52 protein-coding genes, 3 tRNA genes and 2 pseudogenes (2 of these 57 cut by a window edge) are annotated in these 56,550 nt (G+C 65.4%); 40 read left to right on the top strand and 17 right to left on the bottom strand.

Translation table 11 applies throughout. The annotated features are described in order from the left end of the window. Positions 1-331 carry the beginning of an alpha/beta hydrolase gene (locus M1E01_RS13335; protein WP_457972052.1) on the bottom strand. It extends 425 nt beyond the left edge of the window, so the window shows 331 of its 756 coding nt (coding positions 1-331); its start codon is at positions 329-331; its stop codon lies off the left edge, out of view. Positions 332-384: 53 nt separating this feature from the next. Here M1E01_RS13335 and M1E01_RS13330 point away from each other — a divergent pair, with 53 nt between their 5' ends. From M1E01_RS13330 to M1E01_RS13305, 6 genes are all read left to right on the top strand, one after another. Beyond that, a complete protein-coding gene (locus tag M1E01_RS13330) occupies positions 385-1,884 on the top strand; it encodes a YibE/F family protein (protein ID WP_457972051.1) in 1,500 nt (499 codons plus the stop codon). Positions 1,885-1,951: 67 nt separating this feature from the next. After that, entirely contained in the window at positions 1,952-3,133 is a 1,182-nt protein-coding gene (gene dusB / locus M1E01_RS13325; RefSeq protein WP_457972050.1) for a tRNA dihydrouridine synthase DusB, read from the top strand. A 7-nt stretch (positions 3,134-3,140) separates the two neighbouring features. Next, complete coding sequence (locus M1E01_RS13320) at positions 3,141-4,445, top strand: deoxyguanosinetriphosphate triphosphohydrolase (RefSeq protein ID WP_457974966.1); 1,305 nt, start codon at positions 3,141-3,143, stop codon at positions 4,443-4,445. Positions 4,446-4,521: 76 nt separating this feature from the next. After that, entirely contained in the window at positions 4,522-6,387 is a 1,866-nt protein-coding gene (gene dnaG, locus M1E01_RS13315; RefSeq protein ID WP_457972049.1) for a DNA primase, read from the top strand. Between the two features lie 66 nt (positions 6,388-6,453). Continuing rightward, positions 6,454-6,526: transfer RNA gene (locus M1E01_RS13310), tRNA-Asn, on the top strand. A 125-nt stretch (positions 6,527-6,651) separates the two neighbouring features. Continuing rightward, positions 6,652-6,724, top strand: a tRNA-Asn gene (locus tag M1E01_RS13305). A 64-nt stretch (positions 6,725-6,788) separates the two neighbouring features. On the opposite strand, the gene M1E01_RS13300 is transcribed toward M1E01_RS13305, so the two are convergent. Genes M1E01_RS13300 through M1E01_RS13290 form a run of 3 tightly spaced genes read right to left on the bottom strand, consistent with a single transcriptional unit; the run spans position 6,789 to position 8,678 of the window. Then, on the bottom strand, positions 6,789-7,196 hold the full coding sequence (locus tag M1E01_RS13300) for a hypothetical protein (RefSeq protein ID WP_457972048.1): 408 nt from the start codon (positions 7,194-7,196) through the stop codon (positions 6,789-6,791). A 44-nt stretch (positions 7,197-7,240) separates the two neighbouring features. Next, on the bottom strand, positions 7,241-7,420 hold the full coding sequence (locus tag M1E01_RS13295; RefSeq protein WP_457972047.1) for a hypothetical protein: 180 nt from the start codon (positions 7,418-7,420) through the stop codon (positions 7,241-7,243). 37 nt (positions 7,421-7,457) lie between these two features. After that, a complete protein-coding gene (locus M1E01_RS13290) occupies positions 7,458-8,678 on the bottom strand; it encodes a multidrug effflux MFS transporter (protein WP_457972046.1) in 1,221 nt (406 codons plus the stop codon). Positions 8,679-8,858: 180 nt separating this feature from the next. On the opposite strand from M1E01_RS13290, the gene M1E01_RS13285 reads away from it, so the two are divergent. The 6 genes and pseudogenes from M1E01_RS13285 to M1E01_RS13260 all read left to right on the top strand — a co-directional run bounded on the left by M1E01_RS13285 (position 8,859) and on the right by M1E01_RS13260 (position 14,280). Further along, the gene (locus M1E01_RS13285) at positions 8,859-9,818 is read left to right on the top strand and encodes a phage holin family protein (RefSeq protein ID WP_457972045.1); all 960 of its coding nucleotides are present in this window, start codon (positions 8,859-8,861) and stop codon (positions 9,816-9,818) included. Positions 9,819-9,873: 55 nt separating this feature from the next. Further along, complete coding sequence (locus tag M1E01_RS13280; RefSeq protein ID WP_457972044.1) at positions 9,874-10,494, top strand: CDP-alcohol phosphatidyltransferase family protein; 621 nt, start codon at positions 9,874-9,876, stop codon at positions 10,492-10,494. Further along, positions 10,494-11,402: a DMT family transporter gene (locus M1E01_RS13275; RefSeq protein WP_457972043.1), complete on the top strand. Its 909-nt coding sequence runs from the start codon at positions 10,494-10,496 to the stop codon at positions 11,400-11,402. Before M1E01_RS13280 ends, M1E01_RS13275 begins: the two co-directional genes overlap by 1 nt. 111 nt (positions 11,403-11,513) lie before the next feature. After that, the gene (locus tag M1E01_RS13270) at positions 11,514-12,710 is read left to right on the top strand and encodes a glycosyltransferase (RefSeq protein ID WP_457972042.1); all 1,197 of its coding nucleotides are present in this window, start codon (positions 11,514-11,516) and stop codon (positions 12,708-12,710) included. Between the two features lie 109 nt (positions 12,711-12,819). Continuing rightward, a tRNA-Ile gene (locus tag M1E01_RS13265) sits at positions 12,820-12,893 on the top strand. 197 nt (positions 12,894-13,090) lie between these two features. Further along, a pseudogene (locus tag M1E01_RS13260) lies at positions 13,091-14,280 on the top strand (acyl-CoA dehydrogenase family protein). A gap of 2 nt (positions 14,281-14,282) precedes the next feature. Here the strand turns inward: M1E01_RS13260 and M1E01_RS13255 are convergent. After that, entirely contained in the window at positions 14,283-14,846 is a 564-nt protein-coding gene (locus tag M1E01_RS13255) for a M23 family metallopeptidase (protein ID WP_457972041.1), read from the bottom strand. 419 nt (positions 14,847-15,265) lie between these two features. On the opposite strand from M1E01_RS13255, the gene rpsB reads away from it, so the two are divergent. The 6 genes from rpsB to M1E01_RS13225 all read left to right on the top strand — a co-directional run bounded on the left by rpsB (position 15,266) and on the right by M1E01_RS13225 (position 20,239). Next, positions 15,266-16,144 carry a 30S ribosomal protein S2 gene (gene rpsB, locus M1E01_RS13250; protein WP_457972040.1) on the top strand — a complete coding sequence of 293 codons (879 nt, stop codon included), beginning with the start codon at positions 15,266-15,268 and terminating at the stop codon, positions 16,142-16,144. A 127-nt stretch (positions 16,145-16,271) separates the two neighbouring features. Beyond that, positions 16,272-17,108 (top strand): translation elongation factor Ts, encoded by an 837-nt coding sequence (gene tsf, locus M1E01_RS13245; RefSeq protein ID WP_457972039.1) that lies wholly within the window; start codon positions 16,272-16,274, stop codon positions 17,106-17,108. A gap of 118 nt (positions 17,109-17,226) precedes the next feature. Next, on the top strand, positions 17,227-17,964 hold the full coding sequence (gene pyrH / locus M1E01_RS13240) for a UMP kinase (protein WP_457972038.1): 738 nt from the start codon (positions 17,227-17,229) through the stop codon (positions 17,962-17,964). A 96-nt stretch (positions 17,965-18,060) separates the two neighbouring features. Next, positions 18,061-18,618: a ribosome recycling factor gene (gene frr / locus M1E01_RS13235; protein WP_457972037.1), complete on the top strand. Its 558-nt coding sequence runs from the start codon at positions 18,061-18,063 to the stop codon at positions 18,616-18,618. After that, positions 18,618-19,550: a phosphatidate cytidylyltransferase gene (locus tag M1E01_RS13230; protein ID WP_457972036.1), complete on the top strand. Its 933-nt coding sequence runs from the start codon at positions 18,618-18,620 to the stop codon at positions 19,548-19,550. Before frr ends, M1E01_RS13230 begins: the two co-directional genes overlap by 1 nt. Before the next feature lie 104 nt (positions 19,551-19,654). Continuing rightward, entirely contained in the window at positions 19,655-20,239 is a 585-nt protein-coding gene (locus M1E01_RS13225) for a DivIVA domain-containing protein (RefSeq protein ID WP_457972035.1), read from the top strand. Positions 20,240-20,248: 9 nt separating this feature from the next. On the opposite strand, the gene M1E01_RS13220 is transcribed toward M1E01_RS13225, so the two are convergent. From M1E01_RS13220 to M1E01_RS13205, 4 genes are read right to left on the bottom strand one after another with little or no spacing between them, the layout of a single operon-like run. After that, on the bottom strand, positions 20,249-21,712 hold the full coding sequence (locus M1E01_RS13220; RefSeq protein ID WP_457972034.1) for a sodium/solute symporter: 1,464 nt from the start codon (positions 21,710-21,712) through the stop codon (positions 20,249-20,251). A gap of 7 nt (positions 21,713-21,719) precedes the next feature. Continuing rightward, positions 21,720-22,082: a hypothetical protein gene (locus M1E01_RS13215; RefSeq protein ID WP_457972033.1), complete on the bottom strand. Its 363-nt coding sequence runs from the start codon at positions 22,080-22,082 to the stop codon at positions 21,720-21,722. Further along, positions 22,079-22,798 carry a LytR/AlgR family response regulator transcription factor gene (locus M1E01_RS13210; protein ID WP_457972032.1) on the bottom strand — a complete coding sequence of 240 codons (720 nt, stop codon included), beginning with the start codon at positions 22,796-22,798 and terminating at the stop codon, positions 22,079-22,081. The genes M1E01_RS13215 and M1E01_RS13210 overlap by 4 nt, the downstream gene beginning before the upstream one ends. A 35-nt stretch (positions 22,799-22,833) precedes the next feature. Next, the gene (locus M1E01_RS13205; protein ID WP_457972031.1) at positions 22,834-24,024 is read right to left on the bottom strand and encodes a sensor histidine kinase; all 1,191 of its coding nucleotides are present in this window, start codon (positions 24,022-24,024) and stop codon (positions 22,834-22,836) included. Between the two features lie 164 nt (positions 24,025-24,188). On the opposite strand from M1E01_RS13205, the gene M1E01_RS13200 reads away from it, so the two are divergent. Both M1E01_RS13200 and M1E01_RS13195 read left to right on the top strand, forming a co-directional pair. After that, the gene (locus M1E01_RS13200; protein ID WP_457972030.1) at positions 24,189-24,584 is read left to right on the top strand and encodes a DUF485 domain-containing protein; all 396 of its coding nucleotides are present in this window, start codon (positions 24,189-24,191) and stop codon (positions 24,582-24,584) included. After that, positions 24,581-26,197: a solute symporter family protein gene (locus tag M1E01_RS13195; RefSeq protein ID WP_457972029.1), complete on the top strand. Its 1,617-nt coding sequence runs from the start codon at positions 24,581-24,583 to the stop codon at positions 26,195-26,197. Before M1E01_RS13200 ends, M1E01_RS13195 begins: the two co-directional genes overlap by 4 nt. Before the next feature lie 134 nt (positions 26,198-26,331). Here M1E01_RS13195 and M1E01_RS13190 read toward each other — a convergent pair whose 3' ends face one another. The 4 genes from M1E01_RS13190 to M1E01_RS13175 form a co-directional block, all read right to left on the bottom strand. Next, positions 26,332-27,048: a hypothetical protein gene (locus M1E01_RS13190; RefSeq protein ID WP_457972028.1), complete on the bottom strand. Its 717-nt coding sequence runs from the start codon at positions 27,046-27,048 to the stop codon at positions 26,332-26,334. Positions 27,049-27,170: 122 nt separating this feature from the next. After that, complete coding sequence (locus M1E01_RS13185; RefSeq protein WP_457972027.1) at positions 27,171-27,575, bottom strand: DUF4383 domain-containing protein; 405 nt, start codon at positions 27,573-27,575, stop codon at positions 27,171-27,173. Positions 27,576-27,687: 112 nt separating this feature from the next. Next, the gene (locus tag M1E01_RS13180) at positions 27,688-28,227 is read right to left on the bottom strand and encodes a hypothetical protein (RefSeq protein ID WP_457972026.1); all 540 of its coding nucleotides are present in this window, start codon (positions 28,225-28,227) and stop codon (positions 27,688-27,690) included. 119 nt (positions 28,228-28,346) lie between these two features. Then, positions 28,347-28,820 (bottom strand): Lrp/AsnC family transcriptional regulator, encoded by a 474-nt coding sequence (locus M1E01_RS13175; RefSeq protein WP_457972025.1) that lies wholly within the window; start codon positions 28,818-28,820, stop codon positions 28,347-28,349. A 195-nt stretch (positions 28,821-29,015) separates the two neighbouring features. Here M1E01_RS13175 and pdhA point away from each other — a divergent pair, with 195 nt between their 5' ends. Genes pdhA through M1E01_RS13160 form a run of 3 tightly spaced genes read left to right on the top strand, consistent with a single transcriptional unit; the run spans position 29,016 to position 32,646 of the window. Further along, positions 29,016-30,197, top strand: a complete 1,182-nt coding sequence (pdhA, locus tag M1E01_RS13170; RefSeq protein WP_457972024.1) for a pyruvate dehydrogenase (acetyl-transferring) E1 component subunit alpha — start codon at positions 29,016-29,018, stop codon at positions 30,195-30,197. Continuing rightward, entirely contained in the window at positions 30,194-31,204 is a 1,011-nt protein-coding gene (locus M1E01_RS13165) for an alpha-ketoacid dehydrogenase subunit beta (protein WP_457972023.1), read from the top strand. The genes pdhA and M1E01_RS13165 overlap by 4 nt, the downstream gene beginning before the upstream one ends. An 8-nt stretch (positions 31,205-31,212) precedes the next feature. Then, a complete protein-coding gene (locus tag M1E01_RS13160; RefSeq protein WP_457972022.1) occupies positions 31,213-32,646 on the top strand; it encodes a dihydrolipoamide acetyltransferase family protein in 1,434 nt (477 codons plus the stop codon). A gap of 104 nt (positions 32,647-32,750) precedes the next feature. Here M1E01_RS13160 and M1E01_RS13155 read toward each other — a convergent pair whose 3' ends face one another. Continuing rightward, the gene (locus M1E01_RS13155) at positions 32,751-33,416 is read right to left on the bottom strand and encodes an SACE_7040 family transcriptional regulator (protein ID WP_457974965.1); all 666 of its coding nucleotides are present in this window, start codon (positions 33,414-33,416) and stop codon (positions 32,751-32,753) included. Positions 33,417-33,586: 170 nt separating this feature from the next. Here M1E01_RS13155 and M1E01_RS13150 point away from each other — a divergent pair, with 170 nt between their 5' ends. From M1E01_RS13150 to M1E01_RS13120, 7 genes are all read left to right on the top strand, one after another. After that, on the top strand, positions 33,587-35,194 hold the full coding sequence (locus M1E01_RS13150; protein ID WP_457972021.1) for a carboxyl transferase domain-containing protein: 1,608 nt from the start codon (positions 33,587-33,589) through the stop codon (positions 35,192-35,194). A 7-nt stretch (positions 35,195-35,201) separates the two neighbouring features. Further along, positions 35,202-37,487 carry an acetyl/propionyl/methylcrotonyl-CoA carboxylase subunit alpha gene (locus tag M1E01_RS13145; protein WP_457972020.1) on the top strand — a complete coding sequence of 762 codons (2,286 nt, stop codon included), beginning with the start codon at positions 35,202-35,204 and terminating at the stop codon, positions 37,485-37,487. A 102-nt stretch (positions 37,488-37,589) separates the two neighbouring features. Continuing rightward, entirely contained in the window at positions 37,590-38,765 is a 1,176-nt protein-coding gene (locus M1E01_RS13140; RefSeq protein ID WP_457972019.1) for an acyl-CoA dehydrogenase family protein, read from the top strand. 43 nt (positions 38,766-38,808) lie between these two features. Further along, positions 38,809-39,591: a CoA transferase subunit A gene (locus tag M1E01_RS13135; protein WP_457972018.1), complete on the top strand. Its 783-nt coding sequence runs from the start codon at positions 38,809-38,811 to the stop codon at positions 39,589-39,591. Positions 39,592-39,593: 2 nt separating this feature from the next. Continuing rightward, positions 39,594-40,340 carry a CoA transferase subunit B gene (locus M1E01_RS13130; protein WP_457972017.1) on the top strand — a complete coding sequence of 249 codons (747 nt, stop codon included), beginning with the start codon at positions 39,594-39,596 and terminating at the stop codon, positions 40,338-40,340. Further along, positions 40,337-40,882 (top strand): MaoC family dehydratase, encoded by a 546-nt coding sequence (locus tag M1E01_RS13125; RefSeq protein ID WP_457972016.1) that lies wholly within the window; start codon positions 40,337-40,339, stop codon positions 40,880-40,882. The genes M1E01_RS13130 and M1E01_RS13125 overlap by 4 nt, the downstream gene beginning before the upstream one ends. 93 nt (positions 40,883-40,975) lie before the next feature. Further along, complete coding sequence (locus M1E01_RS13120; protein WP_457972015.1) at positions 40,976-41,815, top strand: HpcH/HpaI aldolase/citrate lyase family protein; 840 nt, start codon at positions 40,976-40,978, stop codon at positions 41,813-41,815. A 6-nt stretch (positions 41,816-41,821) separates the two neighbouring features. On the opposite strand, the gene M1E01_RS13115 is transcribed toward M1E01_RS13120, so the two are convergent. Next, a complete protein-coding gene (locus M1E01_RS13115) occupies positions 41,822-43,297 on the bottom strand; it encodes a lipase maturation factor family protein (protein ID WP_457972014.1) in 1,476 nt (491 codons plus the stop codon). A 107-nt stretch (positions 43,298-43,404) separates the two neighbouring features. On the opposite strand from M1E01_RS13115, the gene dxr reads away from it, so the two are divergent. From dxr to M1E01_RS13070, 9 genes are all read left to right on the top strand, one after another. Beyond that, positions 43,405-44,631: a 1-deoxy-D-xylulose-5-phosphate reductoisomerase gene (dxr, locus tag M1E01_RS13110; RefSeq protein ID WP_457972013.1), complete on the top strand. Its 1,227-nt coding sequence runs from the start codon at positions 43,405-43,407 to the stop codon at positions 44,629-44,631. 18 nt (positions 44,632-44,649) lie between these two features. Beyond that, a complete protein-coding gene (locus tag M1E01_RS13105; RefSeq protein WP_457972012.1) occupies positions 44,650-45,981 on the top strand; it encodes a M50 family metallopeptidase in 1,332 nt (443 codons plus the stop codon). Between the two features lie 87 nt (positions 45,982-46,068). Beyond that, a complete protein-coding gene (locus M1E01_RS13100) occupies positions 46,069-46,764 on the top strand; it encodes a MarR family transcriptional regulator (protein WP_457972011.1) in 696 nt (231 codons plus the stop codon). Beyond that, entirely contained in the window at positions 46,761-47,291 is a 531-nt protein-coding gene (locus M1E01_RS13095; protein ID WP_457972010.1) for a hypothetical protein, read from the top strand. The genes M1E01_RS13100 and M1E01_RS13095 overlap by 4 nt, the downstream gene beginning before the upstream one ends. Before the next feature lie 25 nt (positions 47,292-47,316). Then, positions 47,317-47,607 carry a YciI family protein gene (locus tag M1E01_RS13090; protein ID WP_457972009.1) on the top strand — a complete coding sequence of 97 codons (291 nt, stop codon included), beginning with the start codon at positions 47,317-47,319 and terminating at the stop codon, positions 47,605-47,607. Positions 47,608-47,644: 37 nt separating this feature from the next. After that, on the top strand, positions 47,645-48,811 hold the full coding sequence (gene ispG / locus M1E01_RS13085) for a flavodoxin-dependent (E)-4-hydroxy-3-methylbut-2-enyl-diphosphate synthase (protein WP_457972008.1): 1,167 nt from the start codon (positions 47,645-47,647) through the stop codon (positions 48,809-48,811). Next, entirely contained in the window at positions 48,774-49,661 is an 888-nt protein-coding gene (locus M1E01_RS13080) for a GNAT family N-acetyltransferase (protein WP_457974964.1), read from the top strand. Before ispG ends, M1E01_RS13080 begins: the two co-directional genes overlap by 38 nt. Positions 49,662-49,794: 133 nt before the next feature. Continuing rightward, complete coding sequence (locus tag M1E01_RS13075) at positions 49,795-51,606, top strand: proline--tRNA ligase (RefSeq protein WP_457972007.1); 1,812 nt, start codon at positions 49,795-49,797, stop codon at positions 51,604-51,606. 18 nt (positions 51,607-51,624) lie between these two features. Further along, complete coding sequence (locus tag M1E01_RS13070; protein WP_457972006.1) at positions 51,625-52,419, top strand: sulfite exporter TauE/SafE family protein; 795 nt, start codon at positions 51,625-51,627, stop codon at positions 52,417-52,419. A gap of 37 nt (positions 52,420-52,456) precedes the next feature. Here M1E01_RS13070 and M1E01_RS13065 read toward each other — a convergent pair. Continuing rightward, a pseudogene (locus tag M1E01_RS13065) lies at positions 52,457-53,494 on the bottom strand (aminoglycoside phosphotransferase family protein). A gap of 259 nt (positions 53,495-53,753) precedes the next feature. On the opposite strand from M1E01_RS13065, the gene M1E01_RS13060 reads away from it, so the two are divergent. Next, positions 53,754-55,553 (top strand): DUF222 domain-containing protein, encoded by a 1,800-nt coding sequence (locus M1E01_RS13060; protein WP_457972005.1) that lies wholly within the window; start codon positions 53,754-53,756, stop codon positions 55,551-55,553. Between the two features lie 134 nt (positions 55,554-55,687). On the opposite strand, the gene M1E01_RS13055 is transcribed toward M1E01_RS13060, so the two are convergent. Continuing rightward, positions 55,688-56,550, bottom strand: the 3' portion of a protein-coding gene (locus M1E01_RS13055) for a DUF4439 domain-containing protein (RefSeq protein ID WP_457972004.1). 430 nt of this gene lie beyond the right edge of the window; the window shows 863 of its 1,293 coding nt (coding positions 431-1,293); its start codon lies beyond the right edge, outside the window; its stop codon occupies positions 55,688-55,690.

Genomic DNA, 56,550 nt, shown 5'->3' with positions numbered 1-56,550 from the left:
GCACTGCCGGATGCTGAATCCGGATCTTCTCCAGCGCCCAGCGGGCATCCCTGAGCGGAGACATCTCCTCACCGTTCCAGCCGCGCACCCTGTTCCGCAGGAGCCATACTTCCAGGCCGCCCTTCCGCCCGTGCCGATGCAGGTGCCGGGCGAACGGCAGCATCCGCGCCGGGCTCAGGTGGCGGGCCTGCACGGGTTCAAAGGAGTGCGAGCGCCCGCCGTGGAGGACCAGCGCCACTCCGCGCGTGGGGCCTGCGGGTTTCAAGACGGTCAGTACGGCTTCATCAAGGCTGCCGCGCCTGCCTGCGTCCTCCGACTTCCTGCCATCCATTTATCAACATTAAGCTGACCGCCGTAGAGTTCAAGTATGAGGTTTTGCTGCTGATGGGTTCCGGTCACTCCCACGGTCACACTGGTCATTCGGATCCCACGCCCGAGGCACTGGCTGCACGCCGGAAGGCAAACCGGATTCTGGCCGCCGTGCTGATTCCACTGACCCTGCTGACGCTGGCCGCCATGGCGGCGCTCTGGCCTTCCGGCAGCAAGGAAGGCCTGAGCCTCGCCAACCCCTACAATGCCGCCCCCGGCGTGACCTTTGATACGGGCAAGATCCAGCGCGTGGTCACCGAAAGCTGCACCCCGGCAAGCCAGGTGCCGCAGCAGGTGCCGCAGGAAACCCAGCCGGGAGGACAGGCCGACGCCGGCACCCAATGCACGTTTGCGTTCACTGAGCCGGACAAAGGCGGCAGCCCCGTTAAAGTGGTCATCAACCCCGACGTCGCGAAGTCGCATGGCGTGGACGTGGGGGACAGCATCCGCTACCTCAACCTCACCAACGCCCAGGGTGCTGCGGCCGCGGGTCCGAACGGCCCGGCGTCCAACGGCGCCCCCACATTCATTTTCGTGGACTTCGTCCGCACCATGCCCATCATCCTGCTGGCTGTCCTGTACGCCCTGGTGGTGGTGGCTGTGGCGCGCTGGCGCGGGCTGCGGGCATTGATCGGCCTTGTCGGCGCGTACTTCGTGCTTGTCAGCTTCATGCTCCCCGGGCTCGTGGAAGGAAAGCCACCGCTGCTGCTTGCACTGGTCGGCTCCACCGTAATCATGGTCGGGGTGCTGTATTTTGCCCACGGCTTCTCGGCCCGGACCTCGACGGCGCTGCTTGGCACCATCTTCGGCCTCGGTATCACCGCGCTGCTGGCGGCATGGGCCACCGATACAGCCAATCTGGCAGGAGTGGGAAGCCACGACGCCTCCACCCTGACGAACATCTCGGCCAACATCTCGATCTCAGGGATCATTCTCTGCGGCCTCATCATTTCCGGGCTGGGCGTGCTCAACGATGTCACCATCACCCAGTCGTCCGCAGTGTGGGAGCTCTACGAACTTGCCCCGGGCACCAGCGCCCGCAAGCTCTTCACGTCAGCCATGCGGATCGGCCGGGACCACATCGCCTCCACCGTCTACACGATCGCCTTCGCCTATGCCGGTGCCGCGCTGCCCATCCTGATTATCGTGATGCTCTATGACCGCCCCCTGGGTGAGGCACTCACCAGTGCAGAACTGTCCGAGGAAGTTATCCGCACGCTGGTCGGCTCGATCGGTCTTGTGTTGGCTATCCCCGTCACCACGCTGATCGCGGTTCTGGTGGTCAAGGCAACCGGCATCCGCACCGGCAGGCCGGCTGCCGTAACTCCCGACGACGTCGATGACACCGGCGCACTCGCCGCGGCAGCCGCCGTGGCAGGCGGTGGTGCGGCCCGCGGCAGCGGAGAACCGGGTGGTGTGGCAGGCGGGGAACGTCCGGCGGCCCGCAGGTCCGCGGAGCCGTCACCCTCACTGCCTGAGACGCGCCGGGGGAGGCGGGCTGCCCAGCGTGATTGAGTGCCCGTGATTGAGTGCCCCGGTCTGGTGTTCTGCCCGATTTGCCCGTCTTTGAGACAATGAACGGGTGACTGTTGTAGCAACGCCTCCCGCCCCCAAGCTGGAACTCCCCCCGCTGAAGCTCGGCCCGATCACCGTGGACACCCCGGTGGTGCTGGCGCCCATGGCCGGCATTACCAACACCGCCTTCCGCAGGCTCTGCCGTGAATATGGCGGCGGCATGTATGTGGCCGAAATGGTCACCTCCCGGGCCCTCGTGGAGCGCACGCCGGAGTCCCTGCGCATCATCTCGCATGACGACGACGAAAAGGTCCGGTCCGTCCAGCTTTACGGCGTGGACCCCGTCACCGTCGGCCAGGCTGTGCGCATGCTGGTCGAGGAAGACCGGGCCGACCATATCGACCTCAATTTCGGCTGCCCGGTACCCAAGGTCACGCGCCGCGGCGGCGGTTCCGCTTTGCCGTGGAAGATTGACCTCTTCACCTCGATCGTGCAGACGGCCGTGAGGGAAGCCTCCAAGGGCGGCATTCCGCTAACCATCAAGATGCGCAAGGGCATCGATGATGACCACCTGACGTATCTCGACGCCGGCAGGATCGCCCGCGACGCGGGAGTGGCCGCCGTCGCGCTTCATGGCCGCACGGCGGCGCAGTTCTACTCAGGCCAGGCGGACTGGTCGGCGATCGCCCGCCTCCGGGAGGCGCTCCCTGACATCCCTGTCCTTGGCAACGGCGACATCTGGTCCGCCGAGGATGCGGTGCGCATGGTCCGGGAGACCGGTGTTGACGGCGTGGTGGTGGGCCGTGGCTGCCAGGGCCGTCCCTGGCTCTTCGGCGATCTGCAGGCCGCATTCGAAGGAAGCGACAAAAGGCACCGTCCCGGCCTGCGCCAGGTGGCCGACGGCGTGTACCGCCACGCCCAGCTCATGATCGAGACCTTCGGCAACGACGAATACAAAGCCCTGCGCGAGATCCGCAAGCACATGGCCTGGTACTTCAAGGGCTATGTTGTGGGCGGCGAACTCCGGGCCAAGCTGGCCACTGTGCCCACCCTGGAAGTGCTGCGGGAACTGCTGGACCAGCTGGACATGGACCTGCCCTATCCAGGTGTCGACTCCGAAGGCCCACGCGGACGTGCCGGCTCCCCGAAGAAACCGGCTCTGCCCAAGGACTGGCTGATGAGCCGACAGTTGAACGAGGACCAGTCACGGGACATTTCGGCGGCGGAACTGGATGTGTCCGGTGGGTGAGAGCCGGCTGGCGGAGAGCCAGCCTGTCCCCGCCCGGGGGCTGTCGCTGTCCCTGCCCGGCTACGGGGCGCACGATTCCGCGCGCTGGGTGGAGGAGCCGCCGAAAAGCACCTACCGGTCCGACTTCGAGCGCGACCGGGCGCGGGTGCTGCATTCCTCCGCGTTGCGGCGCCTGGGTGCCAAGACGCAGGTGGTCGCGCCGGACACGGACGACTTTGTCCGCACCCGGCTGACCCACAGCCTCGAAGTCGCCCAGGTGGGCCGCGCGCTCGGCCGTGCGCTGGGCTGCGACCCGGACGTGGTGGACACCGCCTGCCTCAGCCATGACCTCGGGCACCCGCCCTTCGGGCACAACGGCGAATCCGCGCTGAACGAGATGGCGCATGCGATCGGCGGCTTCGAAGGCAACGCCCAGACGCTGCGGCTGCTCAGCCGGCTCGAGCCTAAAGTGCTGGATGCGGACGGCCGGCCCGCAGGCCTGAACCTGACCCGGGCCAGCCTCGACGCCGCCGCAAAATACCCGTGGTCAGCACTGGACGCCCCGGTGATCCACGGCCAGCGCACCAGCAAGTTCGGTGCCTACGAGGACGACCTGCCCATCTTCAACTGGATCCGGGAGGGGGCGCCCGTCCGGCGGTCCTGCCTCGAAGCCCAGGTCATGGACCTCGCCGATGATATCTCCTATTCCGTGCACGACGTCGAAGACGCCATTGTTGCCGGGCACTTCCAGCTGCGCTGGATGGACAACCCGGACCACCGCGCCCGCGTGGTGGGCTACACCCGGCAGTGGTACCTGCCGCACAACGACCCTGCGGCCATCGACGCGGCCCTGGCCCGGCTCGAGGCTACGGACGTGTGGGTGCGCGAAGCCGACGGCAGCCGCAAAGCCATGGCCGCCCTGAAGGACATGACCAGCCAGCTGATCGGCCGCTTCTGCCAGAGTGCTCTGGAGACCACCCGGGCCGTGTACGGGCCGGAGAAGCTGACGCGTTACAACGCCGAACTCATCGTCCCGGACGAGACTGTCCTGGAGATCGCGGTCATGAAGGGCCTGGCCACCACGTTCGTCATGACAACAGACCACCGCCAGCCGATCTATGAGCGGCAGCGCGAAGTCCTCCATGCCCTCGTGACCACGCTGAACGCCTCCGGGGACCGCCACCTGGAGCCGATGTTCGCAGCAGACTGGCGTGACGCGCCCGACGACGGCGCCCGGCTCCGCGTGGTCATCGACCAGGTAGCGTCGCTCACGGATGGTTCCGCGCTGGCGATGTACGAACGGCTCGTGGGAAGTTTGCCGTCGCTGTGGTGATGCGCGCTTTAGGCTCCGCCCCAGTGTCCTGCCTCGCTGTCGCGCCGCTGTCCTGCCCCGCGGTTAGGATGGCTCCGTGGCCGGCCTGATCAAACGTGAAGACATCGACGAGGTCCGTCAGCGCACAGACATCAAGGAAGTCGTCGACGCCTACGTCACGCTCAAGAGCGCAGGCCTTGGTTCGTTCAAGGGCCTGTGCCCCTTCCATGACGAGCGTTCGCCGTCATTCACGGTGCGGCCGCAGGTGGGCCGCTACCACTGTTTTGGCTGCGGCGAAGACGGTGACGTCATCTCGTTCGTGCAGAAGCTGGACCACACGTCCTTCCACGAGGCGGTGGAGAAGCTGGCCGCGCGGATCGGCTACGAGCTCCGGTACGAGGACGGCGGCACGGGTCCCAGCCGGGAAGAGGTGGGCAAGCGCCAGCGGCTGCTGGATGCCCATAAGATTGCGGACGAGTTCTTCCGCGGCCAGCTGCTGACGACAGGTGCCACTGAAGGACGCCGGTTCCTGCAGCTGCGGGGTTTTGACCGGGCGGCCGCCGAGCACTTCGGCGTCGGCTACGCACCCCAGGGCTGGGACGCCCTGCTCAAGCACCTGCGCGGGCGGGGCTTCACGGATGCGGAGTTGAAGCTGACCGGAATGTTTTCGGAAGGCAATAGGGGCCTTTACGACCGCTTCCGTGGCCGGCTGATCTGGCCCATCCGGGACATCGCCGGGGACACCATCGGCTTCGGCGCACGCAAGCTCTACGAGGACGACCAAGGCCCCAAGTACCTCAACACGCCCGAGACCACGCTCTACAAGAAATCCCAGGTGCTGTACGGCATCGACCTCGCCAAGCGGAACATCGCCAAGGACCGGCAGCTGGTGGTGGTGGAAGGCTACACGGACGTCATGGCGTGCCACCTCGCGGGAATCACGACGGCCGTGGCCACGTGCGGTACCGCGTTCGGCGCCGACCATATAAAAGTCGCCCGCCGGCTGCTGTCCGACGACGGCACTGGGGGAGAAGTCATCTTCACCTTTGACGGGGACGCCGCCGGGCAGAAGGCGGCCCTGCGGGCCTTTGAAGAGGACCAGCGTTTCGTGGCGCAGACGTACGTCGCTGTGGAACCGACCGGTGCTGACCCCTGCGATCTGCGCCAGACGCGGGGTGACGCTGCAGTCCGTGAATTGATCGGCTCCCGGCGGCCGCTGTTTGAGTTTGCCATCCGCGCCACGCTGAGAAGGCACAACCTGGACACTGTGGAGGGCCGGGTGGCAGCCCTGCGGGAGTCCGCTCCCGTCGTGGCGCAGATCCGGGACGCCGGAATCCGACCCGCATACGCCCGGGAACTGGCTGGGTGGCTGGGGATGCCCATCGAGGACGTCTCCCGGGCCGTTGCGTCCGCTGCCAAACGGGAAGCCGCTCCTGGAGCTCCCGGTGTTGCTGCCCTCCCCCCATCGGGCGTTCTCCCGTCCTTCAACCGCCCGGATCCGCGGGACCCGGTGGCGTCCATGGAGCGGCAGGCTCTTGAAGTGGCGCTGCAGGAGCCGGCGATGCTCGGCGGCGGGTTCTGGGAGAGGTTCTGCGCTGTGCGGTTCGTCACTCCCGCGTACCAGGCCATCCACGACGCCATCCGCGCCACGGGGCTGGCGTATGCCGGTGATCCGGTGATGTGGGTGGAGCAGCTCCGCCAGGAGGTGCCGGAACCGCTGCAGCCGCTGGTTTCGGAGCTGGCCGTGGTCCCGCTGCCCGCACATACAGTCGAAGCCGTGCAGAAGTACTGCCGGGACATCCTTGCCCGGTTGTTCGAACTCCAGATCACCCGCATCAAGTCCGACAAGATGGGGCAGCTGCAGCGCCTGGACGCCGCCGCCCACCCTGAGGAGTTCCAGCAGCTCAACCGGGAGCTGATGATGCTTGAAATGGAACGTCGGGCACTGCGCTCCGACGCCTGACAGGCAGGACGCGGTGCTCGATTTCGTTTCGCGGCCGGGTGTTTGCTAGGCTTATACCCGCTTCATTCCTCCTTAGCTCAATTGGCAGAGCATTCGACTGTTAATCGAAGGGTTGCTGGTTCAAGTCCAGCAGGAGGAGCGCGCAGTCCCCGTCCCGGGCTTCCGGGACGGGGACTTTTTTATGCCTGGGAGGGGTAATGGGCCGCACGATTCCGCCAATTTCCCATACCGGCGGAACCTTTGCTAATGTCATACCTGCTTCATTCCTCCTTAGCTCAATTGGCAGAGCATTCGACTGTTAATCGAAGGGTTGCTGGTTCAAGTCCAGCAGGAGGAGCGCACAGGTCCCGCAGCCGCCACAAGCCGGCTGCGGGACCTTTTTTTGCGATGCCGTTTCCGGCTCAGACGAAATCCATCTCCACTTCGAGGAAGCGCTCGGCCTCGGCCACGGCCGCGGCGAAAGCCTCGCTCTCGGTGGGCGGCGTGCGGGGCTGGCGGGGATGCCACTCATGCGGCGATGAATGCACGCGGGTGAAGCCTGTGTCCGGCGGAGCATAGAAGATACCGAAACGCTGCACCGGCCATTCCGGCGAGGTCTCCGGGGCCACGAGAAGGGCGGCGTTGGCTGCCGGGTTGTACCACTGCGCTATCGGACGGCGCCGGTCTTCCGTAAACAGGCCCGCCGCATACAGAGCTGCCGACTGCGCACTGGTCTGTGTGCACAGCCGGTCCCACCACAACGGCAGTATGCCTGCGTCGCACCGCTGCCACGTGGCCGGAAGTGGAGGATGATCCTGCCAGTGAGGCACGTGTCAACTTTATCTCGCAGCGGGCTGCCCGGAATAGAGCGGACTCAGTTCCGGTTCCAGGGTCCGGGGTTGACCCGGTAGAGCAAGGCAGAACCTACAACGGCTCCGAGGATGACGCCGAGGGCGGCATTGCCCATGGCACGGCCGAAAAAGAAGCCCGCAACGGCACCAAGGACGGCTCCCAGGAAGAGCCCTCGTCCGTTGCGGTGCGGCTTGCGGGTCATGCGGCCAGCCTACGCTGCCCCGGAAGAATGGGCCCCGCTAGTGAATCGATGGCACGGTCCTGGGGCGGACTATGATCCACAGCGCCGTTGCTGCGAGGAAGATGCAGCAGGCCTGGACAGCGCCCATGGGTGTGGCGGAGCTGCCGCCCACCCAGCCCACCACCGGCGAGATGATGCCTGCCATCAGGAAGGTGGAGGCGCCCAGCAGGGAGGCCGCTGTACCGGCCTGTGCGCCGTGCTTGGCCAGCGCCAGGACCTGTACGCACGGGAACGTGAACCCGGTGCCGAGAATGTAGAACCACAGCGGAACCAGGACACCCCAGAGCCCGAACCCCAACTGGTCAAAGAGGACGATCAGGAGGGCCATCAGGAACATCCAGGCGGTGGAGCCGGCGATGATCCACTGCGGCGGCACGAGCTTGATCAACCGCGAGCTGGTCTGGACCCCGGCCACGATGCCCAAGGAATTCACGCCGAACAGCAGGCCGTACTGCTGGGGAGTGAAGCCGAAGATGTCCTGGAACAGGAAGGGGGAAGCGGAGAGGTAGGTGAACAGGCCTCCGAAGTTCATGCCGCCTACCAGCAGCAGGCCGACGAATATCCGGTCAGCGAAGAGCACCCCGTACCTCTGGCGGGCGGTCAGGCCCGACTTCCCCCGGAGCTCGCGCGGCAGCGTCTCACGGACCAGGAATATCGCGGCAGTGATCACCGTCGCGCCGTAACAGGCGAGGAACACAAAGATGCCCGGCCACTCCATCACCAGGAGCAGCTGCGATCCGATGACGGGTGCCAGGATCGGAGCCAGCCCGTTGACCAGCGCCATGCGGGAGAACATCCGCACCATGGCGTAGCCGCTGAACAGATCCCGGACCATGGCCATCGCCACGACCCCTCCGCCTGCAGCTCCGATTCCCATGAGGACCCGAAACAGTCCGAGTGTGCCGATGTCCGTGGAAAGCGAGGCTCCGAGCGAGGACGCGATGTGCAGCGCCGTCGCCAATATCAGAGGCGCCCGCCGCCCGAACTTGTCGCTGAAGGGACCCACCACCAGCTGTCCCAGGGCGAAGCCCACCGTGGTGCCGGTCAGCGTCAGCTGGACCGCAGCTTCTGACACGTCGAGGCTCGTCTCCAGGGCGGGGAAGGCCGGCAGGTAAAGGTCTACCGTGAAGGGTCCCAGAGCCGTGAGGGCACCGAGAAGGAGGATGTAAAGGAATTTTTCGCGTCGGCTCAGGGCATCGCCGGGATTGATAGCGGTCACAGGCAACCATCCTAGGGCGCAAAGATCATACTTTTACAGGCCGGAAGGCTCGCCGGACAGTATGGACAGAAGTTGCGGCTGACCCTGAATGATAGTTTTGTCAGCGGGGGCATGCTGAGCCACATGCGGGCCCCGCAAAGCCGAGGAAAAATCGACTACGGAACCAGTTAGGCGGGACCTATGAGCGGGCGTCACAGCGGGCGGGCCAACAAGGGGTTGCGTGTCACCACGCTGCCGAAAACGTTGAAGCTCATCTTCAAACTGGCGCCGCGCCAGCTTAATGACGAGATCGCGATGGCTAAGTTCGAGGTCAAGCGCAAGGGCAAGCAGCTGGGCGTGGCCGGAGCCTTCTTTGGCGTTGCCGCTGTCTTCCTGGCTTTCCTGCTGACCGGGCTGATCGTCGCCGCCATTATGGGGCTCGCCACCATCATGCCGGCCTGGCTCGCGGCGCTTCTGGTGTGCGCGGTCTTCCTCCTGATCGCCCTGATCGGCGGGCTCGTAGGCCTCCGCAAGTTCAAGAAGGCAATGCCGCTGATACCCGCTGAGACCGTCCGCGGTCTCAAGCATGATCTCGGTGTTGCCAAAGAAGGCTCGGACTTTGACGCGGCGGTCCTGGACCCCAACTCGCCGCAGGCGAAGGCGGCCAAGGAAGCCAAGGCTGCTGCCAAGGCACAGGCCAAGGCGGAGAAGGAAGCCAAGGCGGCTGCAGAGCACCTCGAAGTCCCTGCCGTTTCCGAACCTGAGGTCCACCGCCGCCTGAAGCAGCGTCGCGAACACCTCACCGCCGTACGCGATGACCTTGGCGAAGAACTGGATGTCAGGACCCAGGCGCAAGCCCTGCTCGGCGTGGCCAGGCACCGGCTGGATGAGGGCAGGGACAAGATCAAGGACAGCAAGGACCGCGTGGGTGAAAGGTTCGCTGCCCGTTCGGCCGCCAGATCCTCCGAACCCGGGGCCTCCGCCACGGCACCGTCGACCTTTGGATCCACCACTGGATCGTCCCTGTCCGGGTCATCCTCTGCAGACGGCGTGGTACGTTCCCTGCCCGAAGAGCTGGAATCCCGCTGGAAGCCCCTCGTGGCGTTCGTCGCATCCACTGCTGTGATGTTTACCCTGTTGCGGAAACTGTTTAAGAACTGAGCGTTGCCCTGAACTCTGACAGGAAGACGCCCCCGGCCACGGAGAGGGGCACCGGATGAGGTTCATCGGGGCTGGTTCCCGTCCCGGCCAGCCGCACGTCGACCGCGACCTGGTCTTCACCGTCCCCAATCTCCTGACAGTTCTGCGCTTTATGGGCGTACCGCTGTTTATCTGGCTCGTCCTGGCGCAACGCGAGTACGGCTTTGCCGTGCTGGTGCTTGCCATCATGGGGAGCACAGACTGGGTGGACGGCTACATCGCCCGGCGGTTCAACCAGGCCTCGAAGTTGGGGCGCGTCCTGGACCCCATCGCGGACAGGCTGGCGCTGATCGCTGTAGCCGTGACGCTGGTGATCGCGGGCGTGCTCGACTGGTGGTACCTTACGGCACTCCTCATTCCGGACTCCGTGTTGCTCGCGATGTCGCTGTTTTACTTCCACAGCCACCCGGATCTTCCGGTCAGCCTGATCGGCAAGACGCGCACCGCCCTGCTGCTGCTGGGCACGCCACTGCTGTTGCTGTCACAGCTGGATACCCCTTCCGCCGGTGCCTGGTTCGTTGCGGCGTGGATCGTGCTCGGCCTTGGGCTGGTGGGCCACTGGGTGGCCGCCTACAACTACTTCTGGGCTATCCGCCGCAAAGGCAAGATGCGGGCCGGCAACGGCGGTGGCAGCTGATGGTGTGGCTTGCGGTTTTCCTGGCCGTACTGGGCGCGTTTTTCCTGGCCTTTGGTGCACAACGCCAAGGCAGTGCCGTGAAGGCCGACACCGGCGGGCTGGCCCTCAGCTCCAACGGTTTCCTCCGTCTGCTGCGGAACCCCCGGTGGGTTCTCGGGCTCCTGCTGCTCTGTATCGGCATGGGCATGAACGCCGTCGCGCTGGTTTCCGCCCCGCTGACCGTGGTGCAACCGATCGGCGCGATTGCTCTTGTCATCACCACGGTGGTCAACGCCAGGGACCAGGGGCTGAGCATCAACCGGGCCACAGTGGTGGCCATCTCCGCTTGCGTGACCGGTTCAGCCCTGTTCGTCCTGCTCGCCGTCTTCGTCACTCAGGAAAACCACCACGTTAATTCCGACGACGAACTCGCCATCGTGCTGCTGCTCGCTTTGGCGGTGGGCCTCTTTGGCACGCTGGCGGCCACGTTCAAGAACCGCATGAGCGCCTTTATCTACATCCTTGGCGCGGGCATTTTGTTCGGTTTTGTGGCGGTGCTGACCAGGATCATCGGAAAGCACCTGCTCGATCCGAACGGGCAGGCCCTCCTGAACGTGCCTTGGTATTCGCTGGTCGCTATCCTGGCGGCGGGTGGGTTGGGCTCCTGGTTTGTGCAGAGTGCTTACTCCACCGGACCGCCGGACCTCGTCATTGCTGGGCTGACCGTTATCGACCCCATTGTGGGAATCGCCATCGGCATCATCATCCTGGGGGAATTGCGGCCTGACGTCCACGCCGTCATGGCCATTGCCATGGGTACTGCTGCATCCCTTGCTATCGTGGGGGTAATCGCCCTCTCCCGGCATCATCCCGAGGTCACCAAGCGGAAGAAGGACGCTCGGAAGGCCGCGGGCAGGGCGCCCCACTAGCCGATTTTTCGACAGCGGGCCAGGCGCGAACGTGCCAGCGCTTTATGTGCCAGTGCCAGCCGGAGCGGTCAGCCGCAGCTGACCCCGCCGTGACCACCAGGAGCTTTCCACGTGACAAGACCCGATGCCCAGCGCCCACTGACCGTCCTGATTGCGGCCGACACCTACCCGCCCCACGTCAACGGAGCAGCCCAGTTCGGCTACCGGCTGGCCAAAGGCATGACGGGCCGGGGACATAATGTCCATGTCCTCGCCTGCCGCCAGGACAAGGGCAAGAGCTTCACGGAGTTCCGCAAGGAAGCCACAGTCCACCGCCTGCGCTCCCACGGCGTCTTCACGCACGAGTATTTCCGGATCTGCTTTCCCTGGGAGATCAAGAAGGAGATCAGCCTGCTTTTTGAGAAGGTGCAGCCGGACGTGGTCCACATCCAGAGCCATTACATGATCGGTGAGCACGTGCTGTACGAAGCCGTGAAGCGCGGCATCCGCGTGGTCGCCACAAACCACTTCATGCCCGAGAACCTCAATCCCTTCCTGCCCTTCCCGCAGTGGTTCAAGGACATCATCGGGAAAATCTCGTGGCGGGACATGGGCAAGGTAATGGGCAAGGCCGACGTCGTGACGACTCCTACACCGCTTGCGGCCAAGGCCATGCACCAGCACGCCTTCCTGCGGAAGGTCCTGCCGCTTTCCAACGGCATCGACTCCACTGCCTACGAACTCAAACCGGGCGAGGTCATCGAGCCCCACGCCAACCCGACCGTCCTCTTTGCCGGACGCCTGGCCGAGGAAAAGCACGTGGACGTGCTGATCAAGGCAGTGGCTGCCGTCCCGGCAGACCTGAACGTCCACCTGGAGATCGTCGGGGGAGGCGAGGTGCGTCCGGCCCTGGAAGCGCTTGTCGAGCGGCTCGGCCTGCAGGACAGGGTGAAGTTCATGGGCCTTGCCAGCGATGAGGATCTTCGCCGGGCGTATATCAGGGCAGACATCTTCTGCATGCCGGGAACGGCCGAACTGCAGTCCCTGGTGACCCTTGAAGCGATGTCCGCGTCCACTCCGGTTCTGCTGGCCAATGCGATGGCCCTGCCGCATCTCGTGCGCGACGGCGAAAATGGCTACCTCTTCACGCCGAATGACAGCAAGGATCTGGCGGGGAAGATCACGCGGATTCTGCGGCTGCCGGCGGAGGAGCGCAAGGCGATGGGCCAAGCAAGCCGCTGCATGGTGGAGCCGCACAGCATCCAGGGCACCCTGCAGACATTCGAGGACCTCTACCGTGGCGCGACCTACGACGACAAGGTCGTCTAGGTCCGGCTGGCCTAAACCCGTTCGCCAGTTTGCTAGAGTGTTTTTGCCCCGCAGATGACGGGCCCGGTCACCCGGGCGCCGGAACTCTGGGACGGCACCTCAGATACAAGGGGCTATAGCTCAGCTGGTTAGAGCGCGGGACTCATAATCCTAAGGTCCTCGGTTCAAGTCCGAGTAGCCCTACCTGTTCTGCAAAGAGCCGCGGCCGACGTCCAACGTCGGCCGCGGTTCTCTCTGTTTTCGGAGATAACCGGCTTTTCTCAAACCACTTGGGTTTCTTCCACCAGCCAGGGTATGTGCTCAGTAACATCACCTCTGGATGCCCCCGGCATGAAGACCGGAACTTTCAGGTGACCGCTGCCCACCATGAAGAAAACCCCATGTCCATAGCCAACTTCGACATCAACAGCCTTCCTGCGCCGACGGTGACTTCTTCGCCTTTGAGCAGCTGCTCGGCAGCAAGGAGCAGGACCGGCTGCCGGAGATCCGGCACTTTCTCGCCCGCGAGGTGAAGCCCATCGCCGTGGACTGCTGGAACCGTGGCGAGTTCCCCATGGAACTGATTCCCAAGCTGGCTGAGATCGATTTTGTGAGCCCCGTGCGCCGGCAGGGCCGCTCGAACCTCTTCGCGGGCATCGTTCATGCCGAAGTCACCCGCGCAGACACCTCAATTGCCACCTTCTTGGGAGTTCACGACGGACTGTTCACCGGCTCCATCGAGGCGCTGGCTTCGATCGAGCAGCAGGACGCCTGGCTGCCGGATATTTACTCCCTCAGGAAGATCGGGGCCTTCGCCCTGACGGAACCGCTGGGCAGCTCCGACGTCGCGGGTGGCACGCGCACGACGGCCCGGCGCGATGGCGACCAGTGGATCCTCAACGGCGCCAAGCGTTGGATCGGCAATGCCACGTTTTCGGACTGGGTGGTGGTTTATGCCCGGGATGTGTCCGACAACCAGGTCAAGGGATTCCTCGTGGACACCGCCCTGCCCGGATTCACCGCCACCAAAATCGAGAACAAGATTTCGCTGCGCACGGTCCAGAACGCGGACATCACCCTCCAGGATGTGTCCGTTCCGCACTTTTGCAAGCTGGCACATGCCAACAGCTTCCGGGACGCCAACAAAGTGCTCAAAGTCACGCGGCTCGCCGTGGGCTGGCAAGCTGTGGGCCAGCAGCTGGCCGCGTTCGGTGTGGCCCGCCGCTACGTCCTCGAGCGCCGCCAGTTCGGCCGCCCGCTTGCCTCCTTCCAGCTGGTGCAGAGCCAGCTGGTGCAGATCCTGGGCAATGCCGTCAGTTCCCTGGGGATGATGGTGCGCCTTTCCCAGCTTCAGGATGCCGGGCAGGCCAGGGATGAGCAGTCTGCCCTGGCCAAGGCCTTCACCACCGCCCGCATGCGCGAGAGCGTGGCCATCGGCAGGAGCCTGCTGGGCGGAAACGGCATAGTGACCGACTTTGAGATGGCCAAGATCTTCGCCGATGCAGAGGCCATCTACTCCTATGAGGGCACGCACGAGGTGAACACGCTGGTCGCCGGGCGCGCCATCACCGGCGTCTCGGCCATCGTTTGAACTCATCCCTCCCGCAGCGGCAGCAGAATGGAGGGCCGCAGATCCATTACGAACCCCAGCGGGTTCACGTAGTCCTCTCCGTTGCGCACACCCCAGTGCACGCAGGGAGTTGCCCCGCAGTGGCCGGTGGCCAACGTTCCCAAAGCATCTCCCTTGCCTACCGTGTCACCTTTGGCCAGGGTGCTGCGGACCGGTTCGAAACTGCTGCGCAGGCCGTTGCCGTGATCCACTGTGATGACCGGCCTGTCCACCACGACTCCCACAAAGCTGATGGTGCCGGATTCCGGTGAAGTGACCGTGCCGCCCTCGGATGCTGCCTTTAAATCCACGCCGCGGTGGCCGCTCAGCCAGGGCTGGTCCGGCGGATCAAAAGGCCGCAACACGGCGGGCCGGGGCGCCAGCGGCCACGCCCACGCGCCTGCCGCAGCGGCTGCAGCGGCAGGCGCGAGCCTGCCCGCTGGTACTGCCGCCCGGAATTCCGGCGCGTCTGGGGATGGCCAGGCAGCCGACGGGGCGGCGGCGGCCGCCGCAAGCGCAAGGAAAGCGGGCAGGATGCGGGTATTCATGACACCAGTGTTGCCACGATAAGCTGACGCGGATACGGGCCTGAAAGCCTATGTGGACAACGGCGGCAGCGCAGCTGTCCACGGTGCCGGGGAAGCGGGCCGCTGTAGTACACTTGACGGAGCAGTTTGCTGTGCCCTCAACGTATTCCAATTCTCTTGGGTAGCGTCAGCACGCCCCATTCAGGAGTGCGGGGGAGCAGCAGCTGACTACGCGTATCCAGCCCTCCACCACCGGAAGCCACAGGTTCCCGGCGGAGGATTGTGCCTCTTGCGGTCCGGACCCACAGTCCGGATGAGAAGTGCAATGGATGCCAGGAGCATCGCCCGGCTCGGGTGAAGCTAAATAACCGTCAACTATTGGCAGGGTAAGAGCGGCCTACGGGCGCTCTCATGAATGACCTGCCGGAAGGAGCGTCGGCATGCCCGTCGTAACCATGCGCCAGCTGCTTGACAGCGGCGTCCACTTTGGACACCAGACCCGCCGTTGGAACCCGAAGATGAAGCGCTTTATCTTCACCGAGCGCAACGGCATCTACATCATTGACCTCCAGCAGTCGCTGTCCTACATCGACCGCGCCTACGAGTTCGTCAAGGCCACCGTTGCCCATGGCGGCACCGTGCTCTTCGTCGGCACCAAGAAGCAGGCCCAGGAAGCAATTGCCGAGCAGGCAACCCGCGTTGGCCAGCCGTACGTCAACCAGCGTTGGCTCGGCGGTATGCTGACCAACTTCCAGACGGTTGCCAAGCGTATCCAGCGAATGAAGGAACTCGAAGAGATTGACTTCGAGGACGTCGCCGGTTCCGCTTACACCAAGAAGGAACTGCTGCTGCTCCGCCGCGAGCTGACCAAGCTTGAGTCCAACCTGGGTGGTATCCGCAACCTCACCAAGGCTCCCTCCGTGCTGTGGATCGTGGACACCAAGAAGGAGCACCTGGCCGTTGACGAAGCCAAGAAGCTCAACATCCCGGTTGTGGCCATCCTGGACACCAACTGCGATCCGGACGAAGTTGACTTCCCGATCCCGGGCAACGACGACGCCATCCGCTCCGTGAACCTGCTGACCCGCGTTGTTGCTGACGCTGTTGCTGAAGGCCTGATCGCCCGCAACCAGCGTGCAACCGGCACCACCGAGACTCCGGAAGAGCCGCTGGCCGAGTGGGAGCGCGAGCTCCTCGAAGGCAACAAGTCTGAGGCTGCTGCAGCCGAAGCTCCGGCTGCCGAAGCACAGGCCGCTGAAGCTGCTCCCGCCGCCGAGGAAGCCCCGGCTGCCGCCGAGGGCACCGACGCCGAGAAGTAAACAACTCCATCGGGATTTCCCGGCGCCCTCAGCGCCGGGGCAACTGACAGGATGGCGGCTCACCACGTGGGCTGCCGTCCTGTCAGTACGTACATCACATAAATTTTTTCTAGACAGAGGGGTTCACATGGCGAACTACACTGCCGCTGATATCAAGGCTCTGCGCGAGCGCACCGGCGCCGGCATGATGGATGTCAAGAAGGCTCTCGACGAGGCCAACGGCGATGCCGAGAAGGCGATCGAGATCATCCGCATCAAGGGTCTGAAGGGCGCCACCAAGCGCGAAGGCCGCTCCACCGCCGAAGGCCTGGTTGCTGCCAAGGTCAACGGCAAGGTCGGCGTAATGATCGAGGTCAACTGCGAGACCGACTTCGTCGCCAAGGCTGACAAGTTTATCCAGCTCGCCGACAAGGTCCTGGCGGTCGCTGTCGAGTCCGGTGCCGCCGACCTTGAGACCCTGCTCGCAACCGACGTGGACGGCAAGCCGCTCTCCGAGGTTGTTGTCGAGGAAGGCGCCGTTCTCGGTGAGAAGGTAGTGGTCCGCCGCATCTCCCGCATCGAGGGCGCCACGGTCGACGCTTACCTGCACAAGACCTCCAAGGACCTTCCGGCCCAGGTTGGCGTCCTGTTCGCCGTTGACGGCGAAGGTGAAGCTGCTGCCACCGCAGCCCACGACGTTGCAGTCCACATTGCCGCCATGGCCCCGAACTACCTCTCCCGCGAGGATGTTCCGGCTGACCTGGTCGAGTCTGAGCGCCGCATCGCCGAGGAGACCGCCAAGGCAGAGGGCAAGCCCGAGGCTGCCCTGACCAAGATCGTGGAAGGCCGCGTCACGGGCTTCTACAAGGGTGAGGTGCTGCTCGACCAGGCCTTCGCCAAGGATGCCAAGAAGACTGTGGCCCAGGTCCTCGAAGAGGCCGGCGTCAAGGGAACAGCCTTCACGCGTTTCCGCGTCGGCTCCTAGCCAGACATGCAAGGGGGCGGTCACTCTGGTGGCCGCCCCTTTTGCATGCACTGGCCACAATGGCTCTTGGCCACCCAGCACGATAATCTAGCTCAGAACTCACCAACGGGAAGGCACGATGGAAGCCGTTAATACTTCAGTCCAGTCAGGGAAAAACAGGCGGCGGGTCCTCCTGAAGCTCTCCGGTGAGGTCTTCGGCGGCGGAAAGCTCGGCGTCGATCCGGACACTGTTCGCGGTGTCGCCAAGCAGATCGCCGCAGCCGTTCCCGACGTCGAAGTCGCCATTGTGGTGGGCGGCGGCAACTTCTTCCGCGGAGCCGAACTGTCCCAGAGCGGTATGGACCGCTCCCGCGCCGACTACATGGGCATGCTCGGGACAGTCATGAACTGCCTCGCCCTGCAGGACTTCCTCGAGCAGGCAGGCGTTGAAACCCGCGTTCAAAGCGCCATCACCATGGGCCAAGTGGCCGAGGCCTACATTCCGCGGCGCGCCATCCGCCACATGGAGAAGAACCGCGTGGTCATCTTTGGCGCAGGCGCCGGCCTTCCCTACTTCTCCACGGATACGGTTGCAGCCCAGCGCGCCCTGGAAGTCCACGCCGACGTCGTTCTGATGGCCAAAAGCGGGGTGGACGGTGTGTACACCGCCGACCCCAAGAAGGACCCGATGGCCGAGAAGCTGGAAAAGCTCAGCTACGACGAGGCCCTCCGCCGCGACATCCGGGTCATGGACCAGACCGCGATGACCATGTGCAAGGACAACAACCTCTCCATGGTGGTGTTTGGCATGGAGGGTGAAGGCAACGTCACCCGGGCCATCCGTGGCGAGCAGCTGGGAACGCTGGTCACCCCCTAGTTACAGCTAGGATATTTCTAGGAGGTTCCGTCCATCGGGCGGAACCCGGATTGTGAAATGCCCCGGGTGCCGGGAGCCAATTGCTGAGGAGAGACCGTGATCGAAGAAACCTTGCTCGAAGCCGGGGACAAGATGGACAAGGCGGTTGAGGTAGCCAAGGAAGACTTCGCCTCGATCCGGACGGGCCGGGCCACCCCGGGCCTCTACAACAAGGTGATGGTGGACTACTACGGTACGCCGACGCCACTTCAGCAGCTGGCATCCTTCGCGGTGCCGGACGCGCGCACCATCCTCATCACGCCCTACGACAAGACGGCGCTGCGGGACATTGAGCGCGCGCTCAGTGATTCTGAAGTGGGCGCCAACCCGTCCAATGACGGCAACGTCATCCGGGTCACCATCCCGGAGCTCACGCAGGAGCGCCGCAAGGAATACGTGAAGATCGTGAAGTCCAAGGGCGAAGAGGCAAAGGTCTCGATCCGCAACATCCGCCGCAAGGCGAAGGAAACCCTGGACCGCCTGGTCAAGGACGGCGAAGCCGGCGAGGATGAGGGGAACCGCGGCGAAAAGGAACTCGACGCCATCACCAAGCAGCACGTCGACGGCATCGATGAGCTGCTCAAGCGCAAGGAAGCAGAGCTGCTCGAAGTCTGATGGGGCAGGCACAGCAGGCCCCCGGAGCGCGGGACCGACCCCAGTCCCGGCAGCTCCGGCAGCCAAAGCCCAACCCGACGCCCGGCGCAGGGCGCAACCTGCCGGCGGCGACCGCCGTCGGACTTTCCATGCTCTTCGCGGTGCTGGGCGGGCTTCTTTTCTTCCCGCTTGGCTTCGTCGCCATCACCACCACCTTTGCCGTGTTCGGTGTGTGGGAGATTTTCCGCGCCCTGGAAGCGAACGGCACTCGCCTGCCCATCGTGCCCGTCATGGTGGGCACGGTCGCGATGCCTTTTGCCGCCTACTTCGGCGGACGGGAAAGCCTGCTGTTCGCCATGCTGGCCAGCAGCGTCGCAGTGCTGCTCTGGCGCTCCATCGAAAGTGCCGTCGGTTCGGCGCGCAGCATCTTTGCCGGCGTTTTCACCCTCGCCTGGGTTCCCTTCCTGATAAGCTTCTCTGCCCTGCCGCTGCATGTTGCAGGGGGAGTGACGCCTGTTGGACTGTGGCCGGGCGGCGCCGTTCCGGACGGCGCCTGGCAGGTGGTCATCCTGCTCCTGCTGGTGGTTTCCAATGACACATTCGGGTACCTGGTGGGAGCGTCGCTGGGCAAGCACCCCATGGCGCCCAAGATCAGTCCGAAGAAAACGTGGGAGGGTTTCGCAGGATCCATCGCCGGCGCGACGCTGATTGGTGTCCTGGCCTGCATGTTCGTGCTCGAAAAACCCTGGTGGGTGGGGGTTGTCCTCGCCGTGGGGATGGTGGCAGCGGCGACCGCCGGCGACCTCGCGGAATCCATGGTCAAGCGTGAGCTCGGCATCAAAGACATGAGCAGCATCCTTCCCGGGCACGGCGGAGTGATGGACCGGCTGGACTCGATCGTCTTCGCCTCCCCGGTGGCATATCTGCTGTTCGTCCTCGTGTCCGGCGCCTGAGGGGGCGCGGCCCCGCACACCCGGACGCCGGGACGAGGGTGGATGGAGTGCGCCCTAGACTATTGCGGTTAGAAACTGAACTGAAAAGCATTGAAGGATTACAAGTGACAGTGGAGAGCAATCGGCAAGTTGCCGGGTCGTTTGAGCGTGTGGCCCGCTCCGAATACGGCTACAACGCCAAGCAGGTGGATCAGTTTCTGCAGCGCGCCCGCGTATCGCTCGAGACGCCGGAGGCTGCCGCCCATCCCGTGAAAAGCTTCGACGTCCGCGCCGTGTCCTTCGATCCGGTCAAGGGCGGCTACTCGGCCACCGCCGTGGATGCCGCGCTGGATCGCCTCGAGGATGCCTTCGCCCGCCGCGAGCGGGACGAACTCATCGCCGAACAGGGGGAGGAGGCCTGGCTGCGCCAGATTGGGCAGCTTTCCGCCTCCCTGCGCGGCCGACTCCACCGGCCCGACGGCGAGCGGTTCCGCCGCCCGGCGAAGAAGAAGGCCCGCAGCTACAACATCAAGGACGTGGACCGGCTCTGCGTCGACCTCATCGGCTACCTCGAGGAAGATAAGCCGCTCAGCGTCGACAACGTACGCCGGGCTGTGTTCCGGCCGGCAGTAGGCCAGTCCGGCTACGAGGAAACCCAGGTGGACGCATTCCTGGACCGCGTCGTCGAACTCATGGCAGCCATCGACTGACGCCGCAGCTTACCGCCCCGTAGCCAGTGGTCTTTCCGGAGTATGGAGCCGCGTCATCACCTTCGTGATGGTGTGTGGAACCCGTGATTTCGTGGCACGCGACGTCAGGACCATGACGGCGAAGGCAGCCGGAACAGTCCACGCCGCAGGCTGCGCAAGCCAGACGGGGGTGCCGGCACCCAGGGCAGCCCCCGCCACCATCGCCCCGCCGCAGAGCAGGCCGCCGGTCGCCATCCCGGCGATGGCCCCGGCGTCGGTAAGCCCCCGCCACCAGATGCCCAGCAGCAGCACCGGACAAATGGTGGAGGCAGTGAAAGCGAACACGAGTCCGACGCTGCCGGCCAGGGCCAACGAGTCTGTGATGAACGCCACGGCCAGCGGAACCGCAGCGGAAACCAGCGCGGCGAGGCGGAATCCCCGCACGCTGCCGCCCAGCACGTCCTGGCTGATAACCCCGGCCAGCGAGACGACAAGACCGGACGTCGTCGAGAGGAAAGCGGCGAAGGCCCCCGCCACCACGAAGGCGGACATGAGTTCCCCTGCCGGTCCGCCAATGAGCCGTCCGGGCAGCAGCAGGACCACGGCGTCTGCCTGGCCGGCCTGGGCAAGGCCGGGAGCGAACATCCGGCCCACGAGCCCGTAAGCGGTGGGGAAAAGGTAAAAGACCGAGAGCAGTCCCAGCACGATCAGCGTGGTCCTGCGGGCTGACTGCCCGTCCGGATTGGTGTAGAAGCGGACCAGCACGTGGGGCAGCCCGAGCGTTCCAAACAGCAGGGCGACCAGCAACGAGATGTTCTGGTAGGGCCCAGCGGGTGCCAGGCCCGTGGGGTTCACGTCCGCGGCGGCCGCAGCAGGCGCGCCGTTATCTCTCAGGACCAGGAGGATGAAGACCAGCGGCACGGCCAGCGCGGTGAGCTTGAGCCAGTACTGGAATGCCTGCACGAAGGTGATGGAGCGCATCCCGCCGGCTACCACCGTCAGGACTACCACCACCACGACGGCGGTCGAGCCCACCCACGAGGGCAGGCCCGTCGTGGTCCTGATGGTGAGCGCGGCGCCGTGCAGCTGGGGCACGATATAGAGCCAGCCCACGATCACCACCGCAAGGCTGGTCACCAGCCGCGCGGCACGCGAATCGAGCCGTGCCTCGGTGAAGTCCGGGATGGTGTACGCCCCGGAGCGCCGCAGCGGAGCGGCCACGAACAGCAGGAGCATCAGGTAGCCGGCGGTGTAGCCCACGGGGAACCACAGGGCATCCGTGCCCGAAAGCAGGATAAGTCCGGCAACGCCCAGGAAGCTCGCGGCGGAGAGATACTCGCCGCCGATCGCCGAGGCGTTCCACCAGGGCGGAACGGTGCGCGAAGCCACATAAAAGTCCCCGGTGGTGCGGGAAATCCTGAGCCCGTAAAAACCAAAAACCGCTGTGGCCGCGGTGACGGCGGCAAAGGCGGTGATTCCTACTGCAGGGTTCACCGCCCAGTCACCGGTCCCCGCTAAGAGCACGGGCAAGATCGCGGTAGCGGGCCTCGTTCCGGGCGGCGCTGCGAATGTACAGCCAGGCACTGATCCCCGTCACAGGGTAGATCCCGGCACCGAGCAGCAGCCAGTCAAAGGGGATGCCGGCCACCGTGGATTCCGCCAGTCCCGGAAAGGCCGCCAGCAGAAGCGGAAAGGCGCCGACAATCAGCACGAAACCTCCTGCCACCACCAGGGCCAGCCTGAGCTGCGAGCGGATCAGGGACCGGACAAAGACCTGGCCCACGGCTGATTCCTCCGCGGTCCCGCGGAAGTCGACGGCGGGGCGCGCCACCGAGCGGGGGGCAGTCACCCTGACCCGCGTCATGCCTGCGGCCTTATCCGCGTGGCTTCGAGCTTATCCCTTACGGACGGAAGATGGCGGCGGCTGATCGGCAGTTCGGCAGCTTCGACCATGACGCCGGGCCGTGCCGTCCCCAGCTTCAGGTGCGTGATGTGGGACAGGGCAACAAGGTAGGAACGGTGGATGCGGATGAAGCCTGCGTCCGCCCACTGCTGTTCAAGATCGGCCAGGGGCACGCGGATCAGGTAGCTGGCGTCTGCCGTATGGAGCCGGGCGTAGTCGCCCTGCGCCTGGACGTAGGTAACGTCGTCGCGCCTGATCATTCTGGTCGTGCCGCCCTGGTCCACGGTGATCATCTCGGGCGCCGCGCCGCCGTCGCGGATCAGTTCACTGATCCGCCCCACGGAGCGGGCCAGCCGCTCAGCGCGCACGGGTTTCAGGAGGTAGTCCACGGCGGCGAGTTCGAACGCCTCAAGTGCGCAGTCCTCGTCCGCGGTGACAAAGACGACGGCGGGCGGGCGGCTGCTGCGGGCGATCACCCGCGCGATATCCAGGCCTGAGACAGCGGGCATATGGATGTCGAGAAAGACGGCGTCCACCGCCTCGGTCTCCAGCGCGCGCAATGCTTCATTCCCGGAAGAAGCCCGGTGGATGGCGCCGATGCGTTCATCCTTGCCCAGCAAAAAGGCGAGTTCTTCAATGGCGGGCAGCTCGTCGTCGGCGACGAGGACGTTAATCATGGTTCAAGGTTAACCGCCCTCACGGAGTAGCTGTGTCAGGCGTCGTGGCCCGGCTGGGACTTCGGGACCCGCATGGTGATCAAGGTCCCTTCCCCGGGGGCCGTCTCAATGATGAGGCCGTGGTCGTCGCCGTAAACCTGGCGCAGGCGCGAGTCCACGTTCCGCAGCCCAACGTGGTCCCCGTCGGTGTGTCCGGCGAGCACGGACTGAAGCTGCACCGGATCCATCCCCACGCCGTCGTCCTCGATGGTGACTTCCGCGAAGGCGCCCGAATCATGGGCAGCAATGGTGATGTGCCCCGGCCCTTCCTTCGCCTCCAGGCCATGCCGTACAGCGTTTTCCACAAGGGGCTGCAGGCTCAGGAACGGAATGACGGTGCTCAGCACTTCCGGCGCGACCTGCAGGCTCACCTGGACACGTTCGCCGAAGCGCGCCCGCTCCAGCAGGAGGTACCTGTCAATACACCGCAGTTCCTCGGCCAAAGTGGTGAAGTCGCCGTGCCGCCGGAACGAATAGCGCGTGAAGTCCGCAAACTCCACCACCAGCTCACGTGCCCTGACAGGGTCGGTATTGATGAACGAGGCGATGGCGTTCAGGGAGTTGTAGATGAAGTGCGGACTGATCTGGGCGCGCAGAGCACGCACCTCCGCCTCCATCAGGAGCGTCCGCGACGCATCAAGTTCGGCAAGCTCCACTTGGGCGGCCACCCAGTCGGCCACTTCGCTCGTGGCCCGGACCAGGCCGGCGCCGGCGGACGGTGCGAAGGCAGCCACCACCCCCACCACCCGGGAGCCTGCCCGGATCGGAGCGATGACGGCGGCTGCGACACGTCCGATGGCAAGGGCAGGGACTTCTCCAGCACCAATCACCTGCGTCCGCCCGCCGGCAAGCACGTCGGCGGCCAGGTCCATCAGCCGGGGTTTCAGTTCCTCGGCCGCGCCGTCCCATGCCAGCACCCCTGAGACATCGGTGATGGCCAGGGCGTCGCATCCCAGCAGGCCCCGCAGCTGCCGGCTCGCCTTCGACGCGCCGGCAGGGTTCAGTCCGGTCCGCAGGTGCTGGCCTGCCTTGGAGGCCGTATGCAGGGTGTTGTACGTGGCGCGTTCCGCGTCGGTGCCTAGCTCGCGGAAGGACTTGAGGACCTTGAGTCCGACGCCGACGACGACGGCAATCGCCAGGGCGATGAGCGCTATGGCCGCCGCGGAATAGAGAGGGGAATCCGGCATGAAGACCAGCGTAGCCTGCCGTTTATCGCAGCATCACAACCGCTAAGCGACGGCGGGAGCCAAAACACTGGAACGGGACCCGCGGACGGAGCACAGTGATGGGAGTCACACTGGCGGTGAAATGCGCGGCCGGTGTGGGAGAGCACTCTCAACGAGGAGGAACGATGGGTAATGATGCCCGCACCCCGGACGTCGCGGCGTCCGCGGACTTCGAAGAAGTCCAAGCCACCGAGCAGTTCAAGGAACTGCGCAAGCGCCACCGCAGTTTCGTATTTCCCATGGCTGTCGCCTTCCTGCTGTGGTACTTCGCGTACGTCATCCTGGCCGCCTACGCGGTGGACTTCATGTCCACCAAGGTGTGGGGCAACATCAACATCGGCATCATCATGGGGCTGCTGCAGTTCGTGACCACTTTCGCCATCACTGGCTGGTACGTCAGCTACTCCAACAGGCGCCTGGACCCAATTGCCGCCGGGATCCGCCACGGCATTGAAGGGCACGAATTCGACACGACGGGCGCCGGAGCGTCCGGCAGCGCAACGGGCGGAGCAGCCAAATGATTAACATTCCAACAGCGGTGGACGTCGCCGCGCTCAAGGACACAACCCTCCTCAACATGGGCATCTTCGGCCTGTTCGTCGCGGTCACCATGGTGATCGTCCTGCGGGCAAGCCGGAACAACAAGACGGCCGCTGACTACTATGCGGCGGGCCGGTCCTTCACTGGCTCACAGAACGGCACCGCGATCGCCGGCGACTACCTGTCCGCTGCTTCGTTCCTGGGTATCACCGGCGCCATCGCCATCAATGGCTACGACGGCTTCATGTACTCCATCGGGTTCCTCGTCGCCTGGCTTGTGGCACTCCTGCTCGTGGCCGAACTCCTCCGGAACACCGGCAAGTTCACCATGGCGGACGTGCTGTCCTTCCGCCTCAAGCAGCGCCCGGTCCGCATCGCCGCTGCCATCTCCACCCTTGCCGTCTGCTTCTTCTACCTGCTGGCACAGATGGCCGGCGCCGGCAGCCTGATCTCGCTGCTGCTGGGCATCAGTGACTGGGGCGGTCAGGCGCTCGTCATCATCGTCGTGGGCGCGCTGATGATCATGTACGTCCTGATTGGCGGCATGAAGGGCACCACCTGGGTGCAGATCATCAAGGCCATCCTGCTGATTGCCGGCGCAGCTGTCATGACCCTCTGGGTCCTGGCCATCTACGGCTTCAACCTCTCCACCCTGCTTGGAGCCGCTGTGGATACGGCCAACAATCCGGCCGTGCTGAACCCCGGCCTGCAGTACGGCAAGACCGAAACCTCGAAGCTGGACTTCATGTCACTGGGCCTGGCCCTGGTGCTTGGCACCGCCGCCCTGCCGCACGTCCTCATGCGCTTCTACACCGTGCCCACGGCCAAGGAAGCCCGGAAATCCGTGGTGTGGTCCATCTGGCTGATCGGACTGTTCTACCTGTTCACGCTGGTCCTCGGCTACGGTGCCGCTGCCCTCGTTGGTGCCTCCACCATCAAGGCAGCCCCGGGCGGCGTCAACTCTGCTGCTCCGCTGCTGGCCTTCTACCTCGGCGGCCCGCTGCTGCTGGGCTTCATCTCCGCCGTAGCCTTCGCCACGATTCTCGCCGTGGTGGCCGGACTCACCATCACGGCCGCGGCCTCCTTCGCGCACGACATTTACGCCAGTGTCATCGCCAAGGGGAAGGCCGACGCCGACACCGAGGTTAAGGTGGCCCGGCGGACCGTTGTGGTCATCGGCGTCCTGGCCATCCTCGGCGGCATCCTCGCCAACGGACAGAACGTGGCCTTCCTGGTGGCGCTCGCCTTCGCTGTCGCCGCCTCCGCGAATCTGCCGACGATCATCTACTCGCTGTTCTGGCGAAGGTTCACCACCCAGGGCGCGATCTGGAGCATGTATGGTGGCTTGGCCTCGGCCATCCTGCTGATCGTGTTCTCGCCGGTGGTCTCGGGTTCGGCGACGTCCATGGTCCAGGGGGCCAACTTCGCCATCTTCCCGCTCAGCAACCCGGGCATCGTCTCTATTCCGCTGGCATTCTTCCTGGGATGGCTGGGCACGGTTCTGGACAAGCAGAGGGAGGACACCGTCAAGCAGGCCGAGATGGAAGTCCGCTCCCTGACCGGTGTCGGGGCTGAGAAGGCCGTCGAGCACTGACAGGCGCCGCTGTTTGCCGGCACGGATGACATTACACGGTAGACGCAGCCACAGCAGAAGCCCCTGCTGACTCCAAGGAGTGTTCACTCCGGACTGGAGTCCGCAGGGGCTTCTTGCTGCCCGCGCTTGCAGGCTCAGGGGCCGTGGTGTCCGGCACTGCCGCCGATCGGATGGCCGCTGACCGAATGGCCGCCGTCGGAATGACTGCCGTCGGAATGACTGCTGTGCGGCACCGCGAATTGTCCTGCCGTCGAAGCGGCGAGTCCCGGCGTCGTAATGGCTGCGATGGCGACGGCTCCGGCGAAAGCTCCCAGAAGCAGCCGCCCGGCGCCGGCACCTGCACCGACAGGCCCGGCGCCACCGCCGACAGACGCGGCGCCGGCGCCAGCGCCAGCGGAGACGGTGCCGGCGCCAGCGGACAGGGTGCCGGACGCAGTGCCGGCCGCATCACCCAGCCCGGCTTGCCGCCGGAGCCAGGCTTGCGCTGCGACCATGGTCAGCGTCAGCAGCAGAGCGGCCAGGTGGCTGATGTTCAGTCCCGCCAGATCAGTGCCGCCACCGCCGATAATGGACAGCACGTGGAGGGCCGCTGCCGTCAGCAGCAGCGCCGACGACAGCCGAGGCCAAGGAAAGCTGCCCCTGCGCAGCGCCGCCACGGTCCACCCGAGAAGGGCGGTTCCCCACAGGGCTGTAGCTATCGCCGGGACCAGCAGAAGCGGGCGGCCGGCTGCAGCGGTGAACAGGCTGGAGGAAATGGCGAGCGTGACTGACCCTGCGCCAAATCCGGCGAAGCCGGCCACTAGCCGGACCACGGCCACCGCGTTGCTCTGCAGATTGCTTTGCTGCCTCACTGCCTGCCTCCTCTTGATACTCAGCTGATTATTTAGATGCCCCCTGAGTGGGTGCCCGATCAGCAAGAGCCTGATTGCCAAACGCCCGGTGACGGGCGCCTGGCCAACGGGCGCCCCGGCCTCTAGGCGCGTGCGGCGACTGGGGACTTCTCGACGGAGAGGCCCACGCCGAGCAGCAGGACGGCGCTTGCGAGGTGCAGGACGTTGTCCGCACCGTTAAGGGCGATGATGTTCAGCGGTGAGCTGAGCAGGAAGAGGCCCAGGATGCCCACGAGGAGGTAAACGGCGCCGACGCCGGCGTTGACGGTGCGGGCCATTTGCACGTTCTTGAGGCCTGCGTAGAGCAGGGCGGCACCGATGGCCAGGTGGATGACGTTATGGAGGGGGTTGACTTCGAAGATGATGAGGTTGGCGCCTTCGGTGGCGAAGAACCCCACGCCGGACGTTACGGCAAATCCGACAAGCCCGACGAGCAGATAGACGGCGCCGAAGACGGTGGCGACGAGACGGTTCGGTGAGTTGCGCATGGCCCGAATCCTTCCGGTAGGGCCGGGACACTTATCCCGGCCGGACTGCGGAGCCCCGGTCGGGACTCTCGGAAGCAATTCGGACCACACGCCCCTGCGGATGGGACGAACCTCAAACTTTTGGTTTGAGCCTGATGGTCACCATCTTCAGGTCGTCCGTTCCCGCGAACCGGTACACCATCTCGACGTCCTTGCCGCCGCACTGGATCACGCCCGCCACGTCGGCAATGCTGGAGCCGCTGTCCTCGCTGAGCTGAGGATCGTCAAGCATCATGGTGCAGGAGGAGTCGAGGTTCAGGCTCTCGATGCCGGATGCGAAGTCCTCCCGCGGCAGCTGTTCTTTGAGCGCAGGATCCAGGTATTCGTCGTATGCCTTGTGCGTGTCGCCGGCGATGACGAGCCTGGTGAAGCTGTCCGCGAGATCGGATGCCTGGCGCGCTTGACCGCCAACGAGGCCCATCAGGAGTGGAACGCCCGCTGCCACCAAGAGCAGGACGCCGCCTACGATCCCCAGCACAATCCAGAGCCCTTTACGGCTCTTGGCGGGCGGCTGCCCGGGGAGGCCGAACGGCGACGGTGGGAGCGACGACCTGCTCCGGCGCGGCCGCAGCGGCTCGGGCGCTTCGTACCCGGGGTCCTGGGGGTTACTCAAGGCTGGCCTTTCCGGCGGCCGTGGCACGGCGCACCTCATTGGCGGGCACGCCACGGTGCCGCGTCGCTTCCGTGGCAAGGGCCACTTTCGGTGGCATTAGCCTATAGCGTTATCCGTGGCTATTCGGCGGTGGAACCGCGGTCCAGGAGCGGCCGGATCCGGAACGGAATCAGTTCTCCCATGGCGAGTGCCGTGTCGGTCCGCTCTACACCGTCGCACGCGAGGATCTTCCCGTTAATGCGGAACAGGTCCTCGGCGTCGAGCGCCACCACCCGTAACAAAAGATCTGCCGAGCCCGTGAGCCCGTAGCCCTCCAGGATTTCCGGTACGCCGGCCAGGTCTTCCGCCAGGCTGCCGAGTTTCTGCTGCTGGACGTGGACAGAAATAAAGGCCATGAGGGGGTACCCCAGAGAAACCGGATTGATGCGGCGCTCGAAGGAGAGGAAGGCGTGCTTCTTTTCGAGCTGCGCCATGCGGGCCTGCACTGTGTTCCGGGACAGTCCCAGCTTTTGGGCCAGTGCAACAACCGTCTGCCGCGGGTCTTGGGCCAGGGCTGAAAGCAGGCGGGTATCTGTGCCATCCAAAGCGCGCATAATGCGCAAGGCTAGCACGGTGTTGAGGTGCGGAAGAGTGCATTGTGCTCAGCTTTTCCGGCAGTGGTTGTACCCCCTGCCTGTTGTGAGTATGGTCACAATTATCCGGAGCAACGGCGCCCGGAACGCCGCGCGGGGCCGGGATCACGAGTCCTTCCGCCGCACGGCGACACGACGTCAGAAAGTTGCACAACTGTGGTGACAGACGAGGTGGGCCAGGGCGGTACAACCGCCGGCGGCCCGGGCAACAGTGCAGGACAACAGGGCAGGACCGGCCAGAACCTGGTCCAGCTGATCACTCCCGCAGGGGAACGTGTCAGCCATCCCGAGTACGACCCCTGGGTGCAGGACATTTCAGACGAGCAGTTGTGCTCCCTGTATGAGGACCTGGTGATTACCCGGCGCATCGACACCGAAGCCACAGCCCTGCAGCGGCAGGGTGAGCTTGGACTTTGGCCCCCAATGCTCGGGCAGGAAGCATCGCAGATCGGTTCGGCCAGGGCCCTGCGCGACGATGATTTTGTTTTCCCCACCTACCGTGACAACGGGGTTGCCTACTGCAGGGGGGTGAAGCTGACGGACATCCTCCGTGTCTGGCGCGGCAATGCGTCCGCCGGATGGGATCCCTACACCGTCAACCTGGGAACTCCCCAGATCATCATCGGCTCCCAAACGCTGCACGCCACCGGCTATGCCATGGGCATCCAGAACGACGGCGCTGATTCAGCGGCCATTGCCTACCTTGGCGACGGCGCAACGAGCCAGGGTGATGTCAATGAAGCCATGGTCTTTGCGGCAAGCTTCCAGGTGCCCGTGGTGTTCTTTTGCCAGAACAACCACTGGGCCATCTCCGAACCCGTACGGCTGCAGTCCCACGTCCAGATCGCCGACCGTCCTTTGGGCTTTGGCATTCCCAGCATGCGGGTGGACGGCAACGATGTCCTCGCCGTGATGGCGGCCACTAGGGTCGCCTTGGACAGGGCACGCCGCGGAGGCGGACCCACCTTCATTGAGGCCGTCACCTACCGCATGGGGCCGCACACGACGGCGGACGATCCCACCCGCTACCGGGACGCCAACGAACTTGAGGACTGGGCGCAGAAGGACCCCATCCGCCGGGTTAAGGCCCTGCTCGAGCGGAAGGGCCTTCTCACCCCGGAGCTCGAAACGGCTGTACAGCAAAAGGCGGACGCCGTTGCCCGGGATATGCGCACCGGCTGCACCACCATGCCGGACCCCGAGCCGCTGGACGTCTTCAAGCACGTCTACAGCACGCCGCATTCCTGGCTGGACCGCCAGCAGGACCATTACTCCCGCTACCTGGACTCCTTCGGCGATCCCGCAGGAGCCGCCTCTGAAGAAGGTGCACGCCGATGACCCAGCTGACCTTTGCCCGGGCAATAAACTCCGGGCTCCGCAAATCCCTTGAGAACGATCCCAAAGTTGTCCTCATGGGCGAGGACATTGGAACCCTTGGCGGTGTGTTCCGGGTGACGGACGGATTGCAGAAGGATTTCGGCAAGCACCGTGTGATCGACACGCCGCTGGCCGAGTCCGGCATCGTGGGCACCGCGGTGGGACTTGCCTACCGCGGCTACCGCCCGGTCGTGGAGATCCAGTTCGACGGATTCGTGTACCCGGCCTTCGACCAGATCGTTTGCCAGGTGGCAAAGATGCATTACCGCACGAAGGGTGCCGTCAAGATGCCCATCACCATCCGCATCCCGTTCGGCGGCGGCATAGGGTCACCGGAGTTCCACTCTGAATCTCCCGAGGCGTACTTCGCGCACACCCCGGGCCTGAGGGTCATCAGCCCGTCAAGCCCGCAGGACGCGCACACGATGATCCAGCAGGCCATCGCGTGTGATGACCCCGTGCTGTTCTTCGAACCCAAGCGCCGCTACCACGACAAGGGTGACGTGGATGAGTCCCTCGATCCGGGCGCAGCGCTTCCATTCGAGAAGGCCAGGGTGGTGGCCGACGGCCGTGACGTCACGCTGGTCGCCTACGGACCGCTCGTGAAGACCGCCCGCGACGTCGCCCTCGCTGCCGCTGACGAAGGCATGTCCGTCGAAGTCATCGACCTTCGTTCCCTGGCTCCGGTGGATTTCGCCACAGTGGAAGCCTCGGTGCGCAAGACCGGGCGGCTCGTGATTGCCCATGAGGCAGTGCAGTCGGGCGGGCTCGGTGCTGAGATTGCCGCGAGCATCACGGAACGCTGTTTCTACTACCTGGAATCCGCCCCCGTCCGGGTCACAGGGTTCGACGTGCCGTACCCGTATTCGAAGCTGGAGATGCATCACCTCCCTGGGCTGGACAGGATTCTCGACGGCGTTGACCGGGCTCTGGGCCGGCCCAACTCGTTGAGCGGGCTGGAAGGATGAGCGGCGCAATGATCAAGGAATTCCGGCTTCCCGACCTCGGCGAAGGCCTCACCGAGTCGGAGATCGTCAGCTGGAAGGTGAATGTCGGGGATACCGTAAGCCTGAACCAGATCATCGCCGAGGTGGAGACCGCGAAGGCCGTGGTGGAGCTTCCCTCCCCGTTCGCCGGCGTCATTACGGCGCTGCATGAGCAGCCGGGGACCGTCGTGGAAGTCGGCAAGCCCATCGTCTCCTTCGAAGTCGAGGGCGACGACGGCGGGCAGCCTCCCGCCGCAGCTGACGGTGCCGCAGTTGACAGTGCCGCAGCCGCCAAAGGCGGCGCCGAGGTGCGTCCCGCCAAGCGGGAACCGAACCTCGTAGGCTACGGGGCCGTCGTCGAAAGTTCCGGCCATCCGGTGCGCAGGGCACGGAAGCCGGTTGAGCCAGCCCCGCTGGTTGAGCCTGCTGAAACCAAACCTGCCGGACCAAAACCCGCGGGATCCAGGCCTTCGACCACCAAGTCTGCCGAGGGCCAGGACGAGCGCCCACGGTCCACCCCGCCCGTCCGGAAGCTGGCGAAAGACCTGGGTGTGTTCCTTGAGGACATCAAGGGCACTGGCCCCAACGGGCTGATAACCCGCGACGACGTACGGAACTTCGTGGGCGGCGGGGACCTGCCGGCTGCAGCCCATGAGCTCGCAGCCGATGGGATGGCCGCCCGGGAAGCGGCGGCCGGGGAACTTTCTGCGGCCGGCGTGGGCGGTCGCGAAGTGCGCACGCCCATCAAGGGCGTCCGCAAGCTCACAGCAGCCGCGATGGTGACGAGTGCGTTTACGGCGCCCCACGTCACCGAATTCCTCACCGTTGACGTCACGCCGGCCATGGAACTGCTGGCCCGGCTCAAAGCCGCCAAGGCCTTTGAAGGGCTCAGGCTGACGCCGCTGACCCTCGTGGCGAAGGCTGCCCTGATCGCCTTGCGCCGCAACCCCACCCTGAATTCCCGGTGGGACGAAGCCAACCAGGAGATCGTGCAGTTCAACTACGTTAACCTCGGCATTGCCGCGGCTACACCGCGCGGCCTCACCGTGCCCAACATCAAGGACGCCGACCGGATGACTCTTGCAGAACTGTCCGCGGCGCTGACTGGACTGACCGAGACCGCCAGGGCCGGAAAGACGAGCCCGGCGGATCTGTCCGGAGGCACTATGTCAATCACCAACATCGGGACCTTCGGCATCGACGCCGGCACACCCATCCTTAACCCGGGGGAGGCGGCCATCCTGGCTATGGGCGCCGTCCGGAAAATGCCTTGGGAATACCAGGACCAGATCGCCCTTCGGCAGGTCATGACGCTAAGCCTCTCCTTCGACCACCGGCTGGTGGACGGCGAGCAGGGCTCGGGGTTCCTGGCCGACGTCGGAGCTCTCCTGGCTGATCCGGGCATGGCGCTGGCTATGGTCTGACACTCTGCCCTGTACCCGGCCCCGGCCCTGTACCCTGCCCGCATGACCGGCGATAAGCAGCGGTCATGCGGGCCGGGTACCGCTCGTGGAGTTGGAGCGCAGGCTTAGGCCGGCGGCGCACCGGGGGCGGTCAGGGCAGCCAGCGCCATGTTCTCCAGCAGCGGCCGGGCCGATCTGACGGCCATCCGGCGGCCATGGTTCCGGACAGAGTGGGGTGTGGAGTTGATCAGCCCGAAGGTGGCATGGGCGCGCATCCGCAAGTCGGCTGTGTCGGTATCGCTGTGAATGCCTGTCAGCACGTCAACCCAGAGCTCCACGTAGCTGCGCTGCAAAGCCCGCACCTGGGCCTGGTCTTCCTCAGAGAGGTTGGTGAAATCCCGGTCCTGGACCCTGATCACGTCCGGATTGCTCAGGGCGAAGTCCACATGGAACTGGACCAGCCGGGCCAAAGCTGTCGGCGGGTCCGCTGCGTCAGCCACCACATGCCGCCCGCCTTCCAGCAGGTCTTGGCTGACTGTCAGGAGGAGTGCACCCAGCACGGCCTGCTTCCCCGGGAAATGGCGGTAGACCGCCGGTCCGCTGACGCCGGCTGCGGCGCCCAGATCCTCGAGCGACACCCTGTTGAACCCGTGGACGGCAAACAGCGACGCGGCGGCGGACAGCAAAGCCTGCCGGCGGGTTTCCTTGGCACGGCTGCGCTGCGTTGCCCGGCTCTGCGGGATACCCTCGGCCAGGGTTGGGGCTGCTGACGGGTCGCTCCCGGCGAGCATGTCCTGTTCTGCGATCGGCACTTTTCCTCCTAGGACCTGCAAACTCTAGCAACCCTCGCGTGTGTTGGACATCACAGTTAATAGAGACTAACCTAAATCTCAGTTACACGGCACTAACTCAAATGTGGCGAGGCCAGCATCTAAAGGCTGGCCAGGAACGGAAGCGGTCAATGGAGACACTCGCCAGCCGGCTGGACCCTACCAGCGGGACCTTCGAAGCGAACAGCCTTGCGCAGCGGGCGCTCGCGGCGGAACTCCGCAAGCGGCTGGCCGAAGCTGCCTTGGGCGGACCGGAAAAGTCCCGCGAGCGCCATGTGGCCCGCGGAAAACTGCTGCCGCGGGAGCGAATTGACCAGCTTCTCGATGAAGGCAGCCCCTTCCTGGAGATCGCCCCGCTGGCGGCGAACGGCATGTACAACGACGAGTCCCCGGGCGCCGGACTCATTGCAGGCATCGGGCTGGTCCACGGCCGGCACGTTCTGGTGATCTCCAATGACGCCACCGTCAAGGGCGGCACGTACTATCCCATGACGGTGAAAAAGCACCTCCGCGCCCAGGAGATTGCCTTGGAAAACCGGCTGCCCTGCATCTATCTGGTCGACTCCGGCGGGGCCTTCCTGCCGAAGCAGGACGAGGTCTTCCCGGATAAGGAACATTTCGGCCGGATCTTCTACAACCAGGCGAGGATGTCAGCTGCAAAGATTCCGCAGATCGCGTCGGTCATGGGCTCGTGCACCGCCGGCGGCGCCTATGTTCCGGCCATGAGCGACGAAACGGTGATCGTCAGGAACCAGGGCACCATCTTCCTGGGCGGTCCGCCCCTCGTGAAGGCCGCCATCGGTGAAATCGTCACCGCCGAGGAACTCGGAGGCGGCGATGTCCACTCCCGTATCTCAGGCGTCACCGACCACCTGGCGGAAAACGACGAACACGCCCTGCAGATTGTCCGGGACATCGTCGCCACTCTGCCCGCGCCCGCCGCGCCCGCCTGGCCGGTGGATGCCGCCGCCGAACCGGCCGTTGACCTGGGCGGGCTCTACGGCGCGGTCCCCACGGACGTTAATGCGCAGTATGACGTTCGTGAGGTCATCGCCCGGCTGGTGGACGCCAGCAGGTTCCACGAGTTCAAGAAAAACTACGGCACCACGCTGGTGACCGGGTTCGCGAAGCTGTACGGCCACCCCGTGGGCATCGTGGCCAATAACGGCGTGCTCTTCAGCGAGTCCGCACTCAAGGGGGCGCACTTCATCGAATTGTGCGACCAGCGCGGCATTCCGCTGATCTTCCTGCAGAACATCTCCGGCTTCATGGTGGGTAAGGACTCCGAGCAGGGCGGCATCGCCAAAAACGGGGCCAAGATGGTCACAGCAGTTGCTACCGCCCGGGTGCCCAAGCTGACCGTCGTTATCGGCGGCTCCTTCGGAGCCGGAAACTATTCCATGTGCGGCCGTGCCTATTCCCCGCGCTTCCTGTGGATGTGGCCAGCCAGCCGTATTTCCGTCATGGGCGGCAACCAGGCGGCCAGCGTCCTGGCCACCGTGAAGCGAGACCAGTACGAGGCGGCCGGCCAGGAGTGGCCAGCCGAGGATGAGGAAAGCTTCAAGGCCCCCATCCGGCAGCAGTACGAGGACCAGGGCAGCCCGTACTACTCCACCGCCCGCCTCTGGGACGACGGCGTGATTGATCCCGCAGATACACGCACCGTCCTGGGACTCGCCCTCGACGTTGTCTCCCGCACTGCGCTGCCGGAGACCTCCCTCGGCCTCTTCCGGATGTGAGCACGCCATGACCGATCAAGCAATCACGACGCCGGCCCCCGTCTCCGGCGCCCCCGCCATGTTCTCCACTGTCCTCGTCGCCAACCGCGGCGAGATCGCGTGCCGGGTCATCCGCACGCTGCGGGCCATGGGCATCCGTTCCGTCGCCGTCTACAGTGATGCCGATCTCCGCGCCCGCCATGTGCAGGAGGCGGACGCCGCCGTCCGGATCGGTCCCGCCGCGGCAGGGGAGAGCTACCTCAAGATCGAGGCCATCATCCGGGCGTGCCGGGAGAGCGGCGCGCAGGCGGTACACCCCGGCTATGGGTTCCTGAGTGAGAACGTCCTGTTTGCCCGGGCACTGGCCGCGGCCGGTATTGCGTTTATCGGTCCGGGTGCCGAAGCCCTCGAAGTCATGGGCGACAAAATCCGGTCCAAGAACCACGTGGCAGGATACGGCGTTCCCGTGGTCCCCGGCGTCGCCGAACCGGGGCTGACGGACGCCGAACTGGTCGACGCCGCGGCGGGCGTCGGGTTCCCGCTACTCATCAAGCCGTCGGCCGGCGGCGGCGGCAAGGGCATGCATATCGTGGAGCGGCCGGAGGATCTCCCGGCCGTCCTGGTGACCGCCCGGCGCGTGGCGGCAGCAGCCTTCGGGGACGACACCCTGTTCCTGGAACGCCTCGTCCAGGCGCCCCGGCACATCGAGGTCCAGGTCCTGGCGGACGCTTACGGCAATGTCATCCACCTCGGCGAGCGCGAATGTTCCCTGCAGCGCCGGCACCAGAAGGTGATCGAAGAAGCACCCTCTCCGTTGCTGGAAGCGCTGCACGACGGCGGCACCAGGCGGGCGCGCATCGGTGATGCCGCCTGCCAGGCAGCACGGAGCGTGCACTACACCGGGGCGGGAACGGTCGAGTTCCTCGTCTCCGACAACGACCCCGACCAGTTCTTCTTCATGGAAATGAACACCCGGCTCCAGGTGGAGCACCCCGTCACCGAAATGGTCACCGGAGTTGACCTCGTCGAATGGCAGGTGCGCATCGCCGCCGGTGAAGCACTCACCGTCGCGCAGGACGACGTCGGGCTTAACGGCCACGCGGTAGAGGCGCGCGTGTACGCGGAGGTGCCGGAACGGAACTTCCTGCCGTCCACCGGTGAGGTGGTGCTGCTCGATGAACACGGCAGCATCTTTACGGCTTTGCCGGAGGCGGGCGGCGCCAGGACTGCCGCCGACCCTCATCTGCGGATTGACTCGGCCCTGCTGCCGGGGCTGGAAATCTCCAGTGACTACGACCCCCTGCTGTCCAAGGTTATTGCCTGGGGCCAGGACCGTCAGTCGGCGCTGGACAGGCTGGACGCTGCGCTCGCCGGGTACACCGTTCTCGGGGTGGGCACCAACGTTGAGTACCTCAGGCTCCTGATTAACGACGCCGACGTCCGCGCCGGGCGTCTGGACACCACGCTCATAGACCGGAAAATGCCGGACCTGGCCTTCCATACTGCAGGGGACGTTGAGATCATCGCTGCGGCCATGCACTTCCGGGCAGCGGCCAGGGGTCCTCAAGGGGTTTCTTCCCCCTGGAATACAGTCCGGGGCTGGCGGCTGGGCAGTCCGGCCCCCTGGCGCATACGCTTCGGCCTGCCCTGCGGTGGCCTCGCCGAAGCATCTGTCACCTGGCTGGGCAACGCGGACGGAGGGCACGCCCTGGTCCGGGTCAATGGGGGACCGCAGTACAAGGTCGTCATCCTTTTGTTGACCAGCAGGTCAATTCACCTGGACGTGGATGGGCAGGAGCACGCCTTCGCCCTCGGATCCCTGGTGGACGGCCGCGGGGATGGCGCCACCGGGAACGACGCCGGCCGGAACGGCGCCGGCCGGAACGGCGCCACCGGGAACGACGCCGCTGGAAAGGAACGGCCGCAGCATGTTTACGTCGGCAGGGGCGGCTGGGCCTGCAGGCTCGACGTGCTCAGCCGGGAAACCTACCTGGAGCGGGTGCTCGCGGCCATGCAACGGGAAGCGGGCACAGCGGACCCCGAAGTGCGTTCGCCGATGCCGGGCACCGTCGTCTCGGTCGCCGTCGTCAACGGCGACACGGTGGAGCCCGGACAGGTGCTCCTCGCCGTAGAGGCCATGAAAATGGAGCACCAGCTGGTCGCCGAGGTGGCCGGTACGGTCCACATCACCGTCGGCGCGGGGGATCTCGTCAAAGCCGACCAGGTGCTGGCGACCATCCATGCGGCGCCGGCTGCCGACGCGCCGGACCAGGATCCTGCCACCGAACGTAAGCCACTGACCGTAAACCACTGAACGTGAGCCACTGAACGTGAGCCGCTGAACCTCAATCATTGAGGCAAACCAATGAACGAAAGCCATTGACCATAGAACCAATAAACGTAAGGGAGCCTGAGAATGGCCGATTTTGAGCTCGGCGAGGAATACCAGGACCTCAGCGACACTGTCCGGGAGTTCGCCGACGAGGTCGTGGCGCCGGTCGCGGCCAAGCACGACGAGGAACACAGCTTCCCGTACGAAGTCATCTCGCAGATGGCGGACATGGGCCTCTTCGGGCTGCCGTTCCCGGAGGAGTACGGAGGCATGGGCGGAGACTACTTCGCGCTGGCCCTCGCGCTGGAACAGCTGGGACGGGTGGACCAGTCCGTGGCGATCACCCTGGAAGCCGGCGTTTCTTTGGGGGCCATGCCGATCCACCGGTTCGGCACTAACGCGCAAAAGGAGGAGTGGCTGCCGCTGCTCGCCTCAGGAAAGGCGCTCGCAGGCTTCGGCCTGACAGAGCCCGAGGCGGGTTCGGACGCCGGCGGCACCAAGACCACGGCGCGGCTGGAAGGCGGCGCAGACGCCAAGAACTGGGTGATCAACGGCAATAAGGAATTCATCAGCAACTCAGGCACGGACATCAGCCGGCTGGTGACGGTGACCGCCGTAACTGGCCAGCACGAACGCAAGGACGGGAGCGTCAAGAAGGAGATCTCCACGATCCTCGTGCCGACCGACACGCCCGGATTCAAAGCGGAAAAGGCCTACAACAAGGTCGGCTGGAACGCCTCGGACACGCACCCCCTGACCCTTAGGGATGTCAGGGTCCCCGAAGCCAACCTGCTGGGACAGCAGGGCCGGGGCTACGCCAACTTCCTGTCCATCCTGGACGAAGGCCGCATCGCCATCGCGGCGCTTGCCACGGGTGCGGCCCAGGGCTGCGTGGATCTGTCAGTGCGGTACGCCAAGGAGCGCCGCGCGTTCGGCAACAACATCGGCAAGTACCAGGCGATCTCCTTCAAGATTGCGCGTATGCAGGCCAGGGCCCATACCGCCCGCCTGGCCTACTACGATGCGGCGGCCAGGATGCTAGCGGGCAAGCCGTTCAAGACCCAGGCGGCCATAGCTAAGATGGTCGCAGGCGAGGCGGCCATGGACAACGCGCGGGATGCCACCCAGGTATTCGGCGGCTATGGCTTCATCAACGAGTTCACTGTGGCACGCCATTACCGTGACTCCAAGATCCTTGAAGTCGGCGAAGGCACCACGGAGGTCCAGCTGATGCTCATCGCCCGGGAGCTCGGGCTCTAGACTGCCCGGGAGACGAGGTCGGGAACACCTGAAAGGATCAACGATGATTGACAAGGTTGTTGCGAGCGCTGCGGAGGCCGTTGCGGATATTCCCGACGGCGCTTCACTCGCTGTGGGCGGTTTCGGGCTGTGCGGTATCCCGGTGGCGCTGATCAATGCCCTGCATGAGCACGGCACCACGGACCTCGAAACGGTGAGCAACAACTGCGGGGTGGATGACTGGGGCCTCGGCATCCTGCTCCGGGACGGCCGCATCCGCCGGACCATCAGCTCCTACGTGGGGGAGAACAAGGAGTTCGCCCGGCAGTACCTGGCCGGTGAACTCGAGGTGGTGCTGACCCCGCAGGGAACCCTGGCCGAGAAGCTGCGGGCCGGCGGGGCTGGCATCCCGGCGTTCTACACCAAGGCTGGCGTCGGTACCCAGGTGTCCGAGGGCGGCCTGCCTCAAAAGTACGACGCCCACGGCGGCATCGCGGTCGCGTCGGCACCCAAGGAAGTCCGGAGTTTCAACGGCGTGGACTACGTCCTGGAAGAGTCCCTGAGACCGGATTTCGGCCTGGTGCACGCGTGGAAGGGCGACCGTCACGGGAACCTTGTTTTTCACGCCACCGCCATGAACTTCAACCCGCTCTGCGCCATGGCGGGGAGGATCACCATCGCCGAAGTCGAAGAGCTGGTGGAACCGGGAGAACTGGACCCCGAACACGTCCACCTGCCGGGAATCTTCGTCCAGCGGGTTGTGGTTGTCCCGCAGGGAGAGAAGCGCATCGAAAAAAGGACGGTGGCCCTGACTGCGGCCGGCGCCCGTGAGCAGGCAGGAGCATAGGAATGGATCCGAACAGCCCCCAGGCTCCCCGCCCCGAAGGTGTCCGTCCCGAATACCGGCGCGCGGCTTCGTCGCATCCCGAAGGCAGGGGATGGACGAGGAACGAACTGGCCGCCCGCGTGGCCCAGGAACTCAGCAACGGACAGTACGTCAACCTGGGCATCGGCATGCCCACGCTGATTCCCAACTACATTCCCGCCGGCGTGGAAGTGGTGCTCCATTCAGAGAACGGGATCCTTGGCGTGGGCCCCTACCCGGGCGAGGACGAGGTGGACCCGGACCTGATTAATGCAGGAAAGGAAACCGTCACTGTCAACAAGGGCGCAGCATTCTTCGACTCATCCCTGTCGTTCGGCATGATCCGGGGAGGCCACGTCGATGTCGCGGTGCTCGGTGCCATGGAGGTGGCCGCCAACGGCGACTTGGCCAACTGGATGATTCCCGGCAAGATGGTCAAGGGCATGGGCGGCGCCATGGACCTGGTCTTCGGAGCGAAGAAAGTCATCGTGATGATGGAGCACGTGGACCGGAACGGCAGGCCCAAGATCGTCGAACAGTGCACCCTGCCGCTGACTGGCAAAGCCTGCGTAGACCGCATCATCACTGACCTTGCGGTGATCGACGTCGTGATCGACGGCGCAGCCCCGCGCCTCGTGCTTCGCGAACTGGCCCCCAACGTCTCCGTCGAGGAAGTAGCGGCCGCCACGGGCGCCGAATTGTTCGAGGAAGACCAGGAACTGACCGTATGAACGGGGTCTCGGCAGGCTCAACCGCCGGCGGTCCCCGGGTGATCGAACAGCGCGGACTGTACTTTGACGAACTCGAGGAGGGCGTACTGTACGCCCACCGCCCGGGCCGGACCGTGACCGAAGCGGATAATGTTCTCTTCACCACCATGACCATGAACACCCAGGGGCTGCACCTGGACGCCGCGTGGAGCGCAGGGCAGCCGTTCGGGCAGCGGCTGGTGAACTCGATGTTTACGCTCGCAACCGTCGTCGGGCAGTCCGTTGCCCAGCTGACCCAGGGCACGATCATCGCACAGCTGGGGCTAACGGACGTGTCCTTTCCCGGCCCCCTGTTCCACGGGGACACGCTGTACACGGAGACCGTCATCACCGGAAAGCGGCTCTCGGGATCCCGTCCGGGCCAAGGGATTGTCACCATGCAGCACACGGGCCGGAACCAGGACGGCGCCGTGGTCGCCTTGGCCACCCGCAGCTGCCTCATGTGGACAAGGGACGCACATGCCCGCATCCAGCACGGCGCCCAAGCGCGAACGGACACCTAGGCCCCTGACCATGAAGCCCCTGACCATGAAGCCCCTGACCATGAAGCCCCAGACAATGAAGCGCGGACGGAAAAATAATCGGAGAATGGCTGTATGACTTTCGTTATGGGTCCCGCCCTGCTTTTCTGCCCTGCCGACCGTCCGGAACGCTTCCAAAAGGCAGCCGAGCGCTCGGACGCCGTCATCCTCGACCTTGAGGACGCGGTGGCCGCTCCTGACAAGCAGCGGGCCCGGGGAGCCATCCTGGCCCAGCTCGCGGGCTCACTGGACGTGCCCGAGCTTGACCCGAGCCGGACCATCGTCAGGGTCAACCCGGCCGGCACTGAGGACTTTGAGAAGGACCTGCACTGCCTGGCCCACACGCCATACCGGACGGTGATGCTTGCCAAGACCGAAAACGCAGCGCAGCTTCGGGCGCTGGAGGGATTCCACGTCATTGCCCTGTGCGAAACGGCCGCCGGAATCATCAACGCCCCTGCCATCGCCGCCGCGCCGAACGTGGTGGCGCTGATGTGGGGTGCCGAGGACCTCCTCGCGTCCCTTGGCGGCACCTCGAGCAGGAAGGACGACGGCGGCTACCGGGCTGTTGCCCTGCAGGCCCGTTCATCGGTGCTGCTGGCGGCCGGAGCCTTCGGCAAGGAAGCCGTGGACGCCGTGTACGTCAACATTCCCGATCTTGAGGGACTTGGAGCCGAGGCCCGCGACGCCGTGGCCTCCGGGTTCAGCTCGAAGGCGTGTATCCACCCGACCCAGGTGCCCGTCGTTCGCGGGGCCTATGCGCCGTCCGAGGCGGACGTGGCTGCAGCCAGACAACTGCTGGAAGCGGCCCATGCGTCCGGCAGCGGGGTATTCCAATACGACGGCAAGATGATCGACGGCCCCATCCTGAAGCACGCGGAATCCACCATCCGCCGGGCAGGCATCAGGGCCTAGCTTTTTCTACGGCCGCCGCCCGGGCGCTCGCCGCAGTGAGAGCGGCGGGATGGCCTCATACAGCGGAGTGCGGATCCAGCGCTGGCCGGTCTTGCGGAACTCGTCGCGGGTTGCGAAACGGTAGAGGTAGGTGCGGGCACGCACCCAACGGGGGCGTTCGCCGTCGAACGGGTCATGTCGCAGCAAGCGCAGTACCGCTCGGTCCGCTTCCAGGAGTTTGGTGAGGAACGCGTAAAACCACTCTTCGTGGACGGTTCGCAGCGGCAGGAACCACATGAGCCAGTCGAGCCGCAGGTGGTACGGCGCGTACTGGCGCGGCATCCGGCGCACATCCCAAGGCTTGCCTTTGAAGCCATACTCCCGCCAGTCCGCGGACTCGTCCGGTTCCTCGTCCATAGTGCCTTCCACCGCGACCTCGATCCGCTGCTTAGTGACCGTGCCGAACGCGCCGTAGGTATTCACCAGCTGCCAGCGGTTGAAACTGGCGTTCATCAGCTGGTAGTGGGAGAACAGGTTGCGGATGGGCCAGTAGCTGAGTACCACCAGCAGCACTGTCGCCGCCAGGGTGATGGCGAGCCACCAGAGCGGGGTTTCGCGGCCGGCACCGGCGCCATGCCAGTCGAGCGGAATGACGGGCAGCACTGCATGGGCCACCGGATCGCTGACGGCTGCGAAGGCCAGCACTATGGCGATCCAGTTCAGCCAGGCGAAGTTGCCGCTGGCCACGAGCCACAGCTGCGTGAAAATAATGAGGCCAGCTGCGATGCTCGCGATTGGCTGCGGGGCGAAGAGGAAGAACGGCACCACAAGCTGGGCGAAGTGGTTGCCCAGCACCTCCAGCTTATGGAACGGCTTGGGCAGGAGGTGTGCCTGCCGGCTCAGCGGCCCGGGCATGGGCTGCGTCTCGTGGTGGTAATACAACGCCGTGAGGTCCCGCCATTCCCGTCCGCCGCGGATCTTGATCATGCCTGCGCCGAACTCCAGGCGGAACACCAGCCAGGCGATGAGGAACAGGATGGTGCGGGGCGGGTCCGTCTGGTCGGAGCCGAGGAAAGCCACGGTGAAGCCGGCTTCGAGCAGCAGCATCTCCCAGCCGAAGCCGTAGAACGTCTGCCCGACATTGACGATGGACATGTACAGCAGCCAGAGGGACAGGAACGCAATAAGTGGCACCCAAGGCGGCCCAAGCTGGGGGAGCCCCAGAACGAGGGCCGCGGAGATGACCATTCCGGCGACACACACCGCCCGCAGGAGCCGGTCTGAGTAATGCCAGCGGAACAGCGTGGGCCGCCGGAACTTGCTGAAGGCCTCCAGAAAGTCAGGAACGGGAAGGAGGCCGCGCTCACCCAGCAGTGCGGGAAACTGGTTAAAAGAAGAGAGGAATGCAACGAAAAAGAGCCCGGCGACGCCGCGCTGCAACACTTGCCGGGCGAACTCGTAGTCCGGCGCGTCCAACCAGTCAATCCAGGCGGCCCAGTCCACGCTTCCACGTTACTCAGGGCGCCCGGAGCGTCAAGATGCCCGCCCGGGCGCACTTCCTGCCACCCGCCACCAACCAGCCGCCGGCGGGGGTGCGGGATACTTAAGCCATGCAGACTTCGGGCGCCGGACGTTCCACCAAGCAACCAGCGGGCCACCCGCGCAGAATTGTCATCCTCGGATCCACCGGTTCGATCGGCACCCAGGCGATTGACGTCGTCGACGCCGCCCCGCACCGTTTCGAGGTAGTGGCCCTCAGCGCCGGCGGCGGCAACCTCGAACTCCTTGCGCAGCAGGCCGTGCACACGAGGGCGCACGCGGTGGGCATCGCCTCCGGCGATCCAGGCAGGCTCCGCGAGCTGATTGACGGCGCGGCGCGGGCAGCCGGCCTCCCGTCGTACCGGCCCGAGATCGTGGCTGGTCCTGATGCCTCCACCGCCATAGCCGCGGTGGAAGCGGACGTGGTCCTCAATGGCATCACCGGCTCCATCGGCCTGGCGCCCACCCTGGCTGCCCTGGGCACCGGGGCCACCCTGGCGCTCGCGAACAAGGAATCCCTGATTGTGGGCGGTTCACTCGTCAAGGCCGCGGCCAGGGAGGGCCAGATCGTGCCGGTCGATTCGGAACATTCCGCCATCGCCCAATGCCTGCGCTCAGGGTCCGCCACGGAGGTGGACCGGCTTATCCTCACCGCGTCCGGCGGACCGTTCCGCGGCCGCACCCGGGAGCAGCTCGCTGACGTCACCCCCGACGAAGCCCTGGCACACCCCACCTGGGACATGGGCCTGATGGTGACAACCAACTCCGCGACGCTGGTCAACAAGGGCCTGGAGGTGATTGAGGCGCACCTGCTGTTTGACATCCCGCTGGACCGCATCGATGTGGTGGTTCATCCCCAGTCCGTGGTCCACTCCATGGTGCAGTTCGTGGACGGTTCGATTATTGCCCAAGCCTCCCCGCCGGATATGCGCCTGCCGATCGCCCTCGGGCTGGGCTGGCCGGACCGGGTTCCGAACGCCGCCATGCCGTGCGACTGGAGCCGTGCCGTGAGCTGGACCTTCGAGCCGCTGGACACGGCCGCGTTCCCCGCCGTCGACCTCGCCAAGGATGCCGCGGAGCGAGGGAGTACGTTCCCTGCCGTGTTCAACGCGGCAAATGAGGAAGCCGTCCTGGCGTTCCACGAGGGCCGCATCAGATTCACCGACATTGTGGATACCATCGAAGCTGTGCTCAGTGAACATCCGGGTTCCTCCCGGTTGACGGTCGAGTCCGTGCTCGATGCTGAGAAGTGGGCACGGGCACGCGCCCACGAACGTTTAGCAGTGAGCAGTCTCTAGGAAGCAGCAGATCCAGGCATGAGCCCCGTCATTCTCTTTATCCTCGGCGTCGTCTTCGTGGCGATCGGCATTGCCGTGTCGATTGCCCTGCACGAAGTGGGCCACCTGCTCCCGGCCAAGCTGTTCAAAGTCCGCGTCACCAAATACATGATCGGCTTTGGCCCCACCCTCTGGTCCAAGAAAAAAGGCGAGACCGAATACGGCCTTAAAGCCCTGCCGCTGGGCGGCTTCGTATCGATGATCGGCATGTATCCGCCCAACAAGGATGACGGGTCCGTGCGCCCGTCCAGTACGGGAATGTTCCAGACCCTGGCCACGGAGGCGCGGTCCATGGCCCATGAAGAGGTGGGTGCGGGCGACGAAAACCGCGTCTTCTACCGGCTTCCCGTATGGAAAAAGATCGTGGTGATGCTGGGTGGGCCCGCGATGAACCTGCTGATCGGCCTTGTGCTGACCGCAGTGCTGCTGATGGGCTTCGGCATTGCAACGCCGACGACGACGATTGCCGACGTTTCGAAATGCCAGGTGAAGGCCGGGGAGACCGTGGACCCCGATTCGGCGGACTGCAAGCTGACCCCCGCTGCCTCTGCCGGGCTGAAGCCAAACGACGTCATCACCTCCTTTGACGGCAAAACCGTGACGGACTGGGCTGAGCTCACAGGATGGATCCGGGCATCGGCCGGACGGGAAGTCACCATCACAGTTGAGCGGGATGGTGCCCCCGTCACCACTACCGTCACCCCTGTCCTGTCCGCCCGACCGGTGATCGGGGAGGACGGACGGCAGGCGAGGGACGGCCAGGGCAACCCCATGTTCCAGGACGTAGGCTTCTTGGGCATCGGTGCCCAGACAGCCCTCGTTGCCCAGCCGGCGTCGTCAGTCCTGCCCATGGCGGGGGAGAACATCCGCCAGATCGCCGGCGTCATCCTGAATCTTCCGGCCCGGGTGGCTGGTGTGGCGCAGGCGGCGTTCAGCGAAGAGCCGAGGGACCCAAACGGCCCGATCAGCGTGGTTGGAGTGGGTCGGGTAGCTGGCGAAGTTGCCGCCATGGAGCAGGTGCCAGTGCAGTCCAGGCTCGCCGCCCTTGTTGGTCTGCTGGCCGGGCTGAACTTCGCCCTGGCGGTTTTTAACCTGGTGCCGCTGTTGCCCCTCGACGGCGGGCACGTTGCGGGAGCGCTGTACGAAGGTCTCCGGCGCCGCGTCGCCAAGCTTTTCGGTAAGCCGGACCCGGGCGCCTTCGATATCGCCAAACTCCTCCCCGTGACATACGTCGTGGCCGTGCTGCTGATGGGCATGGGTGCTTTGCTGATTTACGCCGATATCGTCAAACCGGTCAATCTCTTCGGATAGCGGGCCGTTCTAAACCAATTGGGGCTGATTTGCAATAATCAGCTGGACCTGATTGATATCCGACAATCCGCCGGTTACGGTTGATCGATGTACGTTTTGACCATTGATCAACGTGGCAGCAGTACGGACATCGACCGGGTGCCCGAGTTCCTCGAGGAACTGCACCGTATCTCCCATGGCTTTGAACGTTCAGTGGGGGATGAGGTCCAGGGCGTCCTCAGCGACCCACGAGAGGTCGTGGAAGTGAGCCTTCATGCCCTCCGCAGCGGCCTCTGGTACGTGGGCGTCGGCATCGGGTCGGTGAACGAACCGCAGCCTGTGAGCCCCCGGGAAGGATCGGGGGCAGCGTTCGTTGCGGCACGGCAGGCTGTGGACCGGGCCAAGGCCGCCGGTAGCCACGTCCCGCTGGCGGTTGCTTCCGGGGCTGGCGGCCGTGGTGCCGCTGCAGCGGGAGACGCTGCAGCGGGCGCCAAGGCATGCGCGAACGCCGAAGCAGTCCTGCGGCTCGTGGGCAGGCTGGTTCAGGAGCGTACCGAAGCCCAATGGCGGGTGGTGGACGCGCTCCGTGCCCGGAACGGCCGCGACCCGGGCCGGCACGGACAGCAGAAGCAGGTTGCGAGGGATCTGGGAATCAGCGAGCAGTCGGTGAGCCGGGCAATCATCAGGTCCGGGTGGCAGGAAGAATGGGCGGCGAGGCCCGCAGTGGAAATGCTGCTGGCTACCGCCCACGGGCTGGTTCTGAGAACCTCCAGCCCCGAAGCACCCGACCGAGGAGAACGGTGAACGCACTCTGGATCGCACTTGCCCTGCTGACGGCAGGTTTCGTTGGCTGGCCGGTGACCGCCCTCGTGTTTAAATTGGCCCGCACCATCGATGACAAGGCCGACGCCGACGCCGGTGTGGTGAGCAGCGGGGACGATCCCTCCGCGGATGTCACGGTAGACCGGGAAAGGCCCTTCGGTTCAGGGACTGAAACGGATGCCGGGAAGGCTGACGGAGGCGACACCAGTGCGGGCAACACGGTGAACGGCGACATTACGGTACCCAGGAAAACTGCTTCCGGGTCCACAACCCGGATCCTGCGGGGAGGGGCCATTATTGGCGTGCTGGAACGCCTGGCCGTGTGCCTTGCCATCCTGGCCGGGCAGCCCGTTGCCATCGCCTACGTTGTGGCGATTAAGGGCCTGGGACGGTTCGCCGAACTAAAGGAGACCCCGGTTGCGGCGGAACGGTTCATCATAGGCACCCTGTCTTCGATGCTGTGGGCAGCCGGGGTGGCAGCGTTTACGAAGGTCGTGCTCCTCGCCTAGGGCGCCTGCGGGATAGGGTGTCTGTATGACTGTTTTTGCTGTTGAGTACGTATATGACGCCGAATCCTCCGACGCCCGCGCAGCCAGCCGCCCTTCGCACCGTGAGTGGACCGCAGGCCTGGCCCAGGACGGCGTTCTCCTCGCCAGCGGACCCTACGGTGACGGCGCAGGCGCGCTTTTGATCTTCAAGGCTGCCGACGAGAGCGCCCTGAATGACATCCTCAAGCAGGATCCCTTCGCCTCCGCCGGCGTCATCTCCGGCACCCGCACAACGGAATGGGTCCCCGTGACCGGCCTCCTCGCCGACCACGCCTAAGCCCCTTCCCGCCACCTTTTTGAATCAAGGAGTCCACGTGACCTCGGTCAGCCTGGGAATGCCATCCGCCCCGCCTCCCGTCCTTGCTCCGCGCCGCAAGACGCGCCAGATCAAAGTCGGCCCGGTGGGAGTCGGTTCCGACTCGCCCATCAGTGTGCAGTCGATGACCACCACTCCCACCACGGACATCAACGCCACCCTGCAGCAGATCGCGGAGCTGACGGCCTCCGGCTGTGACATCGTCCGCGTGGCATGCCCTTCCGCGGATGACGCCGAAGCTCTTCCGATCATCGCCCGCAAATCCCAGATCCCGGTCATCGCCGACATCCACTTCCAGCCGAAGTACGTCTTCGCAGCTATTGAAGCAGGCTGCGCCGCCGTGCGCGTCAACCCAGGCAACATCCGCAAGTTCGATGACCAGGTGAAGGAAATCGCCAGGGCGGCGAAGGACCACGGCACGTCCATCCGCATCGGTGTCAATGCAGGCTCGCTGGAGCCCGGCATCCTGAAGAAGTATGGGAAAGCCACTCCGGAAGCACTGGTTGAATCGGCCGTTTGGGAAGCGTCGCTGTTCGAGGAACACGGCTTCCAAGACTTCAAGATCTCGGTCAAGCACAATGACCCCGTCATCATGGTGGCTGCCTATGAGATGCTGGCCGAAAAAGGGGACTGGCCCCTGCACCTGGGTGTCACCGAGGCCGGACCCGCCTTCCAGGGCACCATCAAATCAGCCACGGCGTTTGGCGCGCTGCTGTCCAGAGGCATTGGTGACACCATCCGTGTATCCCTCTCCGCCCCGCCGGTGGAGGAGATCAAGGTGGGAAACCAGATCCTTCAGTCGCTGAACCTGCGTCCACGCAAGCTGGAGATCGTGTCCTGCCCCTCCTGCGGCCGCGCCCAGGTGGACGTCTACACCCTCGCCGAACAGGTGACGGCCGGACTGGAGGGCATGGAGATCCCGCTCCGCGTCGCTGTCATGGGTTGCGTGGTCAATGGTCCCGGCGAAGCACGCGAAGCTGACCTCGGCGTCGCCTCCGGCAACGGCAAGGGCCAGATCTTTGTGAAGGGCGAAGTCATCAAGACTGTCCCCGAGAGCCAGATTGTTGAGACACTGATCGAAGAGGCCATGCGTATCGCAGAAGAGATGGGGGAGGCCGATGGCGAAGATGCTGTCAAGGGTAGCCCCGTGGTTAGCGTCTCATAAGGACGGAGCCGCTCCGGATGGTGTGACCGTCCGGGCACTTGGCGCGGGGGACACGGCCGGGCTACGGGATCTGGCCGGCGCTGATCCGGTGGCCAATGTGTTCATTCTGGCCCATCTGGAATCAACCGGTACTGCTGCCCCAACTCCTGGGGGCGCGAATGTTCTGGGGGTCTTCGACGGCGATGCTCTGGTGGGCGCCTGCTGGGCAGGCGCCAACCTGGTGCCGGTCCAACTGGCACCAGCCTTGGCCGGAGCGGTGTCAGTTGCCGCCCACCGGTCCGGCCGCCGGTACGCATCCATCTTCGGCCCGGCCCCCACCGTGCTCGCGATGCATGGCGAACTGGAAAAATTGGGGCACCAGGCCCATGAGGTGCGGCCGGACCAGCCGCTCATGACGATTGCCGGACCACCCGCCGTCGAGCCCAACTGGCAGCTGGGCGTTGGACACGAGTCCGACTTTGACACTATCCTGCCTGCCTGCGCGGCGATGTTCGAGGAGGAAGTAGGCTATTCGCCCTATCTCGGGGGCCGTGACTTTTATAGCAGGAGGGTGGCGGGACTGATCCGCCAAGGCCACTCCCTGGTTCATATCAAGGACGGCGAAGTGGTCTTCAAGGCCGAGCTGGGAGCCGTGACCCGCGATGTGACGCAGGTTCAGGGCGTGTGGATGAACCCCGGCTACCGCGGGCTCGGCCTGAGCGCGGCCTACATGGCGGCGGTGGTGCTGCTGGCCCAAAAAATGGCGCCTGTGACCAGTCTTTATGTCAACGACTACAACTCCCGCGCCCGCGCCATGTACGAGCGGGTCGGCTTCCGGCAGGTCGGAACTTTCGCCACGGTCCTTTTCTGACCGACTTCTGACCGACCCGGATTGCGGCTTCCTACTGACCCTGCGCCGGCGTCCGCGGAAGCTGCCGGGCTGTGTTGCCGGTAGATTAGTACCCAGACAATCTGCACTTTCCCCCAGAAACGGATGCTTACCCGTGGTTCTTCGACTTTCCAAGCTGTTCCTGCGCACCCTGCGTGAAGATCCGGCCGACGCCGAGGTGGCGAGCCACAGGCTCCTGGTCCGCGCCGGATACATCCGCAGGGCCGCGCCGGGCATCTACACCTGGCTGCCGCTGGGTCTGACTGTCCTGCGCAAGGTGGAGCAGGTGATCCGCGAGGAGATGGCCGCCATTGGCGCCCAGGAAGTCCACTTCCCGGCCCTGCTGCCTAAGGAACCCTACGAGGCGACAAACCGCTGGACTGAGTACGGCGAGGGCATCTTCCGGCTCAAGGACCGCAAAGGCGGGGATTACCTGCTGGCACCCACCCACGAGGAAATGTTCACCCTGTTGGTCAAGGACCTGTACTCCTCCTACAAAGACCTGCCGCTAAGCATCTACCAGATCCAGAACAAGTACCGTGATGAGGCCCGCCCGCGCGCAGGCCTGCTGCGCGGCCGCGAGTTCATCATGAAGGACTCGTATTCCTTCGATGTGGACGACGCCGGGCTGGACGCCAGCTACAACGCGCACCGCGCCGCGTACCTGAAGATCTTTGAGCGCCTGGGTCTGGAAGTGATTCCCGTTGCCGCCACGGCCGGCGCCATGGGCGGATCCAGGAGCGAGGAGTTCCTGCACCCCACCGAGATCGGTGAAGACACGTTCGTGCGGTCAGCGGGCGGCTATGCGGCGAACGTAGAGGCCGTAACCACTGTCGTCCCTGCCGAGATTGACTACTCCAACGCTCCCGCAGCGGAGATCCGGGACACTCCGAACACCCCCACCATCGAGACGCTCGTAACCGCTTCCAACGAGCTTGCTCCGCGCAGCGAGGCGGACGGCGGTCCGTGGACTGCGGCCGACACCCTGAAGAACGTGGTCCTCGCCGTCACCTTGCCCACGGGTGAGCGGCAGATCGTCGTCATCGGTGTCCCGGGCGACCGCGGCGTGGATCTCAAGCGTGTCGAAGCCAACATTGGTGCCTATCTCCCCATTGCAGGGGAGATCAACGTCGAAGCAGCCGGCGACGAGGACCTGGCAAAGAACCCTCTCATTGTGCGCGGCTACCTTGGGCCCGGAATGTCGCTGGACCAGCCCCTCCTCGGTCTGGAGGGCGCTGCCAAGCTCCTTTACCTGGTGGACCCGCGCGTCGTTAACGGCACCTCCTGGGTGACCGGAGCCAATATGGCCGGCAAGCACGTGTACGGCCTCGTTGCGGGACGGGACTTCGCCTGGGACGGCACCATTGAGTGCACCGAGGTGCGTGCCGGCGATGAAGCCCCCGACGGTTCAGGCCCCCTCGAAACGGCCCGTGGCATCGAGATGGGACACATCTTCCAGCTCGGCCGCAAGTACGCTGAGGCCCTTGAACTCAAGGTCCTGGACCAGAACGGCAAGCAGGTTGTTGTGACAATGGGCTCCTACGGCGTGGGTGTGACCCGTGCCGTGGCCGCCCTGGCCGAGTCATACCACGACGCCAAGGGCCTCGCCTGGCCACGTTCGGTGGCTCCGGCCGATGTCCACGTCGTAGCCGTCGGACGCGGCCAGGAAATCTTCGCGGCGGCGGAGCAGCTCGCTCACGAACTCGAAGCTTCCGGGCTGGAGGTCATCTACGACGACCGGCCCAAGGTCTCTCCGGGTGTGAAGTTCGGCGACGCGGAGCTCATCGGTGTGCCCACCATCCTTGCCGTCGGCAAGGGCCTCGTGGACGGCGTCGTCGAAATCAAGGACCGCCGCAGCGGTGAAGCGGAAAACGTGGCAGTGGACAAGGCCGTTGACTTCGTGGTCAACGCTGTCCGCAACTCCTGACGCTGCGCAGCGCCCGGGGTGCTCTCTGGCTTTGAATCGATCGAGCTCGCCACCATCATCCTGATAGTGGTGGCGGGCTTCGCCGCGGGCTGGGTGGATGCCGTGGTGGGAGGCGGCGGCCTGCTGCAGCTTCCCGCGCTCCTGCTTGTTCCGGGCATCACTCCCGTCCAGGCGCTTGCCACCAACAAGATGGGTTCCATCTTCGGTACCACCACCAGCGCGGTCACTTACTATGGGCGGGTGCGGCCGGACCTGTGGACCGCCGTGCCCATGGCGGTCATTGCGCTGGCCGGCAGCTTCGGGGGCGCCCTGCTGGCGGCCCGGCTGCCGGCGGAAGTGTTCAAACCGATCATCGTGGTGGCGCTGGTCGCCGTCGCACTTTTCACCGCCTTGAAGCCCGACGCCGGGCACCTCACCGTTCTCAGGCACGACGGCGGCACCCACTACGTGGTGGCCTGCACCATTGGCGGGGTGATCGGCTTTTACGACGGCCTGATCGGGCCCGGCACAGGCTCGTTCCTGGTCATCGCCCTCGTTTCGGCGATGGGGTACGCGTTCCTGGAAGCAAGCGCCAAGGCCAAGATCGTCAACATGGCCACCAACGCAGGTGCGCTGCTGTTCTTCCTGCCGCACGGCTCCTTACTGTGGGGGATCGGACTGCTGCTGGGGCTGGCGAACATGGCCGGGGGCTACCTGGGTGCGCGCACGGCCGTCCGGCAGGGAAGCCGCTTTGTGCGGCTGGTCTTCCTCGCCGTGGTCGGGGCCCTCATCATTAAGCTTGGCTTCGACGTCTGGCAGGAGAATTTCGCGTGAGCCTTCACTGATCCTTCACTGAACCCTGAGAAGCCGGCTAGGACGGGAACGAATCCCCGCCAGCGTGGCCCGGCTCGGGCAGCGAGTGCGGCGCGGGAAGCCCGTCAAGTGTGTGGCCGGCAACGGTGCTGGCTACCCAGAGAGAACGCGCGAGATCGCCTTCGTGGCCCGGTTTCGAGGCGTAGTGCAGGGCGTTATCCACCTCACGGACGAGGCTCCACTGCCGGGCAATCTCCTCGTCCAGCCCCGCTGCCATGCTGAAATCACGGCAGCGCCGCCGCAGTCCGGCTCCGGGATTATCGGACGGAAGCTCAGTAATGCGGTTCCACAACACGGGGGCGACCCCGAACTCGGCCTCGCCAATCATTGGCTGCGGATCGATGGCCGCGTAGGTGGGGCGCTATTCGTCCTCCGCAGCGCCAAGTCTGGCCAGGATGTTCAGGAAGTGGAAGTCGGTGTTGACGAGCACGTCCGAACCGGAGCGGCGGCCAACAGCGCCCCTGGTCTGGCAGACTTCCAGCGCAGCTTCCAGGAGCCACCGCGGGAAGGGCCTGCCCAACTGCTCCCATTCGGCCGGCAGATCATCGCTCCATCGCTCTGCACGGGCTGCAATCTGCTCGAATTCGCGCCATTGCGGCTCGCTGCCGGGGACCAGGCTCAGCTGCCGTACCAGCCCGCCCCACACTTCGGCGGCAGCGTCCATCGGCTCGGTTTCGAGTGACTTGCCGGCATTCAGGCGCTCCAGCAGCATCGAGCAGGTGCCCGCGTCGGAGGCCAGCAGCCGGACGGCACCCCGCCCGTTCCAGAGGGCCAGCGCGTGCCTCTCCACCAGGGCCTCGTCATGGGGAAAAGCGACTTTCAGGGCCGCCGGAACGTCCCGGGCCAGCACAGGGACCACCACCCCGCCGTGTCCGCTCCAGGGCAGCGTTCCAGGCTTGAGGTCAAGCGTGAGCTCCCAACGTTCCATCCGGCTTCTCAGCAGCCCCGGGAGGGACGCCAGCCACGCCCGGCCGGCGCTGCTGCGGGAATAGCGGCGCGTCAGGTCAGGCGGCACAGGAACGGCTGGAAGGCTCATCAGCACAAGCGTAGTTGACCTGACCATGCTGACATGGACTGGCAGTTCAGGAGCTTGAACCGCGTCTAGGCCTGGACCGCGGTCAGGGCGCGTTTCCTTATTGCCAGGCGGTGCTTGCTGCCGCACTGGTCCTGACTGCCGCACTGTGGTCCTTACTGCCGCCCCCGGTAAGCACGGCCCGGGACGAGCAGTCGCTGTGGATCGTGCCATGCGTCCATAGTGGCGCTAAATTGTCACTGCCTGCTGGCATGCTGTGGGTATGGATGACACGGCAGAGGCGCAGGTGTTGGAGGGCATCGGGGCCTCCGTTGCTGCGCTGGCTGTTGCTCTCCGCCGCGCTGGTTTTGTCCCTAGTGACGACCGGGCCGGTGACGGCCACATGATGGCAGCGTGTGCTGCTCCCCGGATCGGTGCTGATCCCCAGATTGGTGCTGGTCCCCAGATTGGTGCTGGTTCCCAAATCGGTGCTGAACCGGGGTGGGGTGCTGACTCGCCCAGCGGTGCTGACTCTGGGGATCCCTTGCGGGATCAGGCGGACGCGTTTCTGGTTGGCTTGGAGGAGTTGGGCCGGATCGAGGCACGGATGGCCGCGTTGAAGGTTCACCTGGCCACCGGATATGCCGCCGCTGCCGAGGCGATGGCGGAGCGGGCGCGTTCTGCCCAGGAGCGCACTGCCCAGAAGATGGCCGTGACCGCGGAGGTCGCGTGTGCCCTGACGGTGAGTGAACGTGCCGCCGATGCCTTGCTGAGTGAGGCCCGCAACCTTACCACCGTGTTGCCGCTGACACTGGCCGCGCTGAGCGCCGGAGACATCTCCTGGCAGCACGCCCGGATCCTGTGTGATGAAACAGCCAACCTGGACACGACAGCCGCCGCGGCCCTCGAAGCGCACTTCCTGGATCCGGACGAGCCCGGGGCTGCCCGGGGCTGCCCCGCCGGGGAGCTGGTGCCGGGCAGGTTCCGCGCCAAAACCCGCGCCTGGCGGGAACGGCGCCACCCGGTCAGCATCGAAACCCGCCACGGCCGGAACGCCAAGGACCGCCGGGTGGAGTACCTCCCGGACCGGGACGGGATGGCCTGGTTCTCGACATACCTGCCCGCCGACACCGCCGCCGGCATCTGGAACCGCACCACCGCAGCCGCCCGCGGCCTGCAGGGCCCTGAGGAGCCACGGACGCTGACGCAGCTGCGCGCGGACGTCGCCGCCGGCTGGCTCCTGGCGGGCACCGCCGACGGGATCCCCTCACCCAAAGCCCAGGTCCTGGTCACGGTTCCGGTGCTCTCACTGGTCAATGGAGGTGAGGAACCAGCCGTTCTGGACGGGTACGGGCCGGTCCCGGCGTCGATGGCACGGAAGCTGGTCGCCGAAGGAGCCACATCGTTCCTGCGGGTGCTGACCGATCCCCGGGACGGGGCGCCGCTGGAGATCGGACGCACCAGCTACCGGCTGACGAAACCGATGCGTCAATGGCTGCGGCTCCGCGACGCGCGATGCACGTTTCCCGGCTGCAACAATCACTCCCTGGACAACGACGCGGACCATGTCCTGGCCTGGTCCGCCGGCGGCAGCACCGGGATCAGCAACCTCGGACAGCCATGCCCACGCCACCACCACCTCAAACACAGCTCAGCGTGGAGGCCGGTCAATGCGACCCGGGACAGCCCGCCCGGCTGGATGTCACCGGCAGGCCGCTTTTACTCCGGCGAACAACCGGACTGGGAACCACCACACTGGCCCGACACCCTCCAACCCGACAACCCAGACTGGCCAGACAGCTTTGAGGAGCCGGACAGCCTTGAGGAACCGGACAGGTCCGCCTGGGCGGACAACCCGGACTGGCCAAACAGTCTCGAGGAACCGGAGAGCCCCGACTGGCCCTACGACCTCGAGCCGGACAACCTCGAGGGCCTTTGCCCGCCACCGCCGATGGATCTCCTCCCTGTAGATCCACCGCGCGAAGATCCATGCGCGAAGATCCATCTGCCTGTAGGTCCACCGCCGGTGGATCTCCTGCCCGTGGATCCCTTCCCTGAGTGGGCACAGTTCACAGCAGCGTAATGCGCTGCTGTGTACCTGCCGCCGGGGGGTGCTGCAGCCTCCGCTGAATCGTTGCTCCAACATTCAGTGGGTGGCTCCACCGGTAGCACGTCACGTCCGCAGGCACGTCGGACTGCGATACCCCAGACAAGAAGCTAATCAGCCGGAGTGCTGCCTGAGGGGGCGGGCGTGCCCGTTTCGGGTAAGGGGGGAAGCTGTGACGTGTCGAGCACGAGCCCGGGGACGGGGCCGGGATCAGATCCCCAGCGAACGGTGCGCTGCGCTGCGGCGAACAGTGATCCGATGGCCCACTGCCGCGTGGCGCCTTCGCTCAGGGCAACCAGATCCCCGTAGACGGGCAGTGTGCCAGCTTCAAGGCTGGCCAGCCCGGCGGTGGGGTTGTTGAGGAATGTGGCATCCAGGGTGTAGCCCGGCTGGCGCGGCGGAACCGGTGCGCAGGAGAGGCGGGTGCGGATCTCCGCCTGAGTGACGGCTGCCTCGTGCTTGACCAGCAGGTCCTTCGCCTGCTGGACAGCCGGACCATTAAGCCGGGTGAGCGCCACCTGGTACCCGTAGACGGTCTCCAGTTCCGTGCGGACGACCTGCGTGAGGGCGTCCGCCGTTGAGGCGCCGCCGGCCGGCTGTGTGGATTCAGCTCCCGGTGCTGCAGGTGCAGCTGCTGAGCGTGCCGGCGCCGGCGATGACGGCGCAGCCACGTCCGCATCCGCATCTGTCATGCCGTCAACGGCTGCAGGCGGGCAACTGGCTGCCGGGACAGGCGCCGGCGCCTGTGTCGCGGAGGAAGGAAGCGCTGGCGCGGAAGGAAGCGCCGAAGCCGACGAGACGGCCGGTATAGCAGGAGGAACGGCCGGCGGAGGCAGGGCCGGGGCCGGGATTCCGGAGACCTGGGCCAGCGCTTCCGCCTGCAGGAGCTGCGCGGTCCCGACGGACGAGAGCAGGCGGGCCATCCCGCCGTCGGCTGTTTGGGCATGGGCCAGCCGCAACTTTCCGCTCGCTG

Source organism: Arthrobacter sp. D1-17 (assembly GCF_054130535.1).
Note: the sequence above shows the minus strand (reverse complement) of the source record. Positions and strands in the feature narration are given on the sequence as shown.

Excerpts from the sequence above, each read along its gene's own strand:
- M1E01_RS13135 (WP_457972018.1), top strand. The coding sequence starts at position 38,809 with ATGATTGACAAGGTTGTTGCGAGCGCTGCGGAGGCCGTTGCGGATATT.
- M1E01_RS13165 (WP_457972023.1), top strand. The coding sequence starts at position 30,194 with ATGACCCAGCTGACCTTTGCCCGGGCAATAAACTCCGGGCTCCGCAAA.
- M1E01_RS13175 (WP_457972025.1), bottom strand. The coding sequence starts at position 28,820 with ATGCGCGCTTTGGATGGCACAGATACCCGCCTGCTTTCAGCCCTGGCC.
- M1E01_RS13230 (WP_457972036.1), top strand. The coding sequence starts at position 18,618 with ATGGGGCAGGCACAGCAGGCCCCCGGAGCGCGGGACCGACCCCAGTCC.
- M1E01_RS13145 (WP_457972020.1), top strand. The coding sequence starts at position 35,202 with ATGACCGATCAAGCAATCACGACGCCGGCCCCCGTCTCCGGCGCCCCC.
- M1E01_RS13125 (WP_457972016.1), top strand. The coding sequence starts at position 40,337 with ATGAACGGGGTCTCGGCAGGCTCAACCGCCGGCGGTCCCCGGGTGATC.
- M1E01_RS13295 (WP_457972047.1), bottom strand. The coding sequence starts at position 7,420 with ATGACCCGCAAGCCGCACCGCAACGGACGAGGGCTCTTCCTGGGAGCC.
- M1E01_RS13150 (WP_457972021.1), top strand. The coding sequence starts at position 33,587 with ATGGAGACACTCGCCAGCCGGCTGGACCCTACCAGCGGGACCTTCGAA.
- rpsB (WP_457972040.1), top strand. The coding sequence starts at position 15,266 with ATGCCCGTCGTAACCATGCGCCAGCTGCTTGACAGCGGCGTCCACTTT.
- M1E01_RS13195 (WP_457972029.1), top strand. The coding sequence starts at position 24,581 with ATGATTAACATTCCAACAGCGGTGGACGTCGCCGCGCTCAAGGACACA.
- M1E01_RS13090 (WP_457972009.1), top strand. The coding sequence starts at position 47,317 with ATGACTGTTTTTGCTGTTGAGTACGTATATGACGCCGAATCCTCCGAC.
- dxr (WP_457972013.1), top strand. The coding sequence starts at position 43,405 with ATGCAGACTTCGGGCGCCGGACGTTCCACCAAGCAACCAGCGGGCCAC.
- M1E01_RS13280 (WP_457972044.1), top strand. The coding sequence starts at position 9,874 with ATGAGGTTCATCGGGGCTGGTTCCCGTCCCGGCCAGCCGCACGTCGAC.
- M1E01_RS13105 (WP_457972012.1), top strand. The coding sequence starts at position 44,650 with ATGAGCCCCGTCATTCTCTTTATCCTCGGCGTCGTCTTCGTGGCGATC.
- M1E01_RS13130 (WP_457972017.1), top strand. The coding sequence starts at position 39,594 with ATGGATCCGAACAGCCCCCAGGCTCCCCGCCCCGAAGGTGTCCGTCCC.
- M1E01_RS13060 (WP_457972005.1), top strand. The coding sequence starts at position 53,754 with ATGGATGACACGGCAGAGGCGCAGGTGTTGGAGGGCATCGGGGCCTCC.
- M1E01_RS13255 (WP_457972041.1), bottom strand. The coding sequence starts at position 14,846 with ATGAATACCCGCATCCTGCCCGCTTTCCTTGCGCTTGCGGCGGCCGCC.
- M1E01_RS13080 (WP_457974964.1), top strand. The coding sequence starts at position 48,774 with ATGCTGTCAAGGGTAGCCCCGTGGTTAGCGTCTCATAAGGACGGAGCC.
- M1E01_RS13285 (WP_457972045.1), top strand. The coding sequence starts at position 8,859 with ATGAGCGGGCGTCACAGCGGGCGGGCCAACAAGGGGTTGCGTGTCACC.
- M1E01_RS13215 (WP_457972033.1), bottom strand. The coding sequence starts at position 22,082 with ATGACGCGGGTCAGGGTGACTGCCCCCCGCTCGGTGGCGCGCCCCGCC.
- M1E01_RS13210 (WP_457972032.1), bottom strand. The coding sequence starts at position 22,798 with ATGATTAACGTCCTCGTCGCCGACGACGAGCTGCCCGCCATTGAAGAA.
- M1E01_RS13160 (WP_457972022.1), top strand. The coding sequence starts at position 31,213 with ATGATCAAGGAATTCCGGCTTCCCGACCTCGGCGAAGGCCTCACCGAG.
- M1E01_RS13205 (WP_457972031.1), bottom strand. The coding sequence starts at position 24,024 with ATGCCGGATTCCCCTCTCTATTCCGCGGCGGCCATAGCGCTCATCGCC.
- M1E01_RS13185 (WP_457972027.1), bottom strand. The coding sequence starts at position 27,575 with ATGCGCAACTCACCGAACCGTCTCGTCGCCACCGTCTTCGGCGCCGTC.
- M1E01_RS13200 (WP_457972030.1), top strand. The coding sequence starts at position 24,189 with ATGGGTAATGATGCCCGCACCCCGGACGTCGCGGCGTCCGCGGACTTC.
- M1E01_RS13120 (WP_457972015.1), top strand. The coding sequence starts at position 40,976 with ATGACTTTCGTTATGGGTCCCGCCCTGCTTTTCTGCCCTGCCGACCGT.
- tsf (WP_457972039.1), top strand. The coding sequence starts at position 16,272 with ATGGCGAACTACACTGCCGCTGATATCAAGGCTCTGCGCGAGCGCACC.
- pyrH (WP_457972038.1), top strand. The coding sequence starts at position 17,227 with ATGGAAGCCGTTAATACTTCAGTCCAGTCAGGGAAAAACAGGCGGCGG.
- M1E01_RS13155 (WP_457974965.1), bottom strand. The coding sequence starts at position 33,416 with ATGCTCGCCGGGAGCGACCCGTCAGCAGCCCCAACCCTGGCCGAGGGT.
- M1E01_RS13275 (WP_457972043.1), top strand. The coding sequence starts at position 10,494 with ATGGTGTGGCTTGCGGTTTTCCTGGCCGTACTGGGCGCGTTTTTCCTG.
- M1E01_RS13330 (WP_457972051.1), top strand. The coding sequence starts at position 385 with ATGGGTTCCGGTCACTCCCACGGTCACACTGGTCATTCGGATCCCACG.
- M1E01_RS13100 (WP_457972011.1), top strand. The coding sequence starts at position 46,069 with ATGTACGTTTTGACCATTGATCAACGTGGCAGCAGTACGGACATCGAC.
- M1E01_RS13140 (WP_457972019.1), top strand. The coding sequence starts at position 37,590 with ATGGCCGATTTTGAGCTCGGCGAGGAATACCAGGACCTCAGCGACACT.